Source organism: Pseudoalteromonas sp. SR43-3 (genome assembly GCF_014163875.1).
GTDB classification, from domain to species: Bacteria; Pseudomonadota; Gammaproteobacteria; order Enterobacterales; family Alteromonadaceae; genus Pseudoalteromonas; species Pseudoalteromonas distincta.
This window is the reverse complement of sequence record NZ_JACJEC010000007.1, coordinates 115,344-156,264: the sequence shown is the minus strand read 5'-3', so window position 1 is coordinate 156,264 and position 40,921 is coordinate 115,344. Positions and strand designations below refer to the sequence as shown.

Here is a 40,921-nt window from a genome sequence, read left to right as displayed (position 1 = left end):
TTAGCTCAGTTGGTAGAGCAGTTGACTTTTAATCAATTGGTCGATGGTTCAAATCCATCATGACCCACCATTCTTTATTCCTTGTGAATACGGTTTGGCATCAATCGGCGGATTTACGTAAGCTTTAACTTAGTAATAAGTTAGCAACTGGAATGGGTTATTAGCTCAGTTGGTAGAGCAGTTGACTTTTAATCAATTGGTCGATGGTTCAAATCCATCATAACCCACCATTCTTTATTCCTTGTGAATAATGACTGGTTCCAATCGGCGGATTTACGCAAAGTAGTAAGTTGCATTTAAACGTAACAATAGAGCGGGTCATTAGCTCAGTTGGTAGAGCAGTTGACTTTTAATCAATTGGTCGATGGTTCAAATCCATCATGACCCACCATTCTTTATTCCTTGTGAATACGGTTTGGCATCAATCGGCGGATTTACGTAAGCTTCATTCATAATTGAATAAGTACATAGAGCGGGTTATTAGCTCAGTTGGTAGAGCAGTTGACTTTTAATCAATTGGTCGATGGTTCAAATCCATCATAACCCACCATTCTATGAAAAGTTATATAAGAGCGGGTCATTAGCTCAGTTGGTAGAGCAGTTGACTTTTAATCAATTGGTCGATGGTTCAAATCCATCATGACCCACCATTCTTTTATTCCTTGTGAATAGAATTTGGCATCAGTCGGCGGATATACGTAAGCTTCATTCTTAATTGAATAAGTGCATAGAGCGGGTTATTAGCTCAGTTGGTAGAGCAGTTGACTTTTAATCAATTGGTCGATGGTTCAAATCCATCATAACCCACCATTCTATGACAGTTTAATCGGCGGATTTACGCAAGCTTTTTACAAAGCAGATTTATATTAGAGCGGGTCATTAGCTCAGTTGGTAGAGCAGTTGACTTTTAATCAATTGGTCGATGGTTCAAATCCATCATGACCCACCACTCTCTAATACTTTCCTTTATATTCTTTTTTAATTTCCCACTTTATTTTTTATAAACAGCCTTACTAGTTCGCTGTTATTTGCTTTCATATTCTCGTATAATTCGCCCTAATTAATGCACTGTAGATAAGTGGTCGAGAACATGAGTCTAGCTCAAACTATTATGCCTGAAGGTTATATTTTTCCCCCTAAGCCAGCACCGTTAACACAAGACGAGCAAGGCGAATATAAAGCGCGTATAAAACAATTACTAAAAGATAAAAATGCAGTACTTGTTGCCCATTATTATACCGATCCTGAAATTCAAGCACTTGCTGAAGAAACCGGCGGCTGCGTTGCCGACTCGCTAGAAATGGCGCGTTTTGGCGCACGTCACGATGCAGATATGATTATTGTTGCGGGCGTAAAATTCATGGGCGAAACAGCCAAAATTTTAACGCCAAATAAAACGGTTGTTATGCCAACGCTTGAAGCAACATGTTCGTTAGATATTGGCTGCCCGATAGACGAGTTCTCTGCGTTTTGCGATCAGCACCCTGATCGTAAAGTAGTTGTATATGCAAACACCTCTACGGCTGTTAAAGCACGTGCAGATTGGATTGTAACTTCATCCTGTGCACTTGAAATAGTAGAGCACCTCGATGAGCAAGGCGAAAAAATCATTTGGGGCCCAGATAAGCACCTTGGTAGTTATATTCAAAAAAATACCGGTGCTGATATGCTTATGTGGAATGGCGCATGTATTGTACATGACGAGTTTAAAACAAAAGCACTTAAAGACATGAAAGCGCTACACCCAGATGCAGGCGTATTAGTTCATCCTGAGTCACCAGCAGAAATAGTTGCTCTTGCCGATTCGGTTGGATCTACGAGCCAATTAATCAAAGCAGCGCAAACAATGGACAACAAAAAGTTTATTGTAGCAACCGATCGCGGCATCTTTTATAAAATGCAGCAACTATGTCCAGATAAAGAGTTTTTTGCGGCTCCTACGGCAGGTGAGGGCGCTTCATGTAAAAGTTGCGCACATTGCCCTTGGATGGCAATGAATGGCTTAAAAGCGATTGAAGAAGCCCTCATAAGTCCTAAAGGCAAAGAAGTATTCGTTGATATGGATTTACGCGAAGGCGCTCTTAAATCCTTAAATCGCATGCTTGAGTTTACTGCGAGCATGGCTAAGTAACTTTTAAAGTATAAATTAAAAACGGTTAAGTCTTAGATTTAGCCGTTTTTTTGTGCCTATAGGTAAGTGTTGCTTGATTAGTAAGCATTTAAAGGCCCAAATTTAAAAATGCCTTGCACCTTAAGGGTCTATTTCATACTATAGCGCGCTGTTGCATTACACAATTGCAGCACCGTGGAGGGATGGCTGAGTGGCTGAAGGCGCACGCCTGGAAAGTGTGTTTAGGTTTATCCCTAACGAGGGTTCGAATCCCTCTCCCTCCACCATTATTCAATATTAGGACGTCTCAGGACGTCCTTTTTTGTGCCTGTAATAAAATAAAATCAATGACTTAGTGTATCATCTCGTCCCATCCTGTTTCACCCAAGCCCAAAGCTTTAGTATCTAATATGGTATTCCCTTAATAAGCTGCCATAATAAAGGATACTAAATTGGAGTAGGGTTCATTTTTTATGGCAAGATCAGCGAAGCAGCTTACCGATACAGCGTTAAAGAAAGCAAAAGCAGAGGATAAAGATATAATTTTATCTGATGGGAAAGGCCTACAAGTAAAAGTTAGAAAGAGTGGTTCTAAGCTCTGGAACTTTAATTACTACCATCCAATTACAAAAAAGCGTATCAACATGGGGTTAGGTAAGTATCCCGATATATCAATTGTTAATGCTAGAAAGCTAGCTCAAGAAGCCAGGGAGTTGGTTGCTCTAGGGACTGACCCTAAAGAACATAGAGACGAAACTTTAGCTTTTAAAAGAGCACAAGAAGAGTTAACGCTAAATAAAATCGCTTTAGAGTGGTTTGAGGTTAAAAAACAAAGTTTAACCAAAGACTATGGTGAAGATATTTGGCGATCGTTAAACAAGCATGTTTTATCGGTTATTGGCAAATACCCCATTGGTAAAATTAATGCACCACAAGTGATTAAGATTTTAAAACCTATAGAAGCAAAAGGAACTTTAGAGACGGTTAAGCGGCTATGCCTGTATTTAAGAAAGATCATGATACACGCAGTTAATAGTGGCTACATTAATGCCAATCCACTTGCAGGGATTAGTGAGGTTTTCAAAAAGCCGCAAAAACAAAACATGCCTTCGTTAAAACCAGAGGAGCTGCCTGAATTAATGCAAACACTTGCTATAGCATCAATTAAGCGCGTAACTCGTTTTTTAATTGAATGGCAGTTACATACACTTACGCGCCCAGGTGAAGCTGCCGGTACTCGATGGGATGAAATCGATTTTGGTAATAAACTTTGGACTATCCCCCCTGAACGCATGAAAAAGCGCAGAGAGCATGTTATTCCTTTATCAAAACAGGCTTTAGAGTTATTGGAGGCAATAAAACCAATTTCAGGGCACAGAGAGTTTGTTTTTCCGTCAGACAGAAACCCTAGAAATCATATCAACAATGAAACAGCTAATATGGCTCTAAAACGTATGGGGTTTGAAGGTAGATTAGTAAGCCATGGCTTACGTTCGCTTGGGAGTACAACATTAAATGAGCATGAGTTTAACCCAGATGTGATAGAAGCCGCACTTGCGCATGTAGATAAAAATCAAGTTCGTTCTGCTTATAATAGAGCTGAGTACATAGAAAAACGCAGAGAGCTAATGAATTGGTGGAGCGACCATATAGGTCGAGCATCTCAGGGTACATTGTCGGTAACAGGGCATAAGCACCTTTTAAAAATTGGTTAGAAAAATAAGGATATAAAATGGCTTTAACACAAATGCAAATCATTCAGTCATTGGGTGAGGCAATGAGCTGGTTAGAAAGGGAGTTAAGTTGGGATGTGCCTGCAACAGAGCTAAGACATTTAACCGGTAGAATAGGGGAACTGTACGCCGCACTTATAACTAATGGGCGTATGGCAACAGAGGTTAACCAAGCAGGGTACGATGTAGTATCAAGTAGTGGTGAGCGTATATCGGTAAAAACAACAGCTAAAATGGGCTCAAGCGGCCATATAAGCTTTAACACAAATACGTTAGCGTTGGTTGACCGCATCATTATTTTAAGAATAAATACTGAAGAAATGCAGGTTGAGACTTTATTAGATAGCACTGCTGAACAAGCAAAACTACTCATGAATATTGGACCAACAGGTAAAAGCGCTATAGCTATGAGTAAGTTAATAAACATACCAGTTAAGCCACGTGTATTACTAAACGTAAAAGAAGCAACATGGAATAACTACAAATTAGTAGAGCTTGAAAGCGGAACTATTGAAGTGTTTTTAAATGACGAGCTTGTAACACCAAGCAAGCGTTACTTACGTGATATTGCTAAAGAGTTAGGGGTTCCAATTTTAAATGGCAACGGAAATCCATTTAATACACGGCAGCTGGGCTCTTTGTTGATTAAGGGGGTAAGTGAATAAAGTAGTTGTTTTATTCCTAAACCATGAACTAAAATTACTTTATTTATCAGACTACAAGGATGTAATATGTCAGTTTTTAGTTGTCCAGAATGTGGTTGGCCTTTTAAAGCACCTACAGAACAAAAAAAGCATAATAAAAGATGTGTCCGTAAGGCCTATCTTGCAGGGCCATCTTATAAAAGTGATATTCCCAAGGGCCTTTTGAAGGCAAGAAGAACAATAGAAGGGACTTATGAATGGGCTTTACTTCAAAGTAACAAGGCTACATCAAATAAATTAAAGATAGCTTTTACCAGTACACCTAAGGAAAAATTAGCAAAGGAAATTGAGCGACTAGAATCCATTTTAGCCTTTAACGAGAACAGTTCTGATAAAGAGTTAAAAAGACTGATAGCTATATCGCATGCCTTTTCATCTATACAAAATCAAGTATCACAGTCTGATAAGAAAAATTTAAGAAAAGCCGCTGTTCGTGACTTAAACTCCAAGTTAAAGCCAGATAAAAATATGTCTAACGATATTATGGATGTATATTTTAAATCTGGCGTTAGAGCTGTGAGATCAGGAGGTTTACCAAGCTTAGGAAAAAAGAAATAGCGTTTTCTTGAATGCTTGAAGTTAAGCGGTTCTTTAAATCTTCTCTAAAAAGCACTGAGCTTTGAGAGTCAATTTATCTAATTAACAAATAAAAAATATCAAGGTGGGTGCTTGTTTATGTCAAGGAAGAAGCGAAAATCAATTTAAGAAGGGGTTATAAAAGTACTAAAAGCAAAGAAAAGCCTTAATACGAAAAAGGTGTTAATTAACAAAGTTAAAAATACAAAAAAGAAGAAAAATCCTAATAAACGAATAGCAAGTGTGTGGACAGTGTCAGGCGGAGCGGTATCGCCAAAGTAATTTTAGCCGAATATTAATTTAAAATTATAAAGATTTACAAGAGCATGAAATTGATTGGGAGATCAAGTGTCAAATAATAAAGACGCCATGAAGGCAAAGTTTGAAGAAATTAAATCATCAATATGGTTAAAAAAAGAAAATGTCAGAATCATTACTGATGAAAATCGTAATGCAGAGCCTGAGCAAGAATTGGCTTTTGTCCTTACTTTTAGCGAGGCATTGAAGCTATATAAAAAGCTTAAAAAAGAGCATTATGCAGTTTCAATAAGCCATACTGAAAAGTTTAGAAATCTACCAGCGGGTTGGAATTTAGCAACACATACCTCTTGGACGGGTAAAAACACTTTAAAAGAAGTAGAAAGCAATAACTTTAATGTATTTATCGCGGCTGGAATTAGTGAAGAGGAAGCTATAGAGCTCGTTAGTTGTGAGAATGTATAACGCTTTTTACAAAAAGCTTCAATGTTAGAAATAGCTTGAGGCCCCTTCAATAAATAATATTACAACAAAGACAAGGAGCTAGTTTTATGAATAAAGCTGAAGTGCACCGCAAAAAAGTTCAAGAAATCCTCGACGGCAATACTTTACATGGTCACCAAGTGAGTGCTGCCACAAAAACATTTAATGCATTCTCTAATGATGTGAGAGCTGTAGTAACAGCAGCTGAAATGCAAGCTGGTAAGTCTGGAATAGCATTAGCGTTGTGTTGTTTGCAGCGTTTAAGCCTTGATGATGAAACAATTTGCCAAAAGCGCTCACTTAAAGACACATTATACTTAGTTACAATGCCAGATACGGCTTTGAGAGATCAAGCAGAAGATGATTTAAGACTTGCAAAGAATGTGGTTGTTAGTAACTTTGTTAATTTCGAAAAAGCCTTAGAAACAGATTTTAAAGGTAACCCTCCTAAATTAATCATCATCGACGAATGCCATTATGGTTCTAATGTTACCGGTATCCGATATAGCTCTGTGTTTGACTATCTAGAACAAGAAAATGACTCTTGCAAAGTAGTGTTTATCTCTGCGACACCTTTTGGCGCTCTATATGGTGCAGAAACAGAGTACGAAGAAGCGCTAGAGGCTAGTTCTGAAGCTGAGGAAGAGCATAACGACAAGCTGTTAAAAGAATCAACTCAAGCGGCGAGTCAAGCGCTTAAAGACTCTATTTTACGTCGTGATTTTGGTACTCGGTTGGTTTTTCATAAAACGAGTGATGAATACTACGGCGTACGGGAGATGCTAAAAAACAATCGCTTACACAATTTAAATGACGAAGAAAGGAACTTCCTGGTTGACTCTGTACACCGCAAAAACTTTATGCAGCAATTCAATACTCATGAAGGCATGGGCTGGTCATTAGTTAGAGTTCCAGCAGGGACAGCAATGGATGCAAAGCAGTTCTTCATATCTGAAGGTGTTGATGAGGAAAATATTTATATACTAGGAAATTCACTTTCTGGAGTGCCAGAAGATGAGCTATCTACTATTGATAGGTTTAAAAAAGCATTTGAAGACAGTGAATTGTTTGGAGAAAAGTTAGTCGCGATTACAGTTGCAGGTTGCCGAGCAGGAATAAACTTCGGCAATTTAATGAAGAATAACCTTATTTCTACTTGGGATAGCACAGTTGCAAGTGTTGCTGCTGTTGTACAGGCTAATGTAGGTCGTGCGTGTGGGTATCACGGTAATAATACTTCAATGCACTTTACAAATGGGAATGCAGCTGAAGCCTATGGCGCTATATTGGATTACCTAGAACGCACATGCTCCGATCATGCTGCGTCTGATTTTGATGGCTTAAGAGAGTTTTTTGAAGACGTATGCCAAGAGTACCAAGTAAATGGTTTGGATGTAGGTTTAACAATAAAATATAAAAGGCGTAGGCCTATAGGTGATGTTGAAACATTCGAAACAGATCACTATGTAGCAGTACCAGCAAGGCTCCTGGACCAAGACTACGACTTTTCCCAGCATACCCAAGATAAGCTTCTTTTAAGTGCTATAACGGTCTTACGGGAAGAGTTTATTAAAAATGGAGCGCCGTCGGTAAAAGGTAGCAGAGCCATGCGAGGTAAAAAGAAAAACTGGATAAAAGCCCAGTGGGTTAATGGTGATAGCTATGATAATCCAGAAAAAGCTGGTGTAGACGGCCCTCAAAAAGATAGAACAATAATGCTTACCAGCATGTTAGATAATGATGAATATGTTGAGTTTAATAGAGTCGTAGCCCCAGGCTCTGGGGAATTAACTGAGAATAAGTCAGTTACAGCAACGGTGTTTAGCGTTTACAACATATCAAGACGTAAAGTGTCTAAAACAATAATGACGGAAAAAGATGTATGGGACATGTGTGATTATTTTGATATCCCTCATGACGATACTCTATTAGTATTATACAAGCGTGGTGAGTACGACTTAGATAGAACGTTAGCAAAAAAATCCCACAATGAGTTACCTGAAAAGTCAGGTACATTGAGTGACGAATCACAGTTTTCGGTTAAATGAGTCTATGAATCAAGCAGAAAAGCACAGAGAGTATCTAGAGAAAATAGTATCTAGTGATACTTTCGAACATCAACAGCATGCTGCACAAAGAGCATTTAGCCATTTTGAAGAAGGTAGTCGTGCTGTTGTAATAACTGCTGAAATGCAATCAGGGAAGTCTGGTATTGCATTAGCATTAGCTGCTTTACAAAGACTTAGTCTATCAGATTCAGATATTTGTGATCGCTCAAAATTAAAAGATACACTTTATTTAGTCACCATGGCTGATTTGTCGCTACAAGAGCAGGCCAAGCAAGATCTTACCAAATGTAATAATGTTGTTGTGAGTAACTTTACTAATATGAGTCTCGCACTCTCAAGTAACTTTAAAGCCCAACCGCCTAAGCTCATTATCATAGATGAATGTCACTATGGTGCAGGTGCTGAGGCCGTTAGATATGCTAAAGTCTTTGAGTATCTGGAAAAAGAAAACACAAACTGTAAAGTTGCTTTTATTTCAGCCACACCTTTTAGCGCGCTTTACTCAGCAGGCGCAGAGTCTATTCTTCGTCACGACTTCAAAACCAGTCTTGTTTTTCATAAAGCAAGTGATGAGTATTTGGGCATCAGGGAGATGCACCGCAACAACCAAATAGTAAAGTTAGCAGAAGAACAGCGTAACTTTTGTGATGACTCTTTACTACGTAAGCGTTTTATAAGGCAGTTCAAAGAGCACCGCTCATCTGGCTGGTCACTAATAAGGGTGCCAAGTAGTCAGGCAAGCCTAGCAAAAAGTATCTTATTAGAAAACGGTATAGCTGAAGAGCAAATTATGGTTATTGGCCAAAAGCTGGTGGGAGTTGAGGAAAGTGACTTAGCAAGTATTGACGATTTTAAACGTGAATATGAAGCAGCAGCAATGTTTGACGATAAAGTCATTGCAATTACTGTTGCGGGCTTTAGAGCTGGCATTAATTTTGGTCAAGAAATGAAGAGTACGCTTATTAATACCTGGGATAGCACAATTGCTAATATAGCTGCAATTGTCCAGGCCAATATCGGGCGTGCTTGTGGCTATCACTGTAATGCGCAGGCCAAGCACTATACTAACCTTGATGCTATTAAAGCTTACAGCGACTTACTTAATCACCTTGAATTAAATAGTGATAAAAGCGACTTCGAAGGTTTACATGCAGTTTTTGAAGATATTTGCGCTAAATATGATGTAAGAGGTTTTGATAGAGGGATCCAAATCTCACCAAATAAGGAATATACCACTTCTTCTCGGAAGAAAGATGATACTCAAACATATTTAACCCAAAGTTATTTAGCGGTTCCAGGTAAGTTAACTACACCGAACTACGATTACTCAAAATACACCCAAAATCCTTTATTACTTGAGGCTATTGATCTGATCAGGGCTGAGTTATTAAAAGATGATGGCCCACACCGAAAGCAAGGTAGAGCCCTTAAAGGTGAACATCAAAATTGGATCAAAGCGCAATGGGTAAACGGTGTTACCTATGATGATTACACTCCAAGCTGTGCAAAAAGCAGAGCAATAGAATTCACTTCATTATTAGGTCAAGGCCATCCATTAGAATTCAATAAAGTAGTTAACCCCGGTGGTGGAGAGACGACAAAAGATAAACGCGTTATGGCAAGTGTGTTTAGTGTATATAACCTGTCTAAAAAAACTGATGCGTTTAAGCGTTCAATGGATGATGACGATTTGCAAGAGGTAAGTGAGCTATTGGGCGTTGAACTTGACGATACAATAATTTTATTGTTTTTACGCGGTGAATATTCTGATGATTTAACAGTAGCAAAAGAAGAGCAATCAAAATTAGTAGCGTCGAATCTTAAAGATAAATCTATATTTTGATTTTTTATAATGATCAATATTCAGATAACTATCAAACTATTTATTTTTCTAAGTAAAGCATGGGTTTAAAGGAACTAGCATGGATGAAAAAACGTTAAGCTTTATTGAGAAGGCAAAATCAGTGTATGGAGATACTTATTCTTATAATAAATCCATTTATACCGGTAGTAATATAAAATTAACTATTACTTGTAAGCACCATGGTGACTTTGAACAAACACCATCAAACCATTTAAAATATCATTGTTCTAAATGCTCAAAAGAGGCTCAAAATAAAGCTAAATTGGTGGAAGCGTCTTCAGTGTATTTAGATAAAGTTTTAGCAGTCCATGACAATAAATATGATTTATCAAAAATAATTTATACAGGAGCCAAAAATAAAGTAACGGTAGGCTGCTTCGAGCACGGCTTGTTTGAAATAAGAGCCCAACATTTTTTAGCTGGTAGCGGGTGTAAACAGTGTGGGAAAAAAAATGCAAGATTGAAAACTATCGAAGCGGCTTCTAAAGCTTTTGAATTAAAGGCTAGAAAAGTCCACGGGGATAGGTTTGATTATAGTAAAGTAAATTACAATGGAACCACCACTAAGGTTACAATAACCTGCCCAGATCATGGAGACTATTTGCAAACCCCTCGCAAACATCTAGAGGGTTCAGGTTGCCATAAGTGCGCAATAGATAACTCGATTACAAGGTTATCTACAAGTGAATTTGTAGAAAGAGCAAAAATCGTCCATAAAAATAAGTATGACTATTCAAAAACTCAATTTATTAAGTCACATGAAAATTTAATTATTACCTGCGAAGAGCATGGGGATTTTTCTCAAAATCCACATAATCACTTAGGTGGGGCAGGTTGTAAACTCTGTGCAAATAAAAAAGTTTCCTATACAACGGCCGATTTTATAGACCGTGCTAAAAAGAGGCATGGCTCATACTATTTATATGAAAAAACAACTTACGTTTCATCAAAAATTAAAGTATTGATTACTTGCCCTATGCATGGGACATTTTATCAAAAACCAGTACTACATTTACAAGGTTATGGCTGTAATCGTTGTGCGGCTATTAAACGTGGTAAAGATAGCAGCTCATCAACCGCTGAATTTATACAATACGCTAATTTCATACACGATTTTAAATGGAACTATGAAAAAACAAACTATATAAATAATCACACAAAAGTAGTTATCACATGTGACATTCATGGCGACTTTGAACAGACACCTGGTAGCCATAAAGCTGGAAGAGGGTGCCCTAAATGCGGGATTACTAAGTCTACAGAGTCTGGAAAGATAAAGTATGAAGAGTTTTTATTGAGAGCTCAAGATGTTCATGGTGACAAGTATTTGTATGATTTAGTTGAATATTCTGCATACGGTGAAAAGGTTAGCATAAAGTGCTTATTGCATGGTGTTTTTAATCAATCACCGACATCGCATATTAGAGGAGCAGGTTGCCCAACATGTGGTTTAGAGTCTTCCAGAGAAAAACAGAGAATTCCCCATCACGTCATACTAAAGAAAGCAAACGAAGTTCATAACTTCAAATATAGTTATGCTGAATGTAGTGATGAAAATTCAGATGGTAAATTACTCGTTTATTGTCCAGAACATGGTGGATTTGAGCAAAGAATCGATGCTCACCTAAGAGGAGTTGGTTGTCCAGAATGTACTAGCATCAAGCGTAACATACAGACAGATGAATTTATTAGTAGGTCGCTTAAAATCCATAAAGGAAGGTATGGTTATGACCACGTTAATTGTAATGGTACTGATACCCTGCTAAAAATTGAATGCTATAAGCATGGTATCTTTGAGCAAGTAGCTTCTCAACATTTAAAAGGCAGCGGTTGCAGAGACTGCTATGTGGATTCAACAAAACTTACCCTAGAAAATTACCTTAAAGATTGTAAAAAAATACATGGTGATAAATATGGCTATTCTAAATTAGAATATAATACTATCAGAGACAAGGTCATTATTACTTGTCATACCCATGGTGATTTCCTCCAAACAGCTCATGATCATAAACATGGCGGAGGGTGCCCCAAATGTGCTGAATATTTCAGAAATTTAGACAATAAAGACCCTGATACTCCTTGTCACATATATTATTTGCAACTAAAAACAGAGCACCTTATTTTTTATAAAGTAGGTATAACAACGAAAAGCGTAGAAGAACGTTTTTATCGTTTGAAGAAAGATAATACCAAAATTTTGGATCAACTTAGTGCCCTGACAACTCTTGATAAAGCCATTGTTGCCGAACAAACCATATTAGAAGAGTTTGAAGAATATAGACTTTTAATGTCAGACACTTTGGTGTTAAGTGGAGGTGGAACCGAGTGTTTTGCTGATGATGTATTAGGGATGCATGGCTTAGAATTAGAAGACTACATTACCTAGGCTAGGCGAGTCTTTTCGAATCAAAAAAGCCGTTCTACTTGAACGGCTTTTATAACAAATCTGTTTGTTAACTATCTACAGGCTTTTGATTCTTCGATCATTGCACGTTGAACAGCTACTGTTTCTTTGATTACTTTGTCGAAAAATTTTCTCTTTTCTTTCGCTGAACCGTTACGTACAAATTCAGAAAAAGGCGTAGACTTAACTTTTTCACGAGATTGAACTAACATGTCATACTCCTATTTATGTTGAATTACCTAAACCGGCTATACGCTCCAAGGAGGCGCGATTATACTTTTTGCCAAGTAGAGCGTCAATGTCACTTACATTAAAGTAAGGCTTTTCTTTTGTTCCATCAAGGTTTTTTTCCATAAAAATGATATCTATTCGATCCTTGAAAATATTTTTTAATTCGCTGACCACACGTTGAGACTCTAAAAACTGATTTACAAAAACCTCAGGTGGAACCCTCCTTCCTTCAACTATTTCGCGAGCCTTAACTAAGCACCAGGCTTGTTCTGGATCTTGGTAAACAAATATAATCAAAATATAGCGCTCTTTTTTAAGTGAGCGTTCAATATTTGATTTTGCCTTTTCAAAACTTGAAAGGGTTGAATCAAGTAAAAAGCTTACCTTTTTCTTTAAAGCTCTGTCATGTATAGCTTCGACTAAAATAGTTGCAGGCGTTTGGAATAGCGGTGAGTTTAATCCCTGGTAGTCGTCAAACTCCTTTCTTAGTTCATCATTTTCTATGTGAACAACATCAACGCCATGCTCTTTTTTAAATTGAGAAATGATACTTTTAGCAGTCTCAGTTTTTCCTGCGCCAGGGGATCCTGCCATAAAAACAGATACAGCACTTTCTTCTTCTGGCAAATGATCAATCATACTTTTGGCAAGAGCTTTCTTCATTGCCTTAGCTTTAACTAGCGCTTTTTTTGTAATTTCTGCATCTGTCATAAAATATCAAATCTAAGGTTAATTCACATAAATAAAGGGGTTAAAACTCTCTATAAATCCAGTAGTATACCAAGAGGTCATTCAACATTTTTGGCTTATGCCATCCCCCAAAACTCAGATTTAATATCATCAGCATTATTATTTTTATATATGTTTTCACTTATCAAATAGGCTTGAGATTGATTGTTATTAATCATAAAGTGCTTATCATTCTTTTTATACAGCTTAAATGTATAGTGATATTGGCTCGAATATGTCGCAGTAGCTGAAAATACATTGGTAATATTATTTTGCCCCATAAATTGAAAAATAGCTTGAGCGACATAGTTTAATCTTTCATCTCGGCCCATATTCATTGTAAACATTGAATACGAATCTTGATCATCAAATGCAACAAATATCTCAATAACTTCATTTGAATCTTTAAAGATAAAGTTAACTACTCTACCGTCTAGCTTCATATCACCATCGTTATCAATTTCATATAGGTTGGAGGTTTCATTATTAACATACATAACCTCACCATTTTTAACGATAAACATTATATCGACTTCAGCTTCTACTAGCCTCATTCCACCATTGTAATTGATCTTCTGATTGCTAATTTTATTAACGGTCTTAGAAGACTTGCTTATTGAAATTAATTTATTAAGTATTTTTGTTCTAATTTCAAACATTTTCTGCGGGTCACGGCTGAAGCAACAAAGAATGCCTTTAAAAAAGACAAAAGCCTGTTGAGTACTACTAGTTTCAGTAACATTTACAAACTCAGAATGATCAATACCGCAATTTAAAGCATACTCTTGGTGTACTCCACCCATTTCTTCGAGCTCTTTTATCTCCTCATTCACAAAGTGCTTAATAGCATTAAAATCGTTTTGTAAATGTGTATTACTTAAAACTTCAGCCCAGCGAGTTGTAAAATGCTCGAAGCCATCACTCGCTAGTTGCCCTCTAATTTTATCGCCATTTTGTTCTTCAAAGCTCAGAAATAGCTTTATTCGCTCTAGGTTTTGTAAAGCCATCGGAGATGCTTGCCCATCATCGAGAGATTGCTTCTTTTGTTCCATATTTATAACTTTAAGGTAATCATCATATGCCTCGAGATATCTCTCTTGAATCGCATAGCAGTTAGCTCTATTTAAATATACGTTTGAATGGTTTGGGCTGACTTCAAGTGATTTTGTAAAGAATAAAATAGCGTCATCTTGATTGCCATATTGATGATACTGAAGTGCTTGGCGAAAGAATTGTTCACCTTGGGCTTCTGCCTTAGGGTCCGTTTTAATTCTTGAGAAAAAGCTAAATAGAGACATATTATTTCCTTATAATAAGGTTGAGCTAAAAGCAGTGCGAAAGAGCATACTGTCGATTGTGAAAGTAAGTATTATTGATTTTAAAATCGGTATTTGCTAATAACTCGCTAGGTTTATCCAAATATATTGATTGGATATATTCTTTTGGAATATGACTATTAACGAGAATTTCGGCTTGTGAGTCAGTAGGGTCACAAGCTCGTAAATTGATAGGTTGATTATTAAAAAGCTGTTTTAATGCCACACTTCCTGAAAGGGATGCCTCAGTTGCTGATGCTATAGAAGAGCTAGCAGCATTTGCGGGGCAAAATAAGCAGTCAAGCTCCCATAAAACACGGGCAGATATTTCTAACACAGCCCAGCTTTCTTCTGGTTGTGCTTGTCTATACTTATAAAACATCTTGTCGTTAGGGTAGGACACAGATAACGAAATCATGTGAGTTCTGTAGTCAAATCGATTAGCATCGTTGTAAATATGACCTTTAGATATTTCGTTATTATAATCTTTACTATTAAGGCCTATATCCAAAATGCTTTTAAGGTTTTTTACTTTTGTAAAGTGTATTAATGTAGTAATTCCACGCTCGCTACAAAATTGCTTAATAAGCTCTTTATCATCAATATTCGCATATTTACCTAATCCATAATGCTTCATTACGGCATCAATTAATTCAAGACGTAATGAAATAGTATTTTGATAGCTGCCTAAGTCAGCTATTAAAGTTGAAAACAGAATGTTAGGGCTATTTAACTCCAGCAGTGGCATCTCAGTCTTTAGTTTTACACCACTGGATTTAGCAAAATTACGAACCAGGAGAGAGCTTTTATTAGCGAAAGATAATTCATTTACTACAAATTCAGCTGCAATAGCTGGAGTAGGTAAAAGGGCTAATGTCTTGTTTAACATTGGCTCAAACATATTAATTTCCATTTAAATAAATAAATCCTTTTGTACAGGGGAGGCGCAACTTCCGATGCTTTGGCTTAAGTGAGCTATAAACTCATCAGCAGAGTGAGTAACTTGTTCTAAAGTGCCATTGTTGACTAAAGAAACATATAAAGCAGCTGCTCTAGCCTGGCAATTAACGCTTTTTTTAGGGTTAAATTCAATATCAGTAAACGCATTATATTGAATAATTTGAGAGTGTAGTTCTTTGTTTAATTTTAAAGCATTAATGTAAATCCAATCATAAAATATAGTTTTAGGTGTGAGTGGCCAGGTTTTTCCATTACTAAAAAAGCCAGTTAAACAGCCGCTCTCAACTAAACGGCTATCTCGTTTAACTTCATGTGTCGGAATTGTTAGAAGCTCTTTAAAAGGACCGCCATTTTCAAACACTTTAGCTGCATGAAAAATATTCTCAAGTGGAATTTCGCGACCATTTTTTAATGTAACGAGCAAATTGAAAGCACTTAGGCTTACACCCAAGGTGCTCTCACTTTTTGTCGAGATTTCAAGTACATTTAAATCATTAAACAAGTTATGCGCAGCGTTATGTAAAGAGCGAACAGATTTTTGTTTTTGTGTGGCTGCCATTCCTTTATGCCATTCAAAGTCAATAAGCTCTTCCTGTACATAAGGAAACGGCTTAATCACTTTAAAAACGGGTCTAGTAGCCACTTAATCAACCTTAGGGTGTTGTTATGTTAATTACGGGGGTTAAGCACTCTTGTATGCTTAAGCCACCATGGTTGTAATAATCACCAGCCACATAACCTGCAATACCAGGAGCCATGGCTACAGAGACGTTTTCGTTCCAATGCCATGGTACTTTTAATTCGTCAGTGCTTACATTGTCTTTTAAAATAGCACAGCGGGCTAAGCGTTTTTTAACCTGATTTTTTGGAATGTTTGCTTCAGCTAATTTACCTGGCACCCATAACCAACCGTGGTCGGTCACAATGCGTATATTTTTCCAGCCAGCAGCTATTAAGCCTTCAATACGGGTGACTACATCATTTAAAATGCTATCAATATAGCGTGGCATTTTTAGCTGTTGCTTATGCCCCATATTGTCTAAATCGCCAGTTTGTAGCCATGCATTTATAGATGGGTTGCCAGTGTCTAACTCTTTTAAAAACTGCCAATCTTTTTTGCCTAATGCACTACTTAAGTGATAAGAGCTAAACTCAGAGCCAGACTCGGTTATATGGGGAGTAAAGTTATCGTTTTCTTGTGCGCCACTTAAAATATCGGCCACAGGCGTTACGGCAGCCTTAGCGGTTGCAGTTAGTGAGGGCAGGGCACACCAATTACTTGTTAAATTAACATTTATGTTTAATTTACTAAGCTTATTCTCAAGCATTTTTGCAGTATCAAAACGCAGTCCATCAACAAAAAATACAGCTTGGCCGTTGGTATTATACGTTGCGGTCGACTCATTTATTTCACCGGCACTACTTGGTTTACCTGGGTAGCTTTCTTCCTTTACTAAGCGTTGAAAGTTCAACGTAACAGCTTCAAGCCAAGGGGTGTAAATTACTGCCAGAATATCAGCAACTACTTGCTCCTGGTTTAAATCAGTAGCAGCAGCCATTGCGTTAATTGCTGCCGCATCAGCTTGCCAGAACCGCTCTTTGTAGGTTTGTGCCATTGCCTCTGCATTGGGGCCAGTAAAATTAATTTGAGTATGTTGGGCAACGTTTTCTAGTTGCTCTAATATATTTAGCCAAGGCGACATATCGAGCTTTTGCCATAACCAGCTTTTACGCTGTTCATGTAATTTATACAAGGCAGTTAACTGCTGCCTTAGCTCGGTTGGCGTTACACTGATAATGCTAGCTAATTTATTTGCTAATTCAGCTTCATCTTTTAAATTTTCAGATAAAAAATGGCTAGCCTCAAACGCTAAACCAGTAGGAGCTATAGTTTTAAGCTTTTCAACTAAACAAGGTAGATTGTGTGCGGTGTCTTTAAATCGCTCCCAAACAGTATACCATTCGCCTTCAGCCTCACATAAGCTGTAGATAATAGCGCTTATATCGCTTATATCATCAGGGTCAAAGTTAAATTGGCTTATACATGCTTGTTTAAATACAGGCCATTTATTTTCATCCCAAGCTTGCTTTTTTGCTTCGGGGTTATTTAACCAAGCTAGAATATCTTTAGCCGGGTCATCCATTACAATGCTTATAAAGTCTTGGGCTTCTAGCTTTTTACCTTTTAATTGCTCAGCTGGCGTTTCAAGTAAATCGGGTAGAATATTGAGTATGGCTTCTTGCGTTTTTTTGTCTTTGGCAACATCAAGCTCTAATCCCACACGCGGGTTTGTTAAAAATGAGCCAACACTCCAATCCCTACCTGCAGAATTATAAGCCCACCAGCAGCCTCTGTATTGCAATTCAGCTAGTGGTCTTAGTTCGTCGGGGCATTGCTCTATTGCACGTAAATCTTTACGACCAACCCCCGGTAAATAAATTATTGGGGTTTTATCTTTAGGTAATTCACAATCTTCCAACATCCCAGCTATCGCACACTTTATCCAAATAGCAGGGCCAATGCGCTCTTCTGGATTATAAGTACCTAGCTCAATGAGTTCAGGTATATGTTGTTTTATAAACGGCATAGCAGGTTGCCACTGACGCTCAATGTCAGTCCACAAAATAGCAGCAGGGGCTACTTGCACCGCTGAATTATAGGTTGCTGAGTTTCGCAACTGCGAAGCTAGGTAATCAATTAATTGCATAACTTTTTAACACTCACCTTAGAGGTTAGCAGCAACATTTGTTGGTAAAAGTTGCTTTATTTGTTGCTGTATTGCCACAATAAAAGGTTGATATTTGTCATCAACTTTTTGGCTGATTCTTCTATATAAGTTTACTAAATCATTGAGAGTTGCATTCGAAATAAAATCTTCATCGAGAATGCCAGAAATTTCGGCTTGTCGTTTAGCCTTTAGCGACTCTTCTTTTAAATTCAATTCATCGATCATATCAGATGCATTTTGAATACTTGCTTTAATACCACCATTAGCAAGGTATTTAAAACTAGCTTCATGGTTATCTAATGGAGATAAAGTTAGCCGAGCATCAAACCAATTTTTCTTAGCATCTCCACAATGGCTAGGAGTCCCTGGCTTCTTATTTTTAAGGCAAGATACATGCAAGTTAGAATACTCTAACTCTAAAGCTTTAAATGTTTCTTGAGGTCTAAAATGCTCAATATGAAAATCATCATTACTAATATCTTGGTTACAGTAGCAGCAGATAGAACCTTGCTCTTTCAGTAAGCTTTGCCTCATTGCTCGTTTTTCAGCGCCAGATAACTCATCAAAATTTGGCTGCCAGTTATCATTAGCTAAGGCTTTCCAATCAATAACTTCTTGCGGCTCATTGTCCTTGATTATCTGTTTCATTCATCAAGCTCCAACAGCCTTTTGCGCTTAATAATTGCGCTAGCACGACGCAACTCATCAATATTGCCGCACTTGTTAATTAACACATTAATTAAGCCCTCGGCTTGTTCTAATTCATTTTCTTCAATGTGCATAAATAACTTATTTAACTCATTTTTAGTTTCAGGTTCTCGCTCATCCACTTCCAAGTGTTGGAGTAAAATACTATTGCTATCCATACCAAGTGACTTTTCAGGTCTAAATGCGACAACCTCACTATTTTCACGTTTAAAAAGCCACATATTTTTAGGCTCAATATGGCTAATCATTTGAGGACTGTGGGTAGAAAAAATAAACTGTGTATTAGGAAACGTTTCCCGAAAATTAGCTATTAACTTTCGTTGCCAGCCAGGGTGCAAATGCAAGTCAATTTCGTCTATTAGAACTATTGCTTCACCTTTAAGAGGGTTATTTAAAGCTGGATTAGCAATGGCTAGCCTTCGGGCTATATCGGCTATGAGAGCAATCAAACAAAGCTCACCATCTGATAACTGTTTTAGTTTTAGCGCTTCTTGATCTTTGTAGATGAAAAGTTCCTTTAACTTTTCATCATATCGAAGTTCGCTAAATTCAGGTAAAAAAGTAGTGATCGCCCTTTCAACAGCTCTTAGTTGCAGGTCATTAGCACTAGCACTTTTACCTTGCCTGCTTTCAAGGTAACGTTGGCGATAACCAAACCAATTAGCTAATGCTTTAAAATACACACCATCTATTGATACCGATTTTTCATAAGCATCAAGAGGTGCATATTTTATTTTTCTAATATCATTAGAGTTGGCTTTTCCTCTGAAAAGCCTATTTACACTATAGTAAGCGGCAAGAGGAACACTAGTTTGGTATTCCTCAAGTTTCTGCTCTTCATTAAGCTTATGGCTTAGCGGCTTAATAATATTATTTAGTATGTCTAATTCTGAAGATTGTGTTTTTCCAGAACCATGATCTTTAGCAAATCGCGTAGTAGACCAACTTAAAGGTTCGCCTTTAAACTGCATGAAAACGGTTGAACTTAATTCTTCAGTACCTGATTTAATATCATCATTGGTTAGTTTTTTTGTGTAGCCAGGCGTACCCTTTACTCTGTTGGTAAATGTTGAAAGCATAATCCCCATAGCTTCAAGCACAGATGATTTACCCACGCCATTTACCCCAACTAGTAGGTTTATATGTTCATCAAAACTAAGCTCTATTTCTCCTAAGCCGCGAAAATTTTCGAGCTTAATTCTATCAATAAACATTTACTGAGCTTCCTTTGCTGCTTTTTTTTCGGCCAGTGTTAGGTGATGGTCGTTAATACGGTCACCTTGTTTACCACCGTACTCGAGACCTAGCTCAAACCAAGGAAAGGGCTCTTTACTAACCCCATCTTTTTTCCAGTGAATATTCGGCTTTGAGCGCAGGATGCCAGCTTCTTTTTTGCCAACATCTTTCGCTTTCATAAATGGGCGAATGTTTAGGCGAACACCGTCATTTAAGTCTGGATTCCAACCTACTGGTTGCTCTGCCAATGACTTCCAGCGCACAAAAATATCTAAGCCTTTTTCACCAACCAAAATATCTTCAAGTTGTTTTCTTAAATTTCGAGCAGCGGCTAAACGAATTTCAGCGCCTTCGTCACCATCTTTTTCGAGTTGAATTTGGGTACTAATCCAATCATCAAGGTAAGTATAAATTAAGCGCTCCAATCCTTTATAATCGAGTTGATGATAATTAACCAACGCAGAGAAACCATCTGGTAAGCCATCCCAAATATGCCAAATAAACGGGCGGTGTTGGAACAATTTACAATGTTGCTCAAAGAATTTATCACGTAGCCAAATGTTTAAGTCGCGAGACTTAACGGATTTCAATAAACTGTCTAATACGGTTGCAGACCATTTATCACCGTATGCAGCATGCAATATGGCTTCTAATCTATCTACCGCAGGTTTTTCACCCCGTATAGCAGGTATACAGACAATACCGTCATCATCAACTAAACCATCAAAGACTTTGTTCTTAGCTATGATTTCGTGCATTTCTGGAGCCAATTTCATTTTCGTATCCAGCTCTGCTGGCCAGCGATAGCCTAACAACCGAGCAACAGCGACTTGTAAAACTGTTTCATCTTGACGAAGATTGCCAACGAAAGTCATTTTACTATCATCATTCCAAATGACAGAGGCACATGGGTGCCCATGGAAAATCCATTGTAATGGGTCATTTGAATATGGCTCCGGCAAGCCATTAGGATAAATATTTAAAGCTTCACTTCTCCAGTAATCTACGTCGAAAGGTATATTAACCATAGATTGTGTATCAACAGCCAATTTTTGATTAATTTTCCTAACTTCTAAATGGTATAAATCCGACATAATGAATAAGCTAATAGCAGTTAAATCATCAAACTGTTTGGGGATTAAAGCGTAACAATTATCATCGAAGACTTCACCAAGATAAGATGTTGCGTTTAGCCTACTAGTTCTTGAAGCTATTACGCCCCTTTGATTCCATGCAGAAGCTCCTCGAATTCCAAATTCAATAATATTCTCTGATTTCATTGATTCTAAAGAATAGCAGATATTTGATTTACCTGAAATTTCACCGGGTTTTTTCGGGGTTGACTCTAGAAACATCCATTTATGATTTAAATCATTTATTTCCCAGAAGCATCTTTTTACACGGTCTGTTTGGCCAGGCTTAGAGCCATAGTAGGGTACACAAAATTTGGAAAGGAACTCTAGTTCACTTTCTAGTTTGCTTAATATAATTGATGCTCTAGGATTCCCTAATTGCATACCCTGGTCCAATTGTATGATTAGATTATCGGCTAGTGAGATTGACTTACTTTCAACATCTCTACTGTCACTCACGTCTATTGCCTGAAAGTAATTTTTTTCTGAGACGCTTTTGTGAAAAGACCAGAGAATAGCCTTGACAACTTCTCCAGTTATAGAATCAAAAGCTCCTGAACCTAGCCTTGCGATCATCGAAAAGTTCGATTTACGGAGAAACAACTCTCTAAATGGTTGATAAGTTTTTAAAAACAACCAATTCTGAGGTAAAACAATTGATGACATTCCCTCATCTGCTAGTAAATGAAAACAACGAATACTGAATGCATTCGCTAAGTCTTTCTTCCCATGTGAATAATGCTCTTCAATGTACCTCTTTAATATATTATCTTGATTGATATCACCTAGATAAGGAACATTTGTCACAACCCAATGATATTTGTTTGAGAGTAACCTTGCTGACACTGCCAAACCGTGAGCAATTGTTTTAGTATCCGTAGAAACCCCCTTAAGCGCTTGTATAGCTTTATCTATTAAGACCCAGGGTTTCTCTCCTACATTGATTACACTTTTATTAGGAGCTATTAAGCTCCCCAAAGTAGGAGCATGCTCAAATGTTTCTTGCATCCAGTTTATAGCTGCTTGCAGCTCTTCATTGTCTTTTACTAAATTTTTCCATTCTTTTTGTGCCTCGTTAATAGAAATACCTGAACAAGCTAGTTGTAACTCAGGTAACTGTCGATAGCCACCAGCGCCTGGATAACGCCAAGCTTCTAATGCCAGGGCAAAAGCTGCCAATTCTACGCAGCGTTGGTCGAGTTCTAAACCGTGAATGTTTTGACTTAATACTTTATCAATAGCTTCTTTTGCGGTTAGACCCTCTAGTTCCATACGGATTGGTACCAACATTAAGAATTTAGCCACTAAAAAGTGACCTGACCCACAACAAGGATCGAGTGTCTTCAATTTACTTAAATCATCTGGCCATTTATCAAAATCACCAGCGGCGCTACTCCAAGTTTTTGTATTCTCATCTTGAACAAAACGAAGGTACTCTAACGGGACACCTGGAATAGAGGCGAGCTTTCGCAGCTCTTGCTCGCTAGTTGCAGTCGCTAAATCGTCTTGCGTTAGGCGACGTTTTGTCCACCAAGCGCCAAGCGCGTTGTCGAGTAAAAAACTCACCATATAAGGTTCAGTGAATAACTGAGTTACCGGACTTAGTTCTTTCGCTCCAATTTTTACGCCAGATTCGTTAACTTGTTTTTTCTTTTTGTTTTGCCAAAATTGATAACACCAACCTAAGGCATCAGATGCCTGAAAAGTCTCTTTATCAAGCGCAGCTATAAGCTCTTCTAGGTCATTAACATGGTTAATTGAAAGCTTAACTTCAAATACTGGTGAATCTGCTCGGAATATTTGCGGCAACATTTTTTGCGCTAATTGCCCTGCTAATTCCCATCCGTCTTTTATACCAGGTTCTTCTTCAGCTAGCTCAAAACACTCGTCTAGGGTTACGTGGGTGTTTTGGTCATACATTAACAAGTCACTTTGCTCTAAAAAACGAGCAAACAGCATGCGATGCCAATGTTCGTAGGCCATTTCGTTAACAAGCAATTCTGTTTCTTGTTTGCCAGTATCACGATTTAACACATCACCTAATTGACGACCGTGGGCACGTAAACGTGTTCTGAGTTTACGTTCTGCTTCGCTTAAATAGTTCGGTGCATTGCCATCGCCAATATCTAAACGAGTAAGTGCTTCGGTTACTGCAATTTCAACAATATCACGGGCTTTTTCTACTGTTTTTTCAAGCTTGCCACGTAATGTTTTATCTAATGGTGTTCTCATCTATTTATTCCTTTAGCGAGCCTATTAGCTAGGTACCACAGGGCCATTGGCAAGCTCTGAACGAAGTTGTGTTTCAACGTCTGTTAGCCAGGCTTTAAGATCGTCTTCTGACTCAAGCATCGGCTTATTTAAGCGGATATGTTTCACTTTTGGTGCTAGTTCGCTAATGGCATCTTTAAGGGCTGCATCAAAGCGGCCTGGTAAAGCGGATATACGATCATTCCACTGCTCAAAACTTGTTACTTCTATAGCATCGTATACTGCGGCTGGTGAAGATAAGTTAATAGATGGGATTGAACTTAGACTACGCTTTTCTAGTAGTGCTTGTTTTTTTGCATCGTCTAATTTAGCCCAGTTAGTATCGTCCATTAAGTCGCGATGACATGCATTGAACTCGTCTTCATATTCAGAGAGCTTCGCTGTGATGGCGTCACGTAATGCCGATTCTGCTTGTTTTAATAAAGGGCTAATAGGGTTAGGCTCAGCTAACAAACTACGATTGCTTTCAATGGAGTCCATTTGTTCAGTAATAGCACTATATATTGCTAAATCTTTGCATAAACGAGAAGCCGTTTTCAGCTCATTCCATTGGTTAACACGGTGTTTAGCTAGATCTGCTTGTTCTTGCCACTCGATAAATTGACTTTGGATTTCGTCTTTTGATTCATAAGCTTGCTGCAACTGTTCGTTACCATCGTACATTTCTAAATTGGTAAGAATTGTGGTGCTGGGTGCTAATGGTAATGGTGCTTCACCACCAGCACTACGCGCAACGTTTTTAGCGTTGGTTATCGCCTGCGATAATTTACTTTGCTCTTCATTAGCGCCACAATTTTGCCCTTCTGGTAATAACGCGTTTATTAAGCCACGTACTTTAATGATTTGTAATTTTGATAACGTTACATTTTCAGGGCGGAACTTAGTTTGAGTAACTGAAGACCTATCTAAACTTTTGGCATCAACAGGGCGTTCTTGTCCGTCTTTTGCATTGAGCACGCCGGCAGCGACCATGGCAAATAGGGCGCCTTCAATGGTGTCTTTACCCCAGCCGTAAGGTGCATCTTTAAAGTGGTCGATAATTTCTTTACCTGTTTTTACTAAACCAATAAAGCGTTTAATTTCAGAGCATACAGGGTGTTTATCTGCTTCATCATTATGGTCAATTGCCTCTAATGCATTAGGGTCACCTTGAGTGCTGGCGCGATTGTAAACTTTAGCCCAACCTTTGTTGTCAGCCATTTTAAATTTACTATATAGACGCTGACTTGCTAGTTTACCTGCATTTTGAATTTGCTCTGCTAGGTTTTCGCCTTCAACCTCTTGACCTCCAGCGAGTTTTACCTGAATTTGGCTAAAGATATCTTTTAGGATGGCCTTTTTTGCACGATCAGCTTCTTTGAAGCGATACTCCATTGCAGCATAGGCTTCTTTACCTGCATCGGTTTTAGCTGTGCCTCGCACATCTATCGTGGTTTCTGCGGCTTTTAACTCGACAATCGCTTTACGTAATTCATCACGTTGGGATGTTGGTACATGAATGTAAATTGTTGCAGAATCAGGATCGGCACCACGCGCTAAAGCATTGAAGTTCTTCTCTGGCACTTCTGGTGCCCACGCGTAGAGCTTTTTATCTGCATCACTCGGCAGTTCTGCGCCAAACTCAAGGTTAATTGGTCTTGGCTCGGCAATATCACCTTGCGTTATACGAGCTTGTGCGACTTGTTTGCGAACAAATTGTTGTATTTCTTGTGAACGGAAGTATTCAAGCTTTTGTGGATTGGCTTTTAATTCATTCTCTTGTTGGCGGTACATATCGTACCATTGTTGGCTTTCGACTGTCTGTAGGCGGTATTCTTCACCCACAGATGTTTGCATTGGCATTACTAAACCATCATCAACGAGTTGATTTAGCAGTTTTGGTACCAAAGCTCTTAATTCATGTTTACCTTCTTGCAGGTTTTCGAGCAACAAATCCGAAAGTGTATCTGCTGTGGCAGCAATGCCTGATTCAATATCTGTAGGTAATTTGCTGATTAATAGTATCAAAGCTAATAAGCGAGATTGTAATTTTTGATCGTTGTCACCTGCTTTTAAGCGACTAATAGTTTCATAAATATCTTTACCAATCGCACCGCTGTTTAATAGCTTAGTTGCTATTTGGTCATAAATATAATCTGCTGGCACCACACAACCTAAAGGCTTTTCAGCTGTTGTTTTTGTTGCTTCATGGACAATACGTAACTGGTTACGTAATTGAGAGCCTGTTCCTGTTTTATCTAACGCTGGAAGTACTTTTTCCCAAAAGCGGCGACGTACTGGTAAAAGCGGATAATCTGCCACCATCCATTTTTCGTCGTCTTTGTTGTGCTCGATGGTACTACCACGCAAATGACGACTAATTTCACCTAATTCGTTATTGATAACGGTTTGTACGGCGCTTCGTGCGTTTTCATTTTTTTGTAAAATGACTTTACGAATAACAGAGTCAACATCGGTCTCTTGAAGTTGCACGTTAACTGTAAAACGGCCCATAAGACGCTGTAGGTTTTCAGTGCTAGTTAGTGCGCTTTGGCCTGTGCCGATAAATAATAATTTTGAGTTTAAACGTCCATCTTCACCACAGGTCTCACCAAGCTCTTGGACAGCCATGGCAGTATCTATATCGTCACCAATGTATTGCTGTACTTCATCTAATACTACTAGGGTTAAAGGTAATTCTCCGTTGACAGCGATAGCGTCAATTACTGCTGTAACCATTTCGTTGTTTGATACGTCTTTAACCTGCTGATACTGAGAGCGGATCATCTTGCTCACTTCGATGGGGGACGGAGCAAAGTCAGGCATTTCATTTAATATTGCATTACCAATAACAGGTGACATATGAAGGTTTTTTAATTCATGCTCCCATGGATCTTTGCCTTCTCTTTTTTTTGCATTGGTGGCTACGTATTCTCGAACTTGGTTATAAATACCTTCTTCTTTTAGCCACATTACAAACCGTGCTAAATGATATTGCTCAGGTAAACCAACTGATTTAAAGATAATGCTTAAAAATGCCAAACGAACATTTTTGCCAGCACTAGAGCTAAGCGTGCCAGAAGCTGCATGTACACCGTTGTGCTTAGTTGCTAGAGTAGATAATTTATCGAATAGGGTTTCAATATTACTAGGTAAATCAACAATGCTACGCGCGGTTTGGCCGTTATTTAATGTTTGATTGGTCCATAGTGCACGTGCCATTTTGGCTAAATGAGATTTACCTGAACCGAAGAAGCCGCTGATCCATACACAAGGCTGCTTGGCATTTTTTTCCACACTGGCTATGTAAGATTTTAGTATTTTTTCTAAACCAGTTGCATATGCACCATTACATACAAAAGTTCTCAGCTCGTATTCAAGAATATCTAACTCTAATTTTGTTAAATCATCTTTTACCGTTGCTACGCCTTCATTCGCTAAATGGCTCTGTAATGGATCGTTAAAATATATTTCTCTATTTAGCATTTGCTAGTTCCTTATGACATTGCTGTGATGGCAGTTGCGTGATAGCCCCACCCATCCTTGGCATCTAAAAGTTTAAAATTGTTTTTTTGATATTCACCGGGGAAGAAGACCACAAGACGGCCTTTAACTTGTTTTGCAACCTTTTCAACCAGGCCTGATACTGAAGCGAACCCAAATAATGCACCACAGCCAAGAAGTGCAACTACACCATCCTCGTTTTGGTTTTCATTAATTCGCTCTGATAGGCTTTCGATAAGCTCATCTGAAAAGTCTTCATATAAACTGGCAAGATATTCTGGGTCTGCAAAATAACCTTCTTTATATTCTTGGTCTGCCATCCACTTTTCAAAGCTGTGAGTTAGATCAAGTTCAAGCCAAGGATGACCGCTTTTTATTGTACTGGCTTCAAATTCGCCGATACGTGATCTAAGTTTAAGCTCATCTTCTTTGTTATAGACGACAAAAATGGTGCGTTCATCAGCTGAAACAGCTACAGGCCAGGGAATACTAATATGGCTGTCGAAGCTGTTTAGCAGCTTGGATAATCTGTCAGACATTATTCTTTATCCTCTTCCGGCTTTGACTGTGTCAAATCTGGTAACTCTATGTTAGGGAATGTTACTTCTATGATGTCACTTACTTGCTTGAAGTTTATTAAACCTCGCAAAGATGCGCGATGTGCTAAATCGTATAGGTGTTCTTTATCTTGACTTAGCATTTGGCACCAAAAGCTATCAAACATTCTTTGTCCGGTTAAACCGTGGCAATAAGCTAGAAAAAGTGCGTATGCTAAATTAACGTAAGACGCTTTTGGTTGAATGCGGTATTTTTTGGCTTTACCTTCTAAGTAGCCGGCCTGGGTCCATGTGCCATTAATGTTTTGTGCGAATGATTTAAGTGATGCTGCACTAAAGCGATTTGGATCATCTTTTGCTAGATGCTGCTCTACCGTTTCTCTTGGTAAGTGTTCGCCTAATTGTAGTGGTAGTATGACACTAGCTGAATTCCTTAAAATAGGGTCTCTTGCTATTGCTAATTGCAGCGCTAACATTGGCTGAGCGTCTTCTGATAGCTCCCACCACTGACGGAAAACATTAAATAAAGGGATATCCATAGACATGCCATATAGATCTACAAGGTGCCTAAAGGTTAATGAACGTGATTTTTCGGTTGGCTTATGCAATATATTAAAATTGATTATATCGTCTTCGTAATCTTTTTTTGTTGCGCTTTCATCACGAGCAAAAAGAAGCTCTTTAAGCTCTTCAATCATCATGCTTCTAGCAGAGTGTGCGCCATTTTTGCCAAATTTAAAGCCTATTTGGCTAAGTGTGTTTTCTTCAACCATGTTCATTCCTGATAGCCTGGGGCTATCTCAATATCTTTAAGATTAAGTTGTGATTTATTGATTAAGTGCAACTGGTAAGTATTACAGTTTAATGTGCCTTGTTCGGTACAGTCTACGTTCCATTGTCTAAGCAAATAACCGAGTAGAGCTGCTCTTACTTCTAATTTTAATTGCCCGTTGTCCATTTCGTAATCAAGCTCTATTGCTTTTGGGTATTTTAGCTGTGGGTGCGGCGCTAAAATTATATCGTAAATGGTGTGCCATTGGGTGTCTTTATCTGCGTATTCTTCAGGTTTAATGAGTGACTGCAGTATTTTTGGACATTCAATACGGGTAGCAACAAAATCTCTAAATTCTTGGTTTGATCTATCAAATGCACGTACATGCCAGCGTGTGCCATTATTTACAATAGAGTGGGGGATTAATTCTTTTGAAGTTGTGCCGGAACTTAAAGATGTATATAGGCACTCAATTGCTGATTTAGAAGTAATAGCACGCATTATAGTGGCGATTATTTCGCTATTTGGATGTATTAAACGCGTTGCGTTTTGGCAGTAGTCACTTGGCTGAACGCCACTAGACAGGCCATCACCAAAACCACGGCATAAAGCGCTGAGAATACTCTCAGCGTTATGTGCGAACAAAGGTTTAAAGCTTTCTAAGCGGTGGTAGCTTTTAGTTGTATGACTTAATACTAGATTTTGAGGTGCAAGTTCTTTATATGATGAAAAATCACGAGTACACGCGGCTAAGCCAGTTTTAAAACGCTGAATTAAATCAGCTCTTGCAACTTGGCCAAAGTACTGCAGATTAAAATCTATGAACGCTAAGCGTTCCCTCTGCGCATGTGTGAGTGCATCCAATGCGGTACTAGTCATAAATATACTAAATCATTATTTTGTAGTAACTATATCAGGCAAATGAAAAGATGCAATCAAAATGAGTTAATGTGGTGTGTTTCTTAAATAACTACAATAAACATTTGACATTAAATGTTTTAGCAATTAAATTGCGTTTTAAGGGCAGAGGCTTACCTGCGGTTTGTAATGTACTTCTTACAAAACAAAGCACTCGAATCGTTTTCAGATAACACCTACGATATACACTTCATTCTTGGACTTAGTAGCCAGAAGTACGCCGTTTAAAATATACAACGGGGCTTTAACTATTTTTTAAGGTTATAGAATGAAAAACAATACCTCAGTTCCAACTACATACATCCCTCTAGAAAAATTTCATATACTGCCTGTAACTGGTTTAACACCAGAGAACTTAAAATACTCAGCTAAAAAAATTATTAAAGACAGAGAAAAAATATCTCCTACCACAAGGCTTAATATACTAGCTAAAAGCCTCGGTATTAAGGGTGGTTTTGCTAACTACGCAAATGAGTTTGAAGAAAAGATTAAGCCATTCATGGTAAAGCATAACTTGCATAAACGAGTTAATTTACTTGAGCATAAATACCGTGGAATGCAACTAGGCTACACACAATTTACCCACCAGCAAGTATCTGAGAGGCTGTTTTACTCAAAAGGGCAGATGCCGAATAAGTTATTTACTGGGCACGACTTCGATTTTTCAGGTGTTTTAACCTGGGATATGCTAGAGCTAAATACCGCACTTGAGGTTGATAGTGATTGGGAAAGTATAATTACCAACGATATTCATTTAAAGGTTTTCAGTGATGGCTATGACATAACTCAATTAAATGAGCGTCAACAGCAGCTTTTATCCCAAGGGCTATCAGCAAAAGTAGCTTTTAAGGTGGTCGATAAATCAAGCCTACCAAGTTTCATAGACCTTATCACTGATGATAAAGCTCAAGACGCTACTCCAACTGCAGTTAAACATAAAGAGTTAGTAACTACTGCTGCAGAACTAATATTAGTTAAGAATCACAATACTGTATCCAGTTGTTATAACTTACTCGGGGACAATCTTTGTGATACGTATTGTTATGGCCCTGATTCAGAGGTAGAAGTTTATTTTGAAGAGGGAACGCTTCAATCTGAAATTCAATCAATAAAAAAACAAATGGAGTTTTTTTCAAATGCATTAAATGAGAGGTTTCAGGCTAGTGATTGTGGATGGGTTAATGTAATACCTTACAACGAAAATCTTATTTTTCTTTCTGACAATAGTGGCAACTATGACTTTTTAATTAAAAACCAAAGAGATAAGGTTTTTTCACATCAGATATATGGTGATTATCTAAAACGAGCTGATATACCAAGCTTTATTGAAGACTATCGATTTAAGCGTTGGGAGTACTTTAACTATAAAGGTAATCGTGAATTAGACAGCCACTTAGCAGAGCAACATTACTATGCTAATGGCGGTTTAACTAAAAATTACCCTGGGCAACATGTAATATTACAAAATTATTATGAAGTGTCTGGTGATTATATTACTGAAAGCCGCAGCTCGAATAAGCGCTTACATGGCTTTAAAAAGATTAAGCTAGCCGAGAAAGAGCTAATGGTTTCAGAGCTTATAACCATAGATGAAATAAATGATTTTTTACATAAAAACCATGAATATTTTGCTACCAGAAAGGGTGACTCGTTACCCCCATTAAATAGTGAGTGTTATAAAGGTTTAGCTGCTACATGTACTTTTTATGATGTGCTGGCTTATATTGGCTGGGCAGAAAAAGAAACAAACGTTCCACTAAGATTACTAGCTTACGACGAGTACTTAGCTGTCAGAGGTAATGAAGTTGGAAAAAGTGCACACTCTAATAAAGGCAGTGATATGACCTTTCATACACCTGACGGTAGGCAGTACCCCGGGCACCCACCATATATGAATGAGAGTGACTTTGATGCTTTAACATTACGGTTTCCTGAGAATTTAACTAATTTTGAAAAAAATGGGTTGGAATTTATAGACTCGAACTTTTTTGCAGAATGGCTTTTGGAAGGCGTAAGTATTCGTTCAGCAAGTTTAACCTCTTTTTATGGCGACGCTAATGTATTAAGGGCATCTGGTCCGCGAGATTGTACAGGTAAATATAAAGGCATAAAAACAGGCTTTAGACTTTGCTATGAATTAAGCAAGTAGGCTTTATTAAAGCTACCCCGCTATGGGGTAGCACTTTAAGCTGCAGTACTTGCAGTGTCTCTTTTCCCAATTTTTTCACTTATCCATTCTTCAACTTCACTTTCTACCCAGGCTACAGAGTTACCACCTAGCTCGACCTTCATTGGAAATCCACCAGCGCTCATAAAGCGATAAACAGTTGAACGGCTTAAGCCTGTGATATGTAAAACTTCTTTTAATTTGATTAAACGCATGGGATTTCTCCGGTTAGGTTATTAGTACATATCCTTTCCGGGGGTAGTAATTTTTTACTGAGGCGAAACAAAAACGTTAAACATATACATAACTATTTTGCATAAACCATTAAGAGGGCATAACAATGCAAAATAACAAGTCACTATACGAATTTGATCACCCAGTAAGTGATGAACAAATACTTGAAGCTGCTGCTTACATAATCGCTCAAAAGCAATTTAGGCATGGGGCTTTAACATGTCCGAAAGACAGTGAAGAATATTTAAGGCATAAGCTGGCGTTGGTTGAGCATGAGGTGTTTGCCGTCCTGTTCTTAGATAGCCAAAACCGGATACTCGAATACAAAGAGTTATTTAGGGGCATTATTAACGCAGCAAGCGTATACCCACGAGAGGTAGTTAAAGAAGTATTAGCGCTAAATGCAGCATCCGTAATACTGGCGCACAATCATCCCTCAGGCGTCAGTACGCCGTCACAGGCCGACAAGTTAATTACTACCAAATTACAGCAGGCGCTCAACCTGATTGATGTTTCGATAGTCGATCACATCATCATTGGTGAAACCAGCTATTCATTCGCTGAGCATGGCTTAATTTAAAGGGAGTAGGTTATGGCTATTAAAATAGAGCAAGTGCCAGGATTAGACGTACCAGAATCATTGTTTGGTGTGATCGTTAATGCAGTTGCTAAAGCAGGGGAGTCGGTAGGATGTGCTAAGGCGCTAATTATTAATTTTCGTGATAAAGACTACAGTGCTAAAGCCGGTGGATTTCATCCTGTTGAGGTAAGGCTAGAAAAACGGGGTATTGGTTGGGAGCTTATATACATTACTGATTTTTCATACCAGGGCCGACCTGATTCTGAATTAGTAAAAGAGATTGATGTGTGCTTTGTGATTAAGCGGGTATATCACATGCTGGTGGGCTGGTTGAGTGAACGAGAGGGGAAGGACCTTTTAACCTTGTTTGTGGCTAACTTTGTTGAGTATTACAACACAGGTTGCTACCAGGTCAGTATTACAACTTATTAAGGAGTTGGTTATGGCTGAAGTACAAGCGATTAAGGACCTTGATACAGTTAAGTTAATTAGTTATTTGCTTGAAAAGCGGTGTTCTAAGCAGATGAGCCATATTTGGAATATAGGATTGAACCTAGCATTGCGTATATCTGATTTGTTGTCTGTTAAATTTACGGATATACAAAACGACAGGTTAATTATATTTGAGAGTAAAACAGGAAAGCTAGCAGAGATTAAGCTTAATCAGAAAGCATTAGCGTTTATCCACGAAGTACGCATAACTCATCCCAACCATGTTTACCTATTTCAATCGTATCGTAATCAACAATCTAAAAGTTCAATAACACGACCCTTGTCACGCAGGGCTGTTACAAGAGCATTTGCGTTAGTGGGTGAAGAGCTTAATTTAAAGCTAGGTACTCACTCAATGCGTAAAACACGAGGTTACCACCTCTATCATAAAACCCAAGATATCGCCCGTGTAATGAAAATGCTTCGCCATAGCTCTGAAGCAACAACACTGCGTTACATTGGAATAACCCAGGAGGAAATTGATAAAGACTTTGAAGAGTTAGAGCTATAAATTTATTACATATAATAGGAGTAAGTTTGTTATGTCGTTAGAAAAAGCCGTTGCATGCGGTGTAGTAGGAAATGAAGTATCTAAGCAAATAACCGGTAGCTGTGAGCCGTCACTCAGTAGAACAGCTATTGCTGTAAGCTCTGGTGCTGTAGCAGGCGCTACTGTATCTGGTGCGATAGTAGTTGGGTTAGGTGTGGCATCTGCACCTGTTACGGTGCCATTGGCTGTTGCTAGTGGCTTGCTGGCTGGATTAGCGAGTTTATTTGATTAGAAGTAAACAAAGAACGCATTTAGCAGTGCGTTCTTTTTTTGTTTTTGTAGTGTAAATGGCGCTTCTCGTAATGCTATTTTGGGAACTTACCATCCCTTATATACTAAGGGTTTGAGCTTATTTAGCTAGTTGAAGGTCTCAAAAGCGCGTTAGAACAATTTATGAGAAGCACAGGTCTTAGTTAAAGTATCACCTCTGACTATAACCAAAACAACGCTGCCCTAAGCCGTAATGCTTAGTATTAAGTTTGGCGAAGTAACTTACTCGACAATAAAGAGCATGGAAGTTTTGAGCGAAATTAGGGTTATTAGCGTCAAGGTAATAGTGTGCATTATCAGGCAAATGAACTAATTCCATCGTTTCATTCAGCGTTAAGGACAACGCACTTGCCCAGGCCTTAGCTATTCGGGTAAACAAGTTATCGCTTTCTATATTTATTTTACCCGTACAGTGGTACCGGTCCTTATTGAAAAACAGTACAAGATGATAATGCTGATGGTGAGCTTCGTCCTTCTCTCTAGTCCAAATATATCTAATATTACATGGATGTGGAGTTTTACCATCACGAACTTTACGTTTTGTATCTGCTTTAATCTGCGCCTCAAGAGAAGCAATAAATCGTGTAATAATTTTATTGCTATCTAAATCAACTGTATTTGAATAAGCAGGTAGCCTTAAATCAATTCTGACTGCAAACGTTCTTTTATGTTCACTACATGCAGCATGCATTACTTTCTCAATAGCATTTAAGTAGGGAATAACTAGTCGCTGATCTACTCTAGCGAGTGTTTGATATTGCTTGTATGTAGGGTTTGTTGTTACTGGGTATTGGGTTGGGTTAGTCATTATCTTTCTCCTGTTATGTATTGGTTCATATCAGGTGTATGAGTCGTAGTTTTTTAATTGGTATTTGTTGTGATAATGACTTCGTTACTAGTAACTCTTATAAATATTACCAAACCGAAATTTAAAGAAAAAAGATCAATCAGATTTGTTATACCTATTTTTAATAATGTGCTACTGGGGTGCTGTTTAACGTGTTTATAATCACTCTGAAGTTATGACTGCTCTATAAAAGTGTGCAAAGGAATCAGGGACGCATTGAAATACGGGGTGTTTACCAGATTCTAAATTGGATTTTGGGTCTCTAAAATCTACGTTCATATTGGTAATATTAACTTTATCACTAAAGTCGATACTAGAAGAGATAACTAAATTTTCAATTGAACTTATATCTGGATATACAGCTTTAGTCGGGGTTTTTATGAGTTCTATATCTATATTTTTATCTGTACAACCCAAGCTAGTTACCCATGATAAGTATTCTTGTTTGCTAGGGATTGTAGGGAGGGTGCTATCACATTTATTCTGATATAAGTTGAATAAAATATAATGAATGAGTAGGTTCGCGAAACTTCCTATTAGCACAGAGGTTAAACGGCCATGAATAGCTGCCATGAACTCAAAGTTTGCAGGACTTAAAATCTGATTGAAAGCATCTTCTTCTGAAATAGGCTTAAGTACATGTCCCGTCTTATTCAGTAAGCGTAATAAACCGTAAGAAGCTAACCTGAATAGAACATCGTCGAAGTAATCGAAAACTTGAGTCGGCTGTTGTTTCAAAAATTGAATTTCATCTTTTTGCTTGGTATCACTATCTAACCACTTATTTTCAAGACGAAGTAACTCCATAAAAAGAGATTCTCTTCTATGAGGTGAATCGAGTAATAATGGTAAAAATACCGCTGTGTATAAATTAGGTTTTTTATTCTTAATTTGTGAGATTATTAAAGGGATAACCATCAGGTATATATTAGATGCTTTATTGCCTTTTTTTATTTTAAATACAGAACTACGTTTTAAATTATTAGCTTCACTACCAACTAAGCCTTTTCTTACTTTTGGCTTTAAACTGTGATATTTTTTGATCGTACATCCTGTTACTGGCTGGCTTATTAAGTTTCCATTTTTAAGTAGCTTTATAGCCGTTTTTAGCTGAGGCGATTCTAACCCACATGCTTTAGCTATACTTGCCATTGTAAAGCCTTCTATGTACCCATGTTCATCTTGGTTTAATGCAAAGAAAGACCATACTAATCTAACAGGCACCCTTAGTTTAAATTTCTCGAGCTTTGCCAGCATTTCGCTAGATATTAATTTACTCATTTCGATAAATTCATTGAAGATAAAATTGTAGCAATCCTTAGGTCGTCCCCGATTAAGGTGCTCAACTTTGAGTTTTGAAATGGCATCGATGTTTAGTAGTTCACCTACAACTACATTAAATTTATTGTATGGACATCCTCGTTCAATGAAGTCAGTTTTAGATAATTCATCTCCAATAGTCTTATCCATAATTAAACGAATTAAAACCCATTTTGAATATGCTGACAAACTTGAGGTTAAAGTGAAAAACTCATTCATTTAATTGATTACTCATGAAGTATATATACCAACCAGTAGACCAGTTTGAAGCCTATAACACAATAACAGGGTGTTATTTTATTAAATAAATAAAACATCTAATTGGTGTTTAATTCGAGTTATAGTAAGTCACTAACTAGTGCGTATTTAAACGCTAATTGATGTTTAAGTTAGATTCTAATTGAAATGCAAAAATTCAAAGAAATATTTGCTAACTAATAGGTATTAAATTATTGTCTTGGATGAAATCTACAAACACAAGGAAGAACTAATGACAGGTTGGATTTATAACAAGAAAATTTTGACTTGGGTCAAGGAAGATAACGAAGACTTGCGTAACTGGCTAGCATGTCACTATGACAGTTATAGTAATTATTTTAAATTTCCAGATGCCACATTAGATAGCTTTATTAGAGATGAAATAAAACGTATAAGTGATAATCAAGATAGTCAAAAAGTTAACCTTGATAAGCTCTATAAAGCATGGAAAAGCTATGAAAGAGGCTTAAAAAATACCTCTAATAAAGTGTGTAAACTTCAGCTGGAGGTGTCTAGATCAGCGCGTGATAAACTAAAGGCGCTTAGTGACGCGGATGAAATATCCCAATCTAAATATATTGAAAAGCTAATAAATTACGCTAGGAAAAATCCTAAGCTGATTTCTAAAGATACAAAAGTACAAGAACCTTACAAACACAAACAGAGAGCTTTTGATGATAGCTCTAATATTAAAGCCATAAGAGAAGACTTATCGACTATTGATGGTAAGATTACTAGGTTGTTGTCTGCTTTGGGAGAGTAGGACGAGCTGAGTTTTTTCGACCGCTTTAGTTATTTTTAAAGATAAATAGCTTTTAGTATACCTATTGGTATTCCTTGGTTTTATTTTTAACGGTATTTTTTGTTATTAATCAGTGGGATGTTGTGCTTTTAAGGCTCCCTCTCCCACCATTATTCTTAGAGCCCAGTTATTAATATCGAAAGGTAACAATAACTGGGTTTTTTAATGCCTTCAGAATGACTAATTATTTACTAAGCAAAGTGTCGATAACATGCCGACAAGTTCATGTTTCTCGATTGGTTTTGAAACGTAACCATCAAATAACCGCCTGTATATTTCTTTTTGTTCTGTAAAAACATTAGCAGTTAATGCAATAACAATTTGTTCGCTATTAAGTGTCTTAATTATTTTACATGCCTGAAGACCATCCATTTTTGGCATTTGAATGTCCATAAAAATAATGTCTGGTTTGTGTAACTCGTATAATGAAATCGCTTCTAAACCATTGTTGGCAATAATAATGGTGGCTTTAGTTGGTTCAAGCATCGCAGCTGCAACAAGCTGATTTATTTTATTATCTTCAGCTAATAAAATAATTTTTCCAGATAGGTCAGGAAGCTCAATATTTTTAGTTATTAATGTGCTGTCATCCACCTGCGCTTGTTTTAATGGTAAGTACACATAAAACTGACTCCCTGAACCTAACTGGCTTGTTACTTTAATTTCGCCATTCATCAGGCCTATTAATGATTTAGTGATGGGTAAGCCAAGGCCCGTACCACCATATTCACGCGTGGTTGATTGCTCAGCTTGTTCAAAGCGCTCAAACAATCGATCAATTGCCTGCTCAGAAATTCCAATTCCGGTGTCTGATATACAACAACATATTTTGTTTTCGTCGGTTAGCCTAAACGTTACTGTAACGCCACCTTGAGATGTAAACTTAATCGCGTTAGATATTAAGTTTAAAAATACCTGCCTGAGTCTAACTGGGTCGCCCACCCAATGCTTGTGCTCAATATCAATCACAAATTTAAGGTAAATGTTTTTATCTGTTGCTTGCACACCTAGGTCTGACTCTAAGTGATGAATAAGTTCAAAAAAATCAAAAGGCTTATGCTCTAATGAGAGCTTGCCGGCCTCTATTTTAGAAAAATCAAGAATATCGTTAATAATGGTGGTGAGAGCTCGAGTTGAATACAGTGATTTTTTTAAATACTCTTTTGATTTTTCATTAAGCGGTTGTTCTTGTAATAGTTGTAATGTGCCAAGTATACCGTTCATCGGGGTTCGTATTTCGTGGCTCATATTTGCTAAAAACTCAGACTTTGCTTGCGATGCTTGCTCAGCAAGTTCTTTTGAGTGACCAAGGGCTTGCTCGTGGTCAATTTGTTCTGTTAAATCGTAAGCAATACCTAAGTAGCCAACGGTGTCTCCTTCGTTATTTAACAACGAAGTGACACTTAAATTAACTTGTATTTGCTCGCCTGTAGAAGAAATGTATGTCCATTGATTAATATCTGGCTCTGTTGCTGTTGCTTTTAAGATAAATACTTCAAAACCAGGGGTGACAGGTTTATTTAATTCAACACTAAGTAGTTTAGCCTTTTTTATAATTTCTTCTTTTAAATGAAATATGCCTGGGTTTTTAATGCCAATAACATCTTGCGCTTTGTAGCCTAATAACTTTTCAGAGGCGGGATTAAATAGAGTGATTAAGCCGCTTGTGTCGGTCGCTATAATTGAATAACTAGCACTGTTTAAAATACTTTGTTGGAGCATGCTCATATCGGCTATTTCTTGCGTACGTTGTTTAACTTCGCTTTCTAGTTTTAAATTTGCTTGCTGCAATGCGAGTTTATTTTTTTTAGCCTGAAGTGTTTTTCTCTTAATTCTTTGGTTTCTTCTAAAAATAAACAATTGCATTAAAAAAACTACAAACATACAGACAACAGTGGCGAAAGAGCCATTAACAATGGCTTGATACCGACTAGGGAGATGAAGGTTGTAAATAAAGGCGTCTGAGGCATCAATGGTAATTTTCCACGTTCTACCCATTAACTTTATAATTTTAGTTAATTGATAATCGTTAGTTTTACTTTTTATGCCATAACTAAAAAAGTCAGTCTCAATATTGTTATTTATATCACTTATCGTTAGTTGATTTTCATCAAGGTGTGAAAGTGAGTCTAAAATTTTATCAATTAACAACGGCGAATATGCCCAACCTAAAAGCTCATTAAGGCGCTGTTTTTTATTATCAGAAATAGTAATGGTTTTATATATTGGCACTAATATTAAAAAGCCTTGTTGCGAGAGTTTATTCGCTTGTACTAAAGTCAGTGGCGCCGTTAATTGGGTTGTATTATTTATGGCAGCATTTAGTGCTGCCTGTTTGCGCATGCTCTCAGATCCAATATCTAATCCAATTGCTTGTAAGTTTTTTTGCTCAGGAAAAATATATTGAATTATAAAATGCTCATCACTAGTCGCTACGAGTGTATTCAAATTAAATGTCTGATCGGGTCTATCGTTTTTTGCATCATTCAAAAATTTATTTAATTGCTCAACGCCAACTTTTTTTATATAGCCAATACCATTAGCTCCAGGGAATTCTTTAGCGTAGTTACGGCTCCCAGAGTAGTTAGTTATGGCTTGATAGTTTAAGTTATTTGCACCTATCCCATGTACAAAGCCCTTTAAACCAAACAGCCCATATTGATACAAATCGAGCCTGCTGTTAATACCTGTAGAAAGCGATGAGAGGCGGTTATCAAGCGCATTGTTTATTGTATTTTTTATGGCTTCTTGGTGTTTAATATGAGCAAAGTAGGTAAGTATAATGCCCGCAACTAATAAAATGACGTGAGGAAGCAGTGAGATTAATAACCCTTTATTAACCGGTCGTGCTTGAATCATTAATTAATCCTTTTTCATGAGTCGCAGTAAGTGTGTTTCTATTTTAATAACGTGATAAATATAGCACCTATTATTCAAGACACAACTTTGTTATTAATTGGAATGTATATATTTTATAGAGGTTTAGAGTAGGGGGAGTCTAAAAAGTTGATTTTAAGCCTCAAGATAAAATTAAAATACATATAAATATGATAATTTATAAATTCTGCATCACTTTATAGATACCAACAAAAGTAGTAGCAAAAGGCGCTGGTTTTTGTGCCTATTGATTTTTAGAAGAAATCAGCTGCTCATAACTTTACTTAGGTAAGTTTAAATCAAGTAAAATTTAATTAATATTATGAGGCTTTTTTAAATAAAATTAGCGACTTAGATACGAGTGAGTAAGAGGTAATCTTTACCAATTTTTACAATTCATCCGAAATAAAACAAACTCTTACTATTTTATAATATAAAAATTAAAACATTATAAATTTATATTGTTCTATATTTACTAGCATGAAAGAAAGGTAATTACTTGAAATGTAATTACCTTATGACATGTTTGCCGTGTAGGTCAAAAAGCATACACATCCCTATGTGCTGCACAGTAAAAACTTCAAAAACAAGGTAACGGAGATAACTATGGCTCACCGAGTATCTAAATTACTTGCGGCAACAGGCGCAGTATTAACATGCATTTCTATTCCTTCGTATGCCGCTGTTAATGGGCTGACAGAACAAGATGAATTTAATTTAAAACTTAGATCAATTTATTTCGACCGTGACTACGATAACGACGCAAGTGACGATTCAACTTTTGCTCAAGGTATAGAGCTCAATTACACATCAGGTTATATAAATGATTTATTGAGTGTGGGTGTATCGACTTACACCGTAATGAATATTAACTCTACAGGTTCAGCCGCAGGTAATATTTTACCAGCAGGTAATGAGAGTGGTGGAGTAGACGATAGCTTTTCTAAATTTGGTCAATATTTTTTAGATTTTAAATTGGGCAAAAACGGTCACGTTAAAGTAGGTGGGCAAAAAACCAAAAGCATGCTTTTAAAAAGCTCAGGCAGCCGTGCTATTCCTAATACTTTTCGAGGTGTTTTTGGCGACTATAAAATCGGCAACACTAAATTATATGGTTACGTATACGACAAATGGAGCCGTCGACATGATGAAAGATGGGAAGACTTTTCTACCGACCAATCGGCACCTGGCGCCATTAGCGTAATTTGGGGCGTAGGTGCTAAGCATAAAAAAGACGACATAACATTAGAGGCTGAATATTTAAATTCGCACAATTATCT

Annotated in this window: 32 protein-coding genes and 7 tRNA genes (1 of these 39 running past the window's edge); 22 read left to right on the top strand and 17 right to left on the bottom strand. The window is 37.5% G+C overall.

Features of this window, described 5'->3' with window-relative positions; translation table 11 throughout:
- Positions 1-154: 154 nt before the first annotated feature.
- The 15 genes from H5088_RS11045 to H5088_RS10975 all read left to right on the top strand — a co-directional run bounded on the left by H5088_RS11045 (position 155) and on the right by H5088_RS10975 (position 12,183).
- Positions 155-230 (top strand) — tRNA-Lys (locus H5088_RS11045).
- Positions 231-315: 85 nt separating this feature from the next.
- Positions 316-391 (top strand) — tRNA-Lys (locus H5088_RS11040).
- Positions 392-474: 83 nt separating this feature from the next.
- Positions 475-550 (top strand) — tRNA-Lys (locus tag H5088_RS11035).
- A 24-nt stretch (positions 551-574) separates the two neighbouring features.
- Positions 575-650, top strand: a tRNA-Lys gene (locus H5088_RS11030).
- 84 nt (positions 651-734) lie between these two features.
- A tRNA-Lys gene (locus tag H5088_RS11025) sits at positions 735-810 on the top strand.
- Positions 811-873: 63 nt separating this feature from the next.
- Positions 874-949: transfer RNA gene (locus H5088_RS11020), tRNA-Lys, on the top strand.
- Between the two features lie 141 nt (positions 950-1,090).
- Positions 1,091-2,131, top strand: coding sequence for a quinolinate synthase NadA (gene nadA / locus H5088_RS11015; protein WP_002962419.1), 1,041 nt, complete (start codon positions 1,091-1,093; stop codon positions 2,129-2,131).
- A 176-nt stretch (positions 2,132-2,307) separates the two neighbouring features.
- A tRNA-Ser gene (locus H5088_RS11010) sits at positions 2,308-2,397 on the top strand.
- A 186-nt stretch (positions 2,398-2,583) separates the two neighbouring features.
- The gene (locus H5088_RS11005) at positions 2,584-3,825 is read left to right on the top strand and encodes an integrase domain-containing protein (protein WP_182752873.1); all 1,242 of its coding nucleotides are present in this window, start codon (positions 2,584-2,586) and stop codon (positions 3,823-3,825) included.
- Positions 3,826-3,842: 17 nt separating this feature from the next.
- Positions 3,843-4,508: a DUF6998 domain-containing protein gene (locus H5088_RS11000; RefSeq protein ID WP_182752872.1), complete on the top strand. Its 666-nt coding sequence runs from the start codon at positions 3,843-3,845 to the stop codon at positions 4,506-4,508.
- A 66-nt stretch (positions 4,509-4,574) separates the two neighbouring features.
- Positions 4,575-5,105: a hypothetical protein gene (locus H5088_RS10995; protein WP_182752871.1), complete on the top strand. Its 531-nt coding sequence runs from the start codon at positions 4,575-4,577 to the stop codon at positions 5,103-5,105.
- Between the two features lie 366 nt (positions 5,106-5,471).
- A complete protein-coding gene (locus H5088_RS10990) occupies positions 5,472-5,846 on the top strand; it encodes a hypothetical protein (protein ID WP_182752870.1) in 375 nt (124 codons plus the stop codon).
- An 86-nt stretch (positions 5,847-5,932) separates the two neighbouring features.
- The gene (locus H5088_RS10985; protein WP_182752869.1) at positions 5,933-7,912 is read left to right on the top strand and encodes a glutathione synthase; all 1,980 of its coding nucleotides are present in this window, start codon (positions 5,933-5,935) and stop codon (positions 7,910-7,912) included.
- A 4-nt stretch (positions 7,913-7,916) separates the two neighbouring features.
- Positions 7,917-9,776, top strand: coding sequence for a DEAD/DEAH box helicase family protein (locus tag H5088_RS10980; protein ID WP_182752868.1), 1,860 nt, complete (start codon positions 7,917-7,919; stop codon positions 9,774-9,776).
- A 79-nt stretch (positions 9,777-9,855) separates the two neighbouring features.
- Positions 9,856-12,183 (top strand): hypothetical protein, encoded by a 2,328-nt coding sequence (locus H5088_RS10975; RefSeq protein WP_182752867.1) that lies wholly within the window; start codon positions 9,856-9,858, stop codon positions 12,181-12,183.
- Positions 12,184-12,254: 71 nt separating this feature from the next.
- Here H5088_RS10975 and H5088_RS10970 read toward each other — a convergent pair whose 3' ends face one another.
- From H5088_RS10970 to H5088_RS10910, 13 genes are all read right to left on the bottom strand, one after another.
- Positions 12,255-12,413, bottom strand: coding sequence for a hypothetical protein (locus H5088_RS10970; protein ID WP_167378567.1), 159 nt, complete (start codon positions 12,411-12,413; stop codon positions 12,255-12,257).
- A gap of 13 nt (positions 12,414-12,426) precedes the next feature.
- Positions 12,427-13,143 carry a zeta toxin family protein gene (locus H5088_RS10965; RefSeq protein WP_182752866.1) on the bottom strand — a complete coding sequence of 239 codons (717 nt, stop codon included), beginning with the start codon at positions 13,141-13,143 and terminating at the stop codon, positions 12,427-12,429.
- A 95-nt stretch (positions 13,144-13,238) separates the two neighbouring features.
- Positions 13,239-14,459 carry a tetratricopeptide repeat protein gene (locus H5088_RS10960; protein WP_182752865.1) on the bottom strand — a complete coding sequence of 407 codons (1,221 nt, stop codon included), beginning with the start codon at positions 14,457-14,459 and terminating at the stop codon, positions 13,239-13,241.
- Between the two features lie 25 nt (positions 14,460-14,484).
- Positions 14,485-15,390 (bottom strand): DarT ssDNA thymidine ADP-ribosyltransferase family protein, encoded by a 906-nt coding sequence (locus tag H5088_RS10955; protein ID WP_096038333.1) that lies wholly within the window; start codon positions 15,388-15,390, stop codon positions 14,485-14,487.
- A complete protein-coding gene (locus H5088_RS10950) occupies positions 15,391-16,080 on the bottom strand; it encodes a DUF6977 family protein (RefSeq protein WP_182752864.1) in 690 nt (229 codons plus the stop codon). It abuts the gene before it with no gap.
- A gap of 10 nt (positions 16,081-16,090) precedes the next feature.
- Positions 16,091-18,145 (bottom strand): BREX-1 system phosphatase PglZ type B, encoded by a 2,055-nt coding sequence (gene pglZ, locus H5088_RS10945; RefSeq protein ID WP_182752863.1) that lies wholly within the window; start codon positions 18,143-18,145, stop codon positions 16,091-16,093.
- 18 nt (positions 18,146-18,163) lie between these two features.
- Positions 18,164-18,814 (bottom strand): retron system putative HNH endonuclease, encoded by a 651-nt coding sequence (locus H5088_RS10940; RefSeq protein WP_150138113.1) that lies wholly within the window; start codon positions 18,812-18,814, stop codon positions 18,164-18,166.
- On the bottom strand, positions 18,811-20,088 hold the full coding sequence (locus H5088_RS10935) for an AAA family ATPase (protein ID WP_182752862.1): 1,278 nt from the start codon (positions 20,086-20,088) through the stop codon (positions 18,811-18,813). The genes H5088_RS10940 and H5088_RS10935 overlap by 4 nt, the downstream gene beginning before the upstream one ends.
- A complete protein-coding gene (locus tag H5088_RS10930; protein WP_182752861.1) occupies positions 20,089-23,475 on the bottom strand; it encodes an Eco57I restriction-modification methylase domain-containing protein in 3,387 nt (1,128 codons plus the stop codon). It lies immediately after the preceding gene.
- A 24-nt stretch (positions 23,476-23,499) separates the two neighbouring features.
- On the bottom strand, positions 23,500-26,979 hold the full coding sequence (gene brxC, locus H5088_RS10925; protein WP_182752860.1) for a BREX system P-loop protein BrxC: 3,480 nt from the start codon (positions 26,977-26,979) through the stop codon (positions 23,500-23,502).
- Between the two features lie 11 nt (positions 26,980-26,990).
- Positions 26,991-27,536 carry a BREX protein BrxB domain-containing protein gene (locus H5088_RS10920; RefSeq protein ID WP_150138109.1) on the bottom strand — a complete coding sequence of 182 codons (546 nt, stop codon included), beginning with the start codon at positions 27,534-27,536 and terminating at the stop codon, positions 26,991-26,993.
- On the bottom strand, positions 27,536-28,327 hold the full coding sequence (locus tag H5088_RS10915; RefSeq protein ID WP_182752859.1) for a hypothetical protein: 792 nt from the start codon (positions 28,325-28,327) through the stop codon (positions 27,536-27,538). Before H5088_RS10915 ends, H5088_RS10920 begins: the two co-directional genes overlap by 1 nt.
- A gap of 2 nt (positions 28,328-28,329) precedes the next feature.
- A complete protein-coding gene (locus tag H5088_RS10910) occupies positions 28,330-29,205 on the bottom strand; it encodes a WYL domain-containing protein (protein ID WP_182752858.1) in 876 nt (291 codons plus the stop codon).
- A gap of 307 nt (positions 29,206-29,512) precedes the next feature.
- On the opposite strand from H5088_RS10910, the gene H5088_RS10905 reads away from it, so the two are divergent.
- Positions 29,513-31,393: a hypothetical protein gene (locus H5088_RS10905; RefSeq protein WP_182752857.1), complete on the top strand. Its 1,881-nt coding sequence runs from the start codon at positions 29,513-29,515 to the stop codon at positions 31,391-31,393.
- 35 nt (positions 31,394-31,428) lie between these two features.
- Here the strand turns inward: H5088_RS10905 and H5088_RS10900 are convergent, their stop codons facing one another.
- The gene (locus H5088_RS10900; RefSeq protein WP_010557263.1) at positions 31,429-31,626 is read right to left on the bottom strand and encodes an AlpA family transcriptional regulator; all 198 of its coding nucleotides are present in this window, start codon (positions 31,624-31,626) and stop codon (positions 31,429-31,431) included.
- 125 nt (positions 31,627-31,751) lie between these two features.
- On the opposite strand from H5088_RS10900, the gene radC reads away from it, so the two are divergent.
- The 4 genes from radC to H5088_RS10880 are packed head-to-tail and all read left to right on the top strand — an operon-like array spanning position 31,752 to position 33,499.
- The gene (radC, locus tag H5088_RS10895; RefSeq protein ID WP_182752856.1) at positions 31,752-32,225 is read left to right on the top strand and encodes a DNA repair protein RadC; all 474 of its coding nucleotides are present in this window, start codon (positions 31,752-31,754) and stop codon (positions 32,223-32,225) included.
- A 12-nt stretch (positions 32,226-32,237) separates the two neighbouring features.
- Positions 32,238-32,657, top strand: coding sequence for a DUF2787 family protein (locus tag H5088_RS10890; protein ID WP_182752855.1), 420 nt, complete (start codon positions 32,238-32,240; stop codon positions 32,655-32,657).
- A 10-nt stretch (positions 32,658-32,667) separates the two neighbouring features.
- Positions 32,668-33,228 (top strand): tyrosine-type recombinase/integrase, encoded by a 561-nt coding sequence (locus tag H5088_RS10885; RefSeq protein ID WP_182752854.1) that lies wholly within the window; start codon positions 32,668-32,670, stop codon positions 33,226-33,228.
- Between the two features lie 31 nt (positions 33,229-33,259).
- A complete protein-coding gene (locus H5088_RS10880; RefSeq protein WP_182752853.1) occupies positions 33,260-33,499 on the top strand; it encodes a hypothetical protein in 240 nt (79 codons plus the stop codon).
- A gap of 189 nt (positions 33,500-33,688) precedes the next feature.
- Here H5088_RS10880 and H5088_RS10875 read toward each other — a convergent pair whose 3' ends face one another.
- Entirely contained in the window at positions 33,689-34,345 is a 657-nt protein-coding gene (locus H5088_RS10875; protein ID WP_182733262.1) for an inovirus Gp2 family protein, read from the bottom strand.
- A gap of 201 nt (positions 34,346-34,546) precedes the next feature.
- Positions 34,547-35,923 carry a hypothetical protein gene (locus H5088_RS10870; protein WP_182752852.1) on the bottom strand — a complete coding sequence of 459 codons (1,377 nt, stop codon included), beginning with the start codon at positions 35,921-35,923 and terminating at the stop codon, positions 34,547-34,549.
- Positions 35,924-36,194: 271 nt separating this feature from the next.
- Between H5088_RS10870 and H5088_RS10865 the strand changes: the two genes are divergently transcribed.
- Positions 36,195-36,725 carry a hypothetical protein gene (locus tag H5088_RS10865; RefSeq protein ID WP_182752851.1) on the top strand — a complete coding sequence of 177 codons (531 nt, stop codon included), beginning with the start codon at positions 36,195-36,197 and terminating at the stop codon, positions 36,723-36,725.
- Positions 36,726-36,944: 219 nt separating this feature from the next.
- Here the strand turns inward: H5088_RS10865 and H5088_RS10860 are convergent, their stop codons facing one another.
- Complete coding sequence (locus H5088_RS10860; protein WP_182752850.1) at positions 36,945-39,623, bottom strand: CHASE domain-containing protein; 2,679 nt, start codon at positions 39,621-39,623, stop codon at positions 36,945-36,947.
- Between the two features lie 624 nt (positions 39,624-40,247).
- Between H5088_RS10860 and H5088_RS10855 the strand changes: the two genes are divergently transcribed.
- A protein-coding gene (locus tag H5088_RS10855) for an OprD family outer membrane porin (protein ID WP_182752849.1) crosses the window boundary here: on the top strand, positions 40,248-40,921 show its 5' portion. Its footprint extends 652 nt past the window's final position; only the first 674 of its 1,326 coding nucleotides appear in the window; the start codon lies at positions 40,248-40,250; its stop codon lies beyond the right edge, outside the window.

Bases quoted from the DNA above. Each gene is read 5' to 3' on its own strand.
- nadA (WP_002962419.1), top strand. From the start codon at position 1,091: ATGAGTCTAGCTCAAACTATTATGCCTGAAGGTTATATTTTTCCCCCT.
- H5088_RS11005 (WP_182752873.1), top strand. From the start codon at position 2,584: ATGGCAAGATCAGCGAAGCAGCTTACCGATACAGCGTTAAAGAAAGCA.
- H5088_RS11000 (WP_182752872.1), top strand. From the start codon at position 3,843: ATGGCTTTAACACAAATGCAAATCATTCAGTCATTGGGTGAGGCAATG.
- H5088_RS10995 (WP_182752871.1), top strand. From the start codon at position 4,575: ATGTCAGTTTTTAGTTGTCCAGAATGTGGTTGGCCTTTTAAAGCACCT.
- H5088_RS10985 (WP_182752869.1), top strand. From the start codon at position 5,933: ATGAATAAAGCTGAAGTGCACCGCAAAAAAGTTCAAGAAATCCTCGAC.
- H5088_RS10980 (WP_182752868.1), top strand. From the start codon at position 7,917: ATGAATCAAGCAGAAAAGCACAGAGAGTATCTAGAGAAAATAGTATCT.
- H5088_RS10975 (WP_182752867.1), top strand. From the start codon at position 9,856: ATGGATGAAAAAACGTTAAGCTTTATTGAGAAGGCAAAATCAGTGTAT.
- H5088_RS10970 (WP_167378567.1), bottom strand. From the start codon at position 12,413: ATGTTAGTTCAATCTCGTGAAAAAGTTAAGTCTACGCCTTTTTCTGAA.
- H5088_RS10965 (WP_182752866.1), bottom strand. From the start codon at position 13,143: ATGACAGATGCAGAAATTACAAAAAAAGCGCTAGTTAAAGCTAAGGCA.
- H5088_RS10960 (WP_182752865.1), bottom strand. From the start codon at position 14,459: ATGTCTCTATTTAGCTTTTTCTCAAGAATTAAAACGGACCCTAAGGCA.
- H5088_RS10955 (WP_096038333.1), bottom strand. From the start codon at position 15,390: ATGGAAATTAATATGTTTGAGCCAATGTTAAACAAGACATTAGCCCTT.
- pglZ (WP_182752863.1), bottom strand. From the start codon at position 18,145: ATGCAATTAATTGATTACCTAGCTTCGCAGTTGCGAAACTCAGCAACC.
- H5088_RS10940 (WP_150138113.1), bottom strand. From the start codon at position 18,814: ATGAAACAGATAATCAAGGACAATGAGCCGCAAGAAGTTATTGATTGG.
- H5088_RS10935 (WP_182752862.1), bottom strand. From the start codon at position 20,088: ATGTTTATTGATAGAATTAAGCTCGAAAATTTTCGCGGCTTAGGAGAA.
- H5088_RS10930 (WP_182752861.1), bottom strand. From the start codon at position 23,475: ATGAGAACACCATTAGATAAAACATTACGTGGCAAGCTTGAAAAAACA.
- brxC (WP_182752860.1), bottom strand. From the start codon at position 26,979: ATGCTAAATAGAGAAATATATTTTAACGATCCATTACAGAGCCATTTA.
- H5088_RS10920 (WP_150138109.1), bottom strand. From the start codon at position 27,536: ATGTCTGACAGATTATCCAAGCTGCTAAACAGCTTCGACAGCCATATT.
- H5088_RS10915 (WP_182752859.1), bottom strand. From the start codon at position 28,327: ATGGTTGAAGAAAACACACTTAGCCAAATAGGCTTTAAATTTGGCAAA.
- H5088_RS10910 (WP_182752858.1), bottom strand. From the start codon at position 29,205: ATGACTAGTACCGCATTGGATGCACTCACACATGCGCAGAGGGAACGC.
- H5088_RS10905 (WP_182752857.1), top strand. From the start codon at position 29,513: ATGAAAAACAATACCTCAGTTCCAACTACATACATCCCTCTAGAAAAA.
- H5088_RS10900 (WP_010557263.1), bottom strand. From the start codon at position 31,626: ATGCGTTTAATCAAATTAAAAGAAGTTTTACATATCACAGGCTTAAGC.
- radC (WP_182752856.1), top strand. From the start codon at position 31,752: ATGCAAAATAACAAGTCACTATACGAATTTGATCACCCAGTAAGTGAT.
- H5088_RS10890 (WP_182752855.1), top strand. From the start codon at position 32,238: ATGGCTATTAAAATAGAGCAAGTGCCAGGATTAGACGTACCAGAATCA.
- H5088_RS10885 (WP_182752854.1), top strand. From the start codon at position 32,668: ATGGCTGAAGTACAAGCGATTAAGGACCTTGATACAGTTAAGTTAATT.
- H5088_RS10880 (WP_182752853.1), top strand. From the start codon at position 33,260: ATGTCGTTAGAAAAAGCCGTTGCATGCGGTGTAGTAGGAAATGAAGTA.
- H5088_RS10875 (WP_182733262.1), bottom strand. From the start codon at position 34,345: ATGACTAACCCAACCCAATACCCAGTAACAACAAACCCTACATACAAG.
- H5088_RS10870 (WP_182752852.1), bottom strand. From the start codon at position 35,923: ATGAATGAGTTTTTCACTTTAACCTCAAGTTTGTCAGCATATTCAAAA.
- H5088_RS10865 (WP_182752851.1), top strand. From the start codon at position 36,195: ATGACAGGTTGGATTTATAACAAGAAAATTTTGACTTGGGTCAAGGAA.
- H5088_RS10860 (WP_182752850.1), bottom strand. From the start codon at position 39,623: ATGATTCAAGCACGACCGGTTAATAAAGGGTTATTAATCTCACTGCTT.